Source organism: Enterococcus sp. XAF26B05_ASV22, from assembly GCF_056727285.1.
This window is the reverse complement of the sequence record NZ_CM161538.1, coordinates 2479398-2537068: the sequence shown is the minus strand read 5'-3', so window position 1 is coordinate 2537068 and position 57671 is coordinate 2479398. Positions and strand designations below refer to the sequence as shown.

46 protein-coding genes, 2 tRNA genes and 2 other annotated features (1 of these 50 only partly in view) are annotated in these 57671 nt (G+C 35.4%); of the genes, 43 read left to right on the top strand and 5 right to left on the bottom strand.

From position 1 onward, the window contains the following. Positions 1-130 precede the first annotated feature (130 nt). From AC1PU0_RS12430 to glmM, 25 genes are all read left to right on the top strand, one after another. Positions 131-2863 carry a GW domain-containing glycosaminoglycan-binding protein gene (locus tag AC1PU0_RS12430; RefSeq protein WP_479998438.1) on the top strand — a complete coding sequence of 911 codons (2733 nt, stop codon included), beginning with the start codon at positions 131-133 and terminating at the stop codon, positions 2861-2863. Positions 2864-3053: 190 nt separating this feature from the next. Then, entirely contained in the window at positions 3054-4616 is a 1563-nt protein-coding gene (locus AC1PU0_RS12425; RefSeq protein WP_069654367.1) for a glycosyltransferase family protein, read from the top strand. A 269-nt stretch (positions 4617-4885) separates the two neighbouring features. Then, positions 4886-5770 carry a LicD family protein gene (locus AC1PU0_RS12420; protein WP_206850498.1) on the top strand — a complete coding sequence of 295 codons (885 nt, stop codon included), beginning with the start codon at positions 4886-4888 and terminating at the stop codon, positions 5768-5770. Continuing rightward, on the top strand, positions 5771-6475 hold the full coding sequence (locus AC1PU0_RS12415) for an IspD/TarI family cytidylyltransferase (RefSeq protein ID WP_069654365.1): 705 nt from the start codon (positions 5771-5773) through the stop codon (positions 6473-6475). A gap of 9 nt (positions 6476-6484) precedes the next feature. Next, the gene (locus tag AC1PU0_RS12410) at positions 6485-7537 is read left to right on the top strand and encodes an NAD-dependent epimerase/dehydratase family protein (protein ID WP_206850506.1); all 1053 of its coding nucleotides are present in this window, start codon (positions 6485-6487) and stop codon (positions 7535-7537) included. Positions 7538-7544: 7 nt separating this feature from the next. After that, positions 7545-8528, top strand: a complete 984-nt coding sequence (locus AC1PU0_RS12405; RefSeq protein ID WP_069654368.1) for a glycosyltransferase family 2 protein — start codon at positions 7545-7547, stop codon at positions 8526-8528. 28 nt (positions 8529-8556) lie between these two features. Beyond that, positions 8557-9930 carry an O-antigen ligase family protein gene (locus AC1PU0_RS12400; protein ID WP_206850508.1) on the top strand — a complete coding sequence of 458 codons (1374 nt, stop codon included), beginning with the start codon at positions 8557-8559 and terminating at the stop codon, positions 9928-9930. After that, entirely contained in the window at positions 9927-10751 is an 825-nt protein-coding gene (locus AC1PU0_RS12395; protein ID WP_206850510.1) for a LicD family protein, read from the top strand. The genes AC1PU0_RS12400 and AC1PU0_RS12395 overlap by 4 nt, the downstream gene beginning before the upstream one ends. Before the next feature lie 25 nt (positions 10752-10776). Beyond that, positions 10777-11589: a glycosyltransferase gene (locus tag AC1PU0_RS12390; RefSeq protein WP_479998437.1), complete on the top strand. Its 813-nt coding sequence runs from the start codon at positions 10777-10779 to the stop codon at positions 11587-11589. Between the two features lie 166 nt (positions 11590-11755). Beyond that, on the top strand, positions 11756-13180 hold the full coding sequence (locus tag AC1PU0_RS12385) for a polysaccharide biosynthesis protein (RefSeq protein ID WP_206850513.1): 1425 nt from the start codon (positions 11756-11758) through the stop codon (positions 13178-13180). Positions 13181-13365: 185 nt separating this feature from the next. Continuing rightward, complete coding sequence (locus AC1PU0_RS12380; RefSeq protein WP_206850515.1) at positions 13366-15762, top strand: C39 family peptidase; 2397 nt, start codon at positions 13366-13368, stop codon at positions 15760-15762. Between the two features lie 16 nt (positions 15763-15778). Next, positions 15779-16294 carry a hypothetical protein gene (locus tag AC1PU0_RS12375; protein WP_206850517.1) on the top strand — a complete coding sequence of 172 codons (516 nt, stop codon included), beginning with the start codon at positions 15779-15781 and terminating at the stop codon, positions 16292-16294. Between the two features lie 166 nt (positions 16295-16460). Next, on the top strand, positions 16461-17426 hold the full coding sequence (locus tag AC1PU0_RS12370) for an NAD-dependent epimerase/dehydratase family protein (RefSeq protein ID WP_206850519.1): 966 nt from the start codon (positions 16461-16463) through the stop codon (positions 17424-17426). Positions 17427-17563: 137 nt separating this feature from the next. Next, positions 17564-18304 (top strand): glycerophosphodiester phosphodiesterase, encoded by a 741-nt coding sequence (locus AC1PU0_RS12365; protein ID WP_206850521.1) that lies wholly within the window; start codon positions 17564-17566, stop codon positions 18302-18304. A gap of 5 nt (positions 18305-18309) precedes the next feature. Next, positions 18310-19221, top strand: a complete 912-nt coding sequence (miaA, locus tag AC1PU0_RS12360) for a tRNA (adenosine(37)-N6)-dimethylallyltransferase MiaA (RefSeq protein ID WP_111248289.1) — start codon at positions 18310-18312, stop codon at positions 19219-19221. 12 nt (positions 19222-19233) lie between these two features. Next, on the top strand, positions 19234-20475 hold the full coding sequence (gene hflX, locus AC1PU0_RS12355; protein WP_206850523.1) for a GTPase HflX: 1242 nt from the start codon (positions 19234-19236) through the stop codon (positions 20473-20475). Positions 20476-20643: 168 nt separating this feature from the next. Then, entirely contained in the window at positions 20644-21957 is a 1314-nt protein-coding gene (locus AC1PU0_RS12350; protein ID WP_206850525.1) for a DUF6056 family protein, read from the top strand. 195 nt (positions 21958-22152) lie between these two features. Beyond that, positions 22153-22536, top strand: coding sequence for a MerR family transcriptional regulator (locus AC1PU0_RS12345; protein ID WP_069654352.1), 384 nt, complete (start codon positions 22153-22155; stop codon positions 22534-22536). Positions 22537-22579: 43 nt separating this feature from the next. Continuing rightward, positions 22580-23920: a type I glutamate--ammonia ligase gene (gene glnA / locus AC1PU0_RS12340; RefSeq protein WP_206850531.1), complete on the top strand. Its 1341-nt coding sequence runs from the start codon at positions 22580-22582 to the stop codon at positions 23918-23920. A gap of 137 nt (positions 23921-24057) precedes the next feature. Then, positions 24058-24366: an antibiotic biosynthesis monooxygenase family protein gene (locus tag AC1PU0_RS12335; RefSeq protein WP_206850532.1), complete on the top strand. Its 309-nt coding sequence runs from the start codon at positions 24058-24060 to the stop codon at positions 24364-24366. Positions 24367-24500: 134 nt separating this feature from the next. Further along, a complete protein-coding gene (locus AC1PU0_RS12330; RefSeq protein ID WP_206850533.1) occupies positions 24501-25505 on the top strand; it encodes a DUF3114 domain-containing protein in 1005 nt (334 codons plus the stop codon). A gap of 215 nt (positions 25506-25720) precedes the next feature. Further along, positions 25721-29398: a pyruvate:ferredoxin (flavodoxin) oxidoreductase gene (gene nifJ / locus AC1PU0_RS12325; protein WP_206850534.1), complete on the top strand. Its 3678-nt coding sequence runs from the start codon at positions 25721-25723 to the stop codon at positions 29396-29398. Between the two features lie 294 nt (positions 29399-29692). Further along, positions 29693-30580 (top strand): diadenylate cyclase CdaA, encoded by an 888-nt coding sequence (gene cdaA, locus AC1PU0_RS12320; protein ID WP_206850536.1) that lies wholly within the window; start codon positions 29693-29695, stop codon positions 30578-30580. Next, the gene (locus AC1PU0_RS12315) at positions 30577-31725 is read left to right on the top strand and encodes a CdaR family protein (protein WP_206850537.1); all 1149 of its coding nucleotides are present in this window, start codon (positions 30577-30579) and stop codon (positions 31723-31725) included. Before cdaA ends, AC1PU0_RS12315 begins: the two co-directional genes overlap by 4 nt. 88 nt (positions 31726-31813) lie before the next feature. Continuing rightward, positions 31814-33169, top strand: a complete 1356-nt coding sequence (glmM, locus tag AC1PU0_RS12310; RefSeq protein ID WP_206850538.1) for a phosphoglucosamine mutase — start codon at positions 31814-31816, stop codon at positions 33167-33169. Positions 33170-33302: 133 nt separating this feature from the next. Here the strand turns inward: glmM and AC1PU0_RS12305 are convergent, their stop codons facing one another. Next, positions 33303-34598 carry an ISL3 family transposase gene (locus AC1PU0_RS12305; protein WP_479998436.1) on the bottom strand — a complete coding sequence of 432 codons (1296 nt, stop codon included), beginning with the start codon at positions 34596-34598 and terminating at the stop codon, positions 33303-33305. A gap of 321 nt (positions 34599-34919) precedes the next feature. Here AC1PU0_RS12305 and AC1PU0_RS12300 point away from each other — a divergent pair, with 321 nt between their 5' ends. The 5 genes from AC1PU0_RS12300 to glmS all read left to right on the top strand — a co-directional run bounded on the left by AC1PU0_RS12300 (position 34920) and on the right by glmS (position 41399). Next, positions 34920-35777, top strand: coding sequence for an SAM hydrolase/SAM-dependent halogenase family protein (locus AC1PU0_RS12300; RefSeq protein WP_111247221.1), 858 nt, complete (start codon positions 34920-34922; stop codon positions 35775-35777). Positions 35778-35788: 11 nt separating this feature from the next. After that, a complete protein-coding gene (locus AC1PU0_RS12295) occupies positions 35789-36340 on the top strand; it encodes an ECF-type riboflavin transporter substrate-binding protein (RefSeq protein WP_069654343.1) in 552 nt (183 codons plus the stop codon). A 133-nt stretch (positions 36341-36473) separates the two neighbouring features. Further along, positions 36474-38183, top strand: a complete 1710-nt coding sequence (locus AC1PU0_RS12290) for an ABC transporter ATP-binding protein (RefSeq protein ID WP_206849444.1) — start codon at positions 36474-36476, stop codon at positions 38181-38183. Next, entirely contained in the window at positions 38180-39013 is an 834-nt protein-coding gene (locus AC1PU0_RS12285; protein ID WP_206834416.1) for an energy-coupling factor transporter transmembrane component T family protein, read from the top strand. Before AC1PU0_RS12290 ends, AC1PU0_RS12285 begins: the two co-directional genes overlap by 4 nt. Before the next feature lie 574 nt (positions 39014-39587). After that, positions 39588-41399, top strand: coding sequence for a glutamine--fructose-6-phosphate transaminase (isomerizing) (glmS, locus tag AC1PU0_RS12280; RefSeq protein WP_111247224.1), 1812 nt, complete (start codon positions 39588-39590; stop codon positions 41397-41399). A gap of 470 nt (positions 41400-41869) precedes the next feature. Here the strand turns inward: glmS and AC1PU0_RS12275 are convergent, their stop codons facing one another. Continuing rightward, positions 41870-42760 (bottom strand): C40 family peptidase, encoded by an 891-nt coding sequence (locus AC1PU0_RS12275; protein ID WP_111247225.1) that lies wholly within the window; start codon positions 42758-42760, stop codon positions 41870-41872. A gap of 368 nt (positions 42761-43128) precedes the next feature. Between AC1PU0_RS12275 and AC1PU0_RS12270 the strand changes: the two genes are divergently transcribed. The 5 genes from AC1PU0_RS12270 (at position 43129) to AC1PU0_RS12250 (ending at position 47174) form a co-directional block, all read left to right on the top strand. After that, complete coding sequence (locus AC1PU0_RS12270; RefSeq protein ID WP_206849443.1) at positions 43129-43710, top strand: TetR/AcrR family transcriptional regulator; 582 nt, start codon at positions 43129-43131, stop codon at positions 43708-43710. Between the two features lie 136 nt (positions 43711-43846). Further along, positions 43847-44938 (top strand): ABC transporter permease, encoded by a 1092-nt coding sequence (locus tag AC1PU0_RS12265; protein ID WP_206849442.1) that lies wholly within the window; start codon positions 43847-43849, stop codon positions 44936-44938. A gap of 4 nt (positions 44939-44942) precedes the next feature. Beyond that, the gene (locus tag AC1PU0_RS12260) at positions 44943-45614 is read left to right on the top strand and encodes an ABC transporter ATP-binding protein (RefSeq protein ID WP_479998434.1); all 672 of its coding nucleotides are present in this window, start codon (positions 44943-44945) and stop codon (positions 45612-45614) included. 175 nt (positions 45615-45789) lie between these two features. Next, complete coding sequence (locus AC1PU0_RS12255; protein WP_069655115.1) at positions 45790-46080, top strand: hypothetical protein; 291 nt, start codon at positions 45790-45792, stop codon at positions 46078-46080. 116 nt (positions 46081-46196) lie between these two features. Further along, positions 46197-47174, top strand: a complete 978-nt coding sequence (locus AC1PU0_RS12250; protein WP_479998433.1) for a hypothetical protein — start codon at positions 46197-46199, stop codon at positions 47172-47174. Between the two features lie 548 nt (positions 47175-47722). Here AC1PU0_RS12250 and AC1PU0_RS12245 read toward each other — a convergent pair. Further along, a tRNA-Arg gene (locus AC1PU0_RS12245) sits at positions 47723-47794 on the bottom strand. Between the two features lie 59 nt (positions 47795-47853). Between AC1PU0_RS12245 and rpoN the strand changes: the two genes are divergently transcribed. Next, the gene (rpoN, locus tag AC1PU0_RS12240) at positions 47854-49179 is read left to right on the top strand and encodes an RNA polymerase factor sigma-54 (protein WP_479998431.1); all 1326 of its coding nucleotides are present in this window, start codon (positions 47854-47856) and stop codon (positions 49177-49179) included. A gap of 48 nt (positions 49180-49227) precedes the next feature. Here rpoN and AC1PU0_RS12235 read toward each other — a convergent pair whose 3' ends face one another. Together AC1PU0_RS12235 and AC1PU0_RS12230 are read right to left on the bottom strand one after the other, a co-directional pair. Continuing rightward, positions 49228-49722, bottom strand: coding sequence for a GNAT family N-acetyltransferase (locus tag AC1PU0_RS12235; RefSeq protein WP_479998429.1), 495 nt, complete (start codon positions 49720-49722; stop codon positions 49228-49230). Between the two features lie 83 nt (positions 49723-49805). Continuing rightward, positions 49806-49878, bottom strand: a tRNA-Thr gene (locus tag AC1PU0_RS12230). Between the two features lie 191 nt (positions 49879-50069). Here AC1PU0_RS12230 and AC1PU0_RS12225 point away from each other — a divergent pair. The 7 genes from AC1PU0_RS12225 to AC1PU0_RS12195 form a co-directional block, all read left to right on the top strand. Then, positions 50070-50330 carry a zinc-ribbon domain-containing protein gene (locus tag AC1PU0_RS12225; protein ID WP_206849435.1) on the top strand — a complete coding sequence of 87 codons (261 nt, stop codon included), beginning with the start codon at positions 50070-50072 and terminating at the stop codon, positions 50328-50330. A 64-nt stretch (positions 50331-50394) separates the two neighbouring features. After that, positions 50395-50630: a binding site (T-box leader), on the top strand. A gap of 103 nt (positions 50631-50733) precedes the next feature. Then, positions 50734-50985 (top strand) — a binding site (T-box leader). A gap of 66 nt (positions 50986-51051) precedes the next feature. Next, positions 51052-51900, top strand: coding sequence for a MetQ/NlpA family ABC transporter substrate-binding protein (locus AC1PU0_RS12220; protein ID WP_479998428.1), 849 nt, complete (start codon positions 51052-51054; stop codon positions 51898-51900). Then, positions 51897-52967: a methionine ABC transporter ATP-binding protein gene (locus AC1PU0_RS12215; RefSeq protein WP_479998426.1), complete on the top strand. Its 1071-nt coding sequence runs from the start codon at positions 51897-51899 to the stop codon at positions 52965-52967. The genes AC1PU0_RS12220 and AC1PU0_RS12215 overlap by 4 nt, the downstream gene beginning before the upstream one ends. Before the next feature lie 27 nt (positions 52968-52994). Next, entirely contained in the window at positions 52995-53675 is a 681-nt protein-coding gene (locus AC1PU0_RS12210; protein WP_479998424.1) for a methionine ABC transporter permease, read from the top strand. 23 nt (positions 53676-53698) lie between these two features. Beyond that, positions 53699-54532, top strand: a complete 834-nt coding sequence (locus AC1PU0_RS12205; protein WP_479998422.1) for a MetQ/NlpA family ABC transporter substrate-binding protein — start codon at positions 53699-53701, stop codon at positions 54530-54532. A gap of 15 nt (positions 54533-54547) precedes the next feature. Continuing rightward, on the top strand, positions 54548-55744 hold the full coding sequence (locus AC1PU0_RS12200) for an amidohydrolase (RefSeq protein WP_479998421.1): 1197 nt from the start codon (positions 54548-54550) through the stop codon (positions 55742-55744). Between the two features lie 590 nt (positions 55745-56334). Further along, positions 56335-57671, top strand: the 5' portion of a protein-coding gene (locus AC1PU0_RS12195; RefSeq protein ID WP_206849424.1) for an ABC-F family ATP-binding cassette domain-containing protein. Its footprint extends 202 nt past the window's final position; the window shows 1337 of its 1539 coding nt (coding positions 1-1337); it begins with the start codon at positions 56335-56337; its stop codon lies off the right edge, out of view.

Sequence of the window (57671 nt, the reverse complement as noted above, 5' to 3'; positions counted from 1 at the left end):
AAATATGTTTAATGAACCCAATAATCGAGTTGAAAAAATTTGATACGACTAATTTTAAGAATAAAATCATGAACTGTTGGATTTTGAATAAGTTGATGGGCATGTTAAATAATTATGAGAGGAATATTTGATGAAAAAAATTTTTATTTTAGTAGGAGTACTTGTTGCTATTACTGGTTTCAATTCTCAAGCTTGGGCAAACGAAAATGCCGAAGTAGTAAGCTCTACTGAACATACAACGGAAACAACAAGCAGTATTAGTGAGACAGAAGAGTCGAGTAATTCAACACAAATGGAGAGTCACAATCAATCGAAAGAAGAGGAGCTGAACTCTTCACAAGATATAGAAATCACTGAGAACAATAATTCACCAATGGGCAAACAAGCGCAAAAAAATCCAGATTTTTTGCCGACAGATCCTAACCGACGTTCAGACTTAGTTGCAACACCACAATTCCGTTCTTATGCACTTGCAGTTCCTTATTTTACGGCAACAGAACCGAATAGACCGTCAATCAACTTTGTCGATGTATCTTCACACAACGGTAATATATCAGTTAATGATTACAATATAATGAAAAGTTATGGAGTAACGGGAGTTGTTGTAAAATTAACGGAGTTTACGACCTATGTCAATCCATATGCAAAAACTCAGATTGAAAATGCTAAACAAGCTGGTTTATCTGTATCGGTATATCATTATAGTTGGTTTTCTGATGCAAAAATGGCTGAAGCAGAAGCTGACTTTTTTGCAAGCCAAGCTTCGGCGTTAGGGCTGTCTAAGAATACGGTGATGGTAAACGATGCAGAACAAACGCAGATGGCGGAAGGAAATGTAACGGCTAATTCAGTAGTTTTTCGAAATAGATTAAATGCTTGGGGCTATAATAAAGTTGCTCATTATTCTATGTTTGATTGGTTCAACAGAAAAATATTAGATACAGCTGTTCTAGGTTTACAGAATAGTTGGGTCGCTCAGTATCCATACAATCCTGTAAATACAAATTTACTTCATACAAATTATGCAGCATGGCAATGGTCCTCAGAGGTAACTTTCCCAAATGTTAATACTGGAATAGGCGGTAAATTTGATGTCAATATTTCGTATAATAATTTGTTTCTAAGTTCAGGAGATTCCTATGATCTTATAGATTATGAGAAAGATGTAAACGTTAAAGGGATTATAAAAAGTGGACAAAATCATGGGATTTATAGCAAAATTTACAATACTGAGGGAGATAACCCAAGACTAGGAAGTAGTCCAACGTACGCTGGAAAAGATGTAGAGATCATTAAAGAGGCGAAAACAGTAAAAGCGACGTGGTACCAATTCAAAGTAAACGGTGTCGTCGTAGGTTGGATGGATGCGAAAGGATTTGACACTTATGACGCGATCGAATATGAGAAAACAGTCAGCTTCAAAGCAAAAGTAAGTTCAAATCAAAACCACGGCATCTATAATAAAATCTATTACACGGAAGGCAATAATCCAAGACTAGCAAGTAGCCCAACGTACGCTGGAAAAGATGTTGAAATCATTAAAGAAGCGAAAACAGTAAAAGCCACATGGTACCAATTCAAATTAGGTGGAAAAGTAATCGGCTGGATGGATGCGAAAGGCTTCGATAAGTATGATGCAATTGAATATGAGCGAGCTGTCAGCTTCAAAGCAAAAGTAAGTTCAAATCAAAACCACGGCATCTACAACAAAATTTACTATACGGAAGGCAACAATCCAAGACTAGCAAGTAGCCCAACGTACGCTGGAAAAGACGTTGAAATCATTAAAGAAGCGAAAACAGTAAAAGCCACATGGTACCAATTCAAATTAGGTGGAAAAGTAATCGGCTGGATGGATGCGAAAGGCTTCGATAAGTATGATGCAATTGAATATGAGCGAGCTGTCAGCTTCAAAGCAAAAGTAAGTTCAAATCAAAACCACGGCATCTACAACAAAATTTACTATACGGAAGGCAATAATCCAAGACTAGCAAGTAGCCCAACGTACGCTGGAAAAGATGTTGAAATCATTAAAGAAGCGAAAACAACAAAAGCCACATGGTACCAATTCAAATTAGGTGGAAAAGTAATCGGTTGGATGGATGCGAAAGGCTTCGATAAGTATGATGCAATTGAATATGAAAAGACAGTCAACTTCAAAGCAAAAGTAAGTTCAAAACAAAACCACGGTATCTACAACAAAATTTACTACACGGAAGGCAACAACCCAAGACTAGGAAGTAGCCCAACGTACGCTGGAAAAGACGTTGAAATCATTAAAGAAGCGAAAACAGTAAAAGCCACATGGTACCAATTCAAATTAGGTGGAAAAGTAATCGGTTGGATGGATGCGAAAGGCTTCGATAAGTATGATGCAATTGAATATGAGCGAGCTGTCAGCTTCAAAGCAAAAGTAAGTTCAAATCAAAACCACGGCATCTATAATAAAATCTATTACACGGAAGGCAATAATCCAAGACTAGCAAGTAGCCCAACGTACGCTGGAAAAGATGTTGAAATCATTAAAGAAGCGAAAACAGTAAAAGCCACATGGTACCAATTCAAATTAGGTGGAAAAGTAATCGGCTGGATGGATGCGAAAGGCTTCGATAAGTATGATGCAATTGAATATGAGCGAGCTGTCAGCTTCAAAGCAAAAGTAAGTTCAAATCAAAACCACGGCATCTACAACAAAATTTACTATACGGAAGGCAACAACCCAAGACTAGCAAGTAGCCCAACGTACGCTGGAAAAGACGTTGAAATCATTAAAGAAGCGAAAACAGTAAAAGCCACATGGTACCAATTCAAATTAGGTGGAAAAGTAATCGGTTGGATGGATGCGAAAGGCTTCGATAAGTAGTTGGATCAATAAATAAATTAACGATATTTAAATGAATGACCATCTCTAGCAAATGTATTTGTCTGGGATGGTCTATACTTTGGATATAAAGATATCAATAAACTTAGTGTGTTTTAAGAAGATTTGTTCTATTCGCTAGCGGACTGAAAATAAAAAAGGTGTAGAGATAATGATTATAAAGAGGTGGCATATGAAAAAATATTTGAATTATATTTATACATTTTTCTTAGCAGCATCTATTTTTACAATGTTATGGGCTATTTTTACGACAATTTTTTCTCCTAGGATTGGGGAAATATTTTCGTTATTTAGAAATGTTCATTCAACCAAAACAATTATCTTGATTAATAGTAGTTGTTTCGTTTTTACGTTACTTTTGTATCCTGTTATTGCCCGCTTTTTGGCGAAAGGGACAAAAAAATGGGTACTCAGTAATAAATTCACTTTTATTTTTTTTACGATAGAATTGACAATCTATTTTATCTCGCTATTACTGTTTATCAAATTTATTGGCTTTAAACAAGCTGTAGATGACGCTGCAATTACATTAAAATTTTTGGATCAGTTATCTCTTGGTGAGAAGTGGGGATATAATTATATGTATTCTAACCCTCAAAACCTTCTTCTAATGTATATTTTTTCAGCTATTCGGACCTTTTTTGGTCCTAACTACAGTTCAATTATTATAGTATTTAGTCTAATGCATATAATCACGATTCTGTTGACCTTTTTATCGTTAAAGAATTTAAAAGTCAGTAATTTAGTGTCCTTAGTAGCGATTCAGATTCTTGTCTTTGCTATTCAAATTACGTTACATGTTCCTGTTGCCTATACAGATATATTATCTCTATTTTTCATGTCAGTAACGTTGTTCTTCTTTACGAGCTATTTAAAAACAGCAAATGAAGGAACAAATAAATTCAGCTATCTTTATATCATATTAACCTCCATTTTTTGTGTGTTAGGTTTTATTAGTAAGGGAACGGTGCTTATACTAGTGATTGCGTTATCCTTATTTTTATTATTATATAATAATGGAAAGCGAAGAGTCATAGGGCTGGTTCCTTTTATATTCTTATTTTTCGGTCATTTTTTATGGGGACAATTTATCGATTCTCAGAATCTATTTCCAGATAAAAATTATGGACAGCCTAATACTCATTATATAATGATGGGGTTACATAACACGCCTATTCCTGATGACTTGCCTAATGAGAACAAGGCTAAATGGACAGTTGGCGCTTATGATTCAAGTGAGCAACGATTTACTTGGGATATGTTTTTAGATAAAAAAATGTCAAAAGAGAAAATTCAAGTAGAACATATAAAAGTCATTAAACAAAGACTTAAAGCTATGAATCTGATACAACTAATTCAGGCACTTAATAACAAAGTTTCTGTAACGTGGGGTTCAGGAGATTTAAAATCTTCTTTTGAAGTCTTTTTGGGTACTGGAAAAAATCAAGAAAAAATGTGGGTTTTCCAAAATAATTTCAGCGGTTTGATTGTTTATTCAATCATGATGGTCATCCAATATTTGATTTATTTAGGTATTATTTTTTCTGCAATTAAATTTTTCAAAGTTATAAATCCATTTATATTTTTTAGTAGTATTTATATAACGGGATATTTTGTATTTTTATTAATATGGGAGTCCAGTCCAAGGTATTCTATGGGGATTTTTATACCAGCTATTTTAGCAATTGGGTTATTATTTCAAAAATCAGAAGAAAAACATAAAAAAATAGTCTGATTTATAAAAACTATACGTTGTATTAAATTTTTATCATTAATAATACTGAGATCAAGTATCAGATTTTCTCTGATACTTGATCTCAGTATTTTTTTTGAATAAATAATAAACTAAGTAAAAGAGCCTATTAATCTGTATAATCGCTATTGTCTTTTACAGTTACATTAAGATATTAGGCAAGTTATTGAAAGTTTTTAATAGATGTGAGAGAATGGACAAGGTGTATTTTTGAAAAAATTTAAGTGTTTTGAGGAGCTTAGTATTCAACCATGAATGATATAAAAAATACAGATCAGATAAAAGAGATTCAAAAAATAAATTTAGAAATGGCGAAGTACTTCGTTCGCTTTTGTGAAAAATATCAATTATTGTGTTATTTTTGCGGTGGAGGCTGTATTGGAACTGTTAGGAATAAAGGTTTTATACCATGGGATGATGATTTAGATTTCTTCATGCCGCGTAAGGATTATGAAAAACTTTATGATTTATGGTTTCAACATGCGGACATGGATAAATATTCGATTTTGAGACCATCAAAAACATTTATTGACCATAACTCTTTTACTACGATCCGAGCGAATAATACGACGTTTATTAAACCGTATCAAGCATATCTAGATATCCCTCATGGATTACCGATTGATATATTTCCTTTGGACGGTGCACCAAACTCAACAATCAAGAGAAAAATCCAAAAAGGATGGGCACTCATTTATGCGCTATTTTGTTCACAAGTAGTACCTGAAAAACATGGAGGTATTATGGCGATGGGGAGTCGAATTCTACTAAAATTGTTTCCAACTAAAAAAAGTCGTTATATCATTTGGTCATTTGCGAGCAAACAAATGTCAAAATATGACTTCGATCGCTGCGAATTTGTAACTGAGCTTTGTGTAGGTCCAAGATATATGGGCAATTTATATAAGAGACAAGATTTTGAAAAAGCAGAATATCTCCCTTTTGAAGATACTTATATGCCTGTACCTGTGGGCTATGATAATTATTTGACACAAGTTTTTGGTCATTATATGGAGTTACCTGATGAAAAAGATCGGATTTCCCATCATGAAGCCGTTTTGATAGATACTGAACATACGTATAAAAAATATAAAGGACTATACTATTGTGTGGAAAGTTTGAAGGAGGAAAAATAAATGATTACAGCATTGATTATAGCCGGTGGAGTCGGCAAAAGAATGGGACAAGATATTCCGAAACAATTTATTATGGTGGAAGACAAACCAATTATTATTTATACGTTAGAATCTTTTCAAAAACATCCGATGATCGATAGAATTTTAGTTGTTTGCAAAAAAGGATGGGAAGACACTTTATATGCTTACGCAAAAGAATATACTATTGATAAACTAGCATGGATCATTGAAGGTGGTAATAGCGGACAAGAATCTATCAGAAATGGTGTTGATTTTCTTAAAGAACATTCAACTGAAGAGGATACTGTTGTGATTCATGATGGCATTCGACCATTAGTAGATGAAATTGTATTATCTGATGTCATCGTAAAATGTAAAGAGTTCGGCAATGCAGTCACTTCTTTACCTTATAATGAACAAATTTTCGTGAAAGAAACAGAAGAAACAACCAAACAATATATTAATAGAGAGACATTACGAAGAGTATCTACACCTCAAGCGTACCAATTCGATAAACTTGTTTGGGCTTATGAGAAAGCTTTTAGAGAAGGAATCGGTATTTCAGAGTCATCATACACAAATACAATGATGGTTGATCTGGGAGAGACTCTTTATTTTGCTGTGGGCTCGGATAAAAATATTAAGTTGACAACACAAGACGATCTGCAATTGTTCAAAGGATATCTTCGAATGAAGGAAGAATAGGAGAATAATATGTTTTCAAGAAATCTTGATTATCAAAACGATGTTGAAAAAGTGATCCAAAATCCATTAGACTGGGGAAAGTTAAATAATAAATCATTACTTTTTGTGGGTGCATCTGGAATGATCGGTACCTTTTTGATTGACTGCTTAATGGCCATAAATGAAAAACAAAATTTGAATATTTCTATTTATGCAATGGGACGAAATCTAAATAAGTTAGAATCAAGATTTATCAACTATAAAGAGAGCCCCAATTTTCATTTAGTTGTTGGAGATATACTAGAACCCTTATCATCTGGTGTTCACTATGATTTTATCATCCATGGCGCAAGTAACACGCATCCAAAAGCCTATGTAAGTGATCCAATCAATACGATAATGACGAATATAAAAGGGACCGAGCAAGTACTTGATTATGCTTCTAACAACAAAGTTGAGCGTGTGTTGTTTCTTTCAACGGTTGAAATTTATGGTGAAAACAGAGGCGATACTGAAAAATTTGATGAGAGCTATTGTGGCTATATCGATTGTAACACTTTAAGGGCTGGTTACCCTGAAGGAAAACGTGCAAGTGAAGCACTTTGCCAAGCATATATAAAGCAATACGGCATTGATGTAGTCATTCCAAGACTTTGTCGGATCTTTGGGCCTACTATGTTGTCAGAAGATTCAAAAGCTTCTTCTCAATTTATTAAAAATGCAGTAAATGGTGAAGACATCGTATTGAAGAGTGAAGGAACACAGTACTATTCATATTGTTATGTAGCTGATGCAGCCTATGCTTTGTTATATTTACTATTCAATGGTAAAAACGGCGAAGCCTATAACATTGCTAATAGTGAATTTGATTTAACGTTAAGAGAATTAGCAACCAAACTTTCTGAAATCGCTGGGACAAAAGTTATTTTTGAGATTCCAGATTCAAGTGAATCAGCAGGTTATTCTAAAGCAACGCAGGCAATTTTAGATACAAAGAAAATTGAAACGTTAGGATGGAAGCCTATTTATTCTTTGGATGAAGGATTGGAACAAATAATTAGAATCATGAAAACTGAGGAGTGAAATGGTAGTGCCTGAAATAAGTATTATAGTACCAGTATATAATGTTGAAAAATACTTAGACAAATGTGTCAACTCTATTTTGAATCAGACATTCCAAGATTTTGAACTAATTCTAGTAGATGATGGGTCACCTGATAATTGCGGTCAAATGTGTGACGATTATGCTGAAATAGATCAAAGAGTAATCGTTATTCATCAAAAAAATGGTGGATTGAGTGCTGCAAGAAATGCAGGTATAGAAATTGCTAAAGGTCGCTATCTCGGTTTTGTAGACAGTGATGATTATATTGCAGAGGACATGTATGAGCTTTTATATACAAACTTGAAAAATGAAAAGGCTGATTTAGCAACGGTTGGTTTTCTAGATATTTATGCTGGAAAAGAACCTGTTGTGAAAGAACGAAAATATCTTGTGACTGATATGGTTGGGGCAGCAAAAATCATGTTTGAAGGAAAATTAAGTACCATAAGTGCAACGAATAAATTGTATAAAAGAGAAATATTCAAGCATATTCGTTATCCAGTCGGAATGATCACGGAAGATGCTGCAGTGATTTTAGATGTATTGGAAGAGACATCTAAGGTAGTTATTGATACAAGTCAAAAGTACTATTATTATCACCGAGAGAATAGCATTTCAAGTAATCATTTTACGATGAAAGATCTGGATATGATCAAAGCGTGGGAAGAGAATGAATCACGTGTCTTAGAAAAATATCCAGAACTAGTGAATGTAGCACATACACGAGTTTGTTGGGCGTATTTCACTGTTTTAGATAAGATGATGAACAGTGGTGAATTAGGGATAGAAGAAAAGAAAACACAAAAAGAAATCATTCAATTTTTACGCAAGAATTTTATGTTTGTCCTAAAAAACCACTACTTTACTAAACCACGAAAACTATCAATGATTGCGCTAAGAATACATCCTTATTTTTATAAACTGATGTCACGTTTAGAAAATGGAATGGTCAGAAGAATAAATAAATAAACTTTATTGAGTTAAGGAGACAGGGTTAATGATAAAAAAAGCGAATGAAATACTTGATAAGGTGGAAATACCTTTTATCCTCGTTTGGGAATTTATGTTAATTTTACGTATGATTAGTACGTATAGCCTTATTCCATCAAAATTTGATAGTATTATTTTTACTATTATTTCATTAGTTGGAGGATTATTGCTTATCCGCAATGGTGTTGATTGGTTTCAAAAGCGCCAGAGGCCAAGTGTATTATTATTGCTATTTACTTTGGTGCTGATCGTAACGTCTGTTATCAATAGACAAACTGGATTAACAGCTAACTTTAAGTTAATCATATGGCAAGTCCTTCTGTTTTTTGTTGTCTACGAAATTGGTAAAAAGAACCAGAAAAAATTATTTAAATTAGTAGAAAAAATCTTAGTTTTTACTTGGCTTGTTCTAGTTATCATTTCACTAGGAATGTTTTTTGTACAGTTCAAATATACTGCCCCATTAGATAAATTGTATTATGGTATTCGTATGGGGTTTGTTGAGAATCGTTTGTATGGTGTTTTTGTAGATCCTAATTACGCTGCAACGATTTCAGTGGTTGCAATTTGTTTTTCTCTCCATCTATTTACAGAAGCAAAAGTCAAGCTTTACAGAGGTCTCTTAATCGTTAGTGTTATCTTGGAATTTCTTTTTGTTGTTCTTTCAGGTTCAAGAACAGCAACAATAGAAATTATGGCTATAACAGTTGTTTGGGTATTTTTCTATTTTTATTATAATAAAAAATCTACTGCTCTTATACAAAGGTTAATCTATTCAGCTGTTGTTTCCTTGATAGCTGTTGCGGCACTTTTCCTATTGATGGATATAACACAAAAAGTATCTGTCGTTTCTGCTGAAGCTGTAAGTAAGGTAATCGTAATAAAAAATGTTGAGAAAGATAATATTTCTTTAGATCGCCCTGATACGGGAGAAGACGCAGATATTTCTAATAGCAGGTTTAAACTTTGGAACAGTGCCTTTGAAATATTTGAGACTAAACCCTTAGTTGGAGCCTCTCCAAAGGGAATGATTCCTTATGCTAAGAAACATTTATCAAATACTTGGATTTCAATAAAAGAACAGACACCACATAATTTTATGTTCTACCTATTAGCAACTACGGGGCTTTTGGGGACAATTCCGTTTATGATTTTTATTTTATACAATGTATTTAAATCGTTACGAACACTATTTAAAATGAATACAAGGAACTATACAGAATACTTATTTCAAAGTTTGATCGTATTGACAATTTTAATTTCAGCGTGTTTGATTACAGACATCGTTTTGGTAAATAGATTAGGCGCAATGATGTTCTTTCTATACATTGGCAGGTTGAATTCAAAAAACGAGAAGGAAACGAGTGAAATAGAGTTATGAAAGAACTAAGTATTAAGGAGATTCAAGACGTTAGTGTCGAGATCCTCGTACACATCGATGATATTTGTCGGAAGAATGATATTGACTATTCGATTTATTATGGTAGTTTGATTGGGTCAGAACGACACCAAGGTTATATTCCTTGGGATGATGATTTAGATATTGTGCTGACTCGTCCGAACTATGATCGTCTAATAAAATTATTGGCAAACGATGAAACCTATTTATTATTGAGTTTGGAAACCAGAGAAAAGTATCGCTATCCATTTGCGAAATTGGTTGATAAGAGAACTTGCGTGAAAACAACACAATTTTATCATAGTGAAGATCCAGATTTAGGGGTTTTTGTAGACATTTTTCCAATAGATGGTTTTCCATTAGATGACTCTGTTAGAAAGGCGTTTGGTGAAAAATGTAGCTTGTACTTTGATAATATGATAGGAACATTAAATGCTTCATATGCAATTTCGAAGACAAGATGGAAAGCTTACGGGAAGAGAATCTTACACTATCCGAAGCACCGTAAGTTGATGAAACAAGGGGATTATAAACATTGGAAAAAGTTACTAATGGGAGAAATGAGTAAGTATCCTATTGCTGAAACACCTATATGTGGTTATATTGAATTCGTTGACGAAGAATGGGGCGTTTTTCCTACAGAGTGGTTTGAACATTACGAAGATGTACAATTTGCAGGGAAAACGGTTCGCGCTATAAAAGACCGTGAAAAGTTTTTAACGTTGCGTTATGATGACTATATGCAATTACCACCAGAATCAGAGCGAGTTACGCATCATCCATATACGTTTTATTGGAAATAAAAATAAAATATAAGAGGTAATAATAATGAAAACAAATATTACGACTTCTGTTGTTATGGCTACTTACAATGGTGAACGTAACATTATTGAACAAGTGGATTCACTTAAAAATCAAACAAAAGCAATTGATGAAGTAATAATCTGCGATGATGGCTCAACCGATCGAACGGTAGAAATTATTCAAGAGTATATAAATTCGAATCATTTGAAGCATTGGAAATTAATTGTTAATGCGGTGAATAAGGGATGGCGACAAAATTTTATCGACTTGCTTAATGAAGCATCCGGTGAGTATATATTCCCTTGTGATCAGGATGATATCTGGTATGATAACAAAATCGAAAAAATGAGTACGACGATGTATAGAAATTCTAATATCGCAGTTTTAGTTTCAAATTATACTGAGCTTATTGAAGAAGGTGGGCATTCGTCAACGTTGCGTTCATTAAAAACGAAGAAAGATAACTTAGACCAGCAAGTTGTCTTTACTAGTGAGAATGTTATTCTGAAAAGACCGGGGTGTGTATATGCTGTCAGAAAAGATTTTGTCTCAGAAGTAACAGATTATTTTAATCAAGCGCTGAATTCTGCTCATGATATTTCGTTATGGGGAAGCGCTCTTGCTTTTGATCGCTTATATTTATTAGATGAACCCACGATTGTCTTTAGAAGACATGGTGAAAGCTCATTTAAAAAAGAGACAAATGAAGCGAGGAAGAATAGCAATTATCAATATAGAATTAACATGTTGAACCGCTATAATGAACGCTTGAATTCATTAAATGATTATATTATTGAAGAAAATGGAATAAAAAACAAGCAAAAAAAGAAGAAATAATTCAGCGAATGATGAAAATTAATGCCAATAGAGCAAGCCTTCTTGAAAAAAGAAGTGTTACAAAAATTATTTTTTCTTTTAGCAAGTACGAAAAGCCTTTTGATTATTTTGCAGATATCTATCATGTACTTAAATTAAGGCTTGGAAAATAATGAGGTAAACAATTGTGAATGAAAAAGCCAAATCCGTCATAAAAAATTTGTATTACACAGTCGCAGCTAATTTTGCTACATTAGGTATTTCAATTCTCCTCAACTTATTTGTGCCAAAACTGCTTGGTGTTACTGAATATAGTTACTGGCAGTTATATGTATTTTATTCTTCCTATGTTGGATTCCTTCACTTAGGTTGGATTGACGGTATCTATTTAAAGATTGGCGGAGAAGAGTATGATCAATTAGATAAAAGAAATCTTGGATCTCAATTTTGGTATTTAGCCATTTTTGAATCGATTGTTTCTTTATTAGTGATCGGTTGGTCGTTGTTTTTCATGTCATCTGGGAATAAAGCAACGATTTTACTGTTGACAGCAATTGTAGCCTTTGTAACAATCGCTAAAACCTTTATATTGTACATTTTTCAATCTACAAATCGCATTAAAGAATATGCGCAATTATCCAGAAGTGATCGCTATATATATGTAATACTCATTTGTATTTATTTTCTATTAGGCGGTAGAAATTTTTTCTGGCTGATTGTCATGGATATAGTATCTAAATTGATCATGACAGTTTGGGGAATGTATCGAATCAAGGATATGTTGAACTTTAAACTAGAAAGTATAAGAAAAATATTTCCTGAAATACTAGATAACATCAATGTTGGCAGTAAACTAATGCTTAGTAGTGTTGCTGGTATGCTTATCCTTGGAACGATTCGCTTCTTCGTAGAAAAAAAATGGAGTATCCAAACGTTCGGAAAATTGTCCTTTACACTTAGTATCTCTAATATGTTTTTAACTTTTATCAACGCTGTTGGCGTTGTTATGTTTCCGTTGCTAAGAAGAACGAATCAGAAAAAATTACCGAAGTTATTTGTTACACTGAGAGATTTGTTTGTACCAATTACTTATGCGATTTTGCTTTTTTATGTCCCAGCTAAATATGTTCTTTCATTGTGGCTTCCTGATTATGCAGAAAGTTTGAAATTTATGGGGATATTATTTCCCATCATTATTTATGAAGGTAGAATGTCTTTATTGATCAATACTTACCTAAAAACGTTGCGAAAAGAAAAGACGATTTTGTTTGTCAATATGACTACTTTATTTTTATCATTGATTTTATCAATTATCATTATTTTTGGTTTAGGTAACTTAACTTGGGCGGTCGGACTTATTTTGATAAGTTTAGCGTTCCGTTGTAATTTTGCAGAATTTTTCCTAAGTAAATCAATGAATATTCATATTGGGAAATCTATGGTTTTCGAAACACTTTTAACAATTTTATTTATATTAAGTAACTTATTTTTCGGAGGAAGCTGGATAAGTACTGCGGTCTATGCGTTATGTTATTCGATTTATCTTGTATTTAACAATAAAAAAATAATAATAAGTTTTAAAGAATTCCGAGGACTGCTAAAAGGAACATAATGCTTAACAGTCTAAAGACTATTTGCTAAATTTAATGGAGAGTAAGCCAAAAACTAAAAATAGTTTTTGGTTTATTTTCTATTCTTGGTTGTTTTAAATAAATTACAAATAGTATAGTTTTAATCGTGGACAAAAAGAAGTAACTTTGCTACAATTGAACTATTCAACTATAAGGGGTGGAATAATTGAAAAAGAATTTAGGTTATTTGTTTGTTGGTATTATGGCAAGTTTTATGATTATGCCAACTGCGGTGTTAGCAGAAGATGAAGTAAACAATTCTGAAAATACTAGTGAAAGTCAATCAATTGAACAAAGCACAGAAAAAGTAATAGAAAGCACTGAAGTACAATCAAGCGACATGATTTCAAGTAGTACTGAAAATGAGAGCGCTGAAAAAAGAGCAACAACAGATACAACGGACACAATAGAGCTAAGAAGTGAACAGCCAAAGCTAGAATACTCAATCTATAATAAAAAAATAGGTTGGCAGGTAGGTCAAGAAAATGGTGGAAGTAGTTCATTTTCAAACGATAAGATTGAAGCATTTAAAGTTGGAATAGATGGAATAGAGGCTAGTTTAGGTAGTATTCAATACCGTGCCCATGTGTCAGATATCGGTTGGCAAAGCTATGTTTCAGCTAATGAAATTAGTGGTGTATCAGGTAAAAGATTAGAAGCAATTCAAATCCAACTTACAGGTACCTTAAAGGCGAATTATGACATCTATTATCGTGTTAAAGTTCAAAATTTTGGTTGGCTAGATTGGGCTGTAAATGGACGAAGTGCTGGAACTACAGCTTTTTCATATCAAATTGAAGGGATTCAAATTCAATTAAAAGAAAAAGGACAAGCTGCACCTGGAGCTACAAAACGTCCAGCTGTACAATATAAACAGCCAAATATAAAATATCAAAGCCATATCAAAAATATTGGTTGGCAAGCTAGTAAAAGCAATGGGCAAACGAGTGGAACAATTGGTCAAAATAAACGATTAGAGGCTTTAAAAATAGCAGTGGATAATGCTCCTGTAGCAGGCGGCATAGAATATAGAAGTCATGTTCAAGATATCGGTTGGCAAAATTATGTATCAAATAATTCAATTACTGGAACTGTAGGAAAGCAAAAACAAGTAGAAGCATTAAGTATTCGTTTAACTGGAGAGCTTGCTAAACATTTTGAGGTCTATTATCGAGTACATGCTAAAAATTTCGGCTGGTTAGATTGGGCTAGTAATGGCCAAAATGCTGGTACAGCAGGATTTAGTTATCAACTAGAATCTATTGAAATGAAGTTAGTTAGAAAAGGTGCAAATGTTTCAGGCGCTAAGAAACGCTATTTTATTCCGTTCAAACAACCAACTATTTCTTATCAAAGTCATGTTCAAGATTTAGGGTGGCAAGCATCTAAAAAAAATGGTCAAACTAGCGGAACTGTTGGAAAAAGCAAACGAGTCGAAGCAATTAAAATAAATATTGATAATGCACCTGTCTCTGGTGGTATCCAATATAGAAGTCATGTTCAAGATTATGGTTGGCAGAATTATGTCTCTAGTAATCAATTAAGTGGAACAGTTGGTAAAGCTAAACGAGTAGAAGCTTTTGATATTCGTTTGACTGGAGAATTATCAAAGCACTTTAATGTTTATTATCGCACTCATGCTGAATATTTTGGCTGGTTAGGCTGGAACAAAAATGGTGGTATTAGTGGTACATCAGGGTATGGATTCAGGCTAGAAGGATTAGATATTGTTTTAGTAAAAAAAGAATCAAAAGGGCCAGTAGTTTCAAATAATTACAAACAGGCTCCAGGTGATATTAAAAACTATTACATGAATGCGCCCAAACGAATCGAACTGAAAACAAGATACTACTATACAGATAGATCATTAAGAAGAGGCAATGATATCGCTGCTGGAACAGTAATTAATGTTAAAAGAAGAGTATTAGATAAGAATGGTTATCCTATTTTAGAAACACCTTACGGCTATGTGACAGCAGGAAAAAATATCGTAACAGCAACAAATAAAGGACAAAAAACATTTATGGATGTTCCATACTATAATCAAATGACGATGGGGTATCCGAATGGCTGTGAGGAATTTTCTTTATACATGGCATTAGAATATTTAGGGGCTACACATGGACAGAATGTGCATCAAGTGACCAATGCGGTTCCTAAAGTTCCTTCTTGGGGAAATCCGCATGAAGGGTTTAATGGAAACCCAACAGATAGATATGGCTTCCACACGATTTATCCAAGAGCATTTACACCATATGCTAAACGATATGCACCTAATTCAAGAGATATCAGTGGTGTTGATACAGGTCAATTCAAAGAAGAATTGATGAAAGGAAATCCAATTGTCGTTTGGGGAACCTACCCTTATTTAGCGGCACCTAGAATAGACGGTACGTATTATGGTTCTTTAAAAGTTGCTAATTTACATGTTTGGTTAGTGACTGGTTTTGATGGAAATAGTTTCCATGTGACAGATCCAATTTATGGAACGATGTGGGTAAGTGAAGGAACTTTAGCACTTTCTTATAGCCCAAATAAAATGGCTGTTTCTATTGATAAGTAGAATAGAGGACAAATAAATGAAAAATAAGAGACTAATGTTTTTATTTTGCATCATCATTTTAATAATAGGCATCATAATTTTTGTTAAAATAAATGACAAAAAAAGTACGAAAAATCAGGACTTAGAGACAAGTACATCTTCAAGTGCAAACAATTTTGACAAGTCAAAAGTTATCGATTATTCTAGTGAAACTGAAGTATCTTATAGCTATGATGAAGTCACTCTTAGTGTGGAAGAGTTAATGAAGTATAGAGAAGAAATTGAGCAAGCTGGCTTTGATAGTACATTATTTACAGATCAAGAAATTCAGACAATGAGGTCAGCAATAAAGAAAAATGGTCAATCTATTTCTCAATATTTAAAAGATCAACCAGATAAAAGCATCGATGAAGCTGAAATCGACAAAGCTCGCGAGGAGTTAAAAGCGGCAAATATCGATCCTGATAAGATGCATAATAACGAGATTATCGATCTAATAAAACAAGCGAAAAAAGAAAAAAAATCGGTGGTTGAGATTGCAAAAGAGAAATAAATTAATCTTCTTTCATAGCAGATTGATTGAGGGGAAAATCGACTAGCTGTCTTCCAGGACAGCTAGTTTTTGTAATTAAAGTAGACCTCTTTGAAAAACCGTGATAAACTGAAGAGGTTATGAAAGTAAGTTTTTTATTCTATCTAAAATTAGGAGTTACTGATAAATGAATAATATATTAATCACTGGTGGAGCAGGGTTCATTGGTTCTACTTTAGCTAATTTTTACAGTAAAAATCATAAAGTCACTGTTATTGATGATTTATCAATGGGAAGTAAGAGTAATTTAGAAGAGTCTGCGAATCTTTGTTTTATAGAAGGGAGCGTGACAGATTCTACATTGATGGAAAAAGTGTTAACAGATACGCAGTTTGAATATATTTTTCATTTGGCTGCTATCGCAAGTGTAGCTGATTCTGTCGAACGACCTTTAGAAACGCATCAAATAAACTTTGATAGTGTTTTTCAATTGTTAGAGTTAGTAAAGTCTAATCAGTTTGGTTTAAAACGATTATTATTTGCATCATCAGCTGCAGTCTATGGTGATGAACCAACATTACCTAAAAAAGAAGAATCTGTTATTAGACCCTTAACACCTTATGCAATCGATAAGTTTGCTGCGGAAAAATATGTTGTTGATTACTATCACTTGTTTGATGTTCCAACGAGTGCGGTACGCTTCTTTAATGTTTATGGACCAAAACAAAATCCTGAATCACCGTATTCAGGTGTTATATCGATTATGATGGATCGCTATAAGAAAGTGTTAAATAAGGAAGAAACAATGTTTACTATGTTTGGTGACGGGACGCAATCAAGAGATTTTGTTTTTATCGAGGATGTTGTTCAAGCATTGGATATCATTGCACATTCACAAGATACGTTAGGCGAAGTCTATAATATTGGTACAGGTGAAGCGATCGGCTTGAATGAATTAGTTTCTATTGTAGATAACTTTTTACAAGTGAATTTACCGATTCAGTATGAAGGGGAACGCTCTGGAGATATCAAACATTCTCTTGCAGACATTTCGAAAGTAAAAGCTGTAGGGTATCAGCCTAAATACACTATCAAGTCAGGACTTGAAAAGTATGTTGCTTACGAACTTGGTAACTTTGACAAAGATATCTAAATCTGATTGATTCAATAAACGACTGAAACAGGCGAGATGAGAGATTCTCGTCTGTTTTTTTGAACGAATAAAATCTTTTTAATTGTTTGATACTCATTCTTAGGAATGATACAATGATGTCGATTGGAGGGAGAACGATGACAAAAATAATCGCCCACCGTGGTAGCAAAGGAACCCATCCAGAAAATACTTTAGCTGCGTTTAAAGAAGCTATTTTAGTTGGTTCTGATGGAATCGAGCTAGATGTGCAGTTATCAAAAGACAACCAACTGATGGTGATCCATGACGAAACGATTGATCGTACAACCAATGGTTATGGGGAGGTTGGTAGTTTAACCTTAACAGAGTTAAAACAATACGATGCCGGTAGTTGGTTCCAAAAAAATCCGATGATTCAAGAAATTCCTACTTTAGAAGAAGTAGTCATGCTGCTTAAAGAAGAGAATTTTCAAGGTTTACTGAATATTGAAATCAAAACAGATAAAATCCATTATGAAGGAATCGAACAGCTAATTGTTCAGCTCATGAAGTCACAGTGTTGGCCTTTTGAATATATGTATTCAAGCTTTTATTTTAAAAGTTTAGAGAAAATCTGGGAAATTGAACAAAATCAAAACATTGCTGCCGTATTTAGACTGTCAGAAAAAGAGGAGACACGAGCGCTTCAATCAAAGTTTATTGAAGGAATCCATCCTAAAATAGATTGGGTATTCGACCATTTAGATGATTTGGCGGATTTTCCAAAAGCAATTCGTCCGTGGACTGTCAACGAAGAAGACACTATGACACATTGCTTTCGTCATCATTTGACCGCAATTCATACAGACTATCCAGCTAAGGCATTGCAAATACGCAAATTGATACAAAATAAAGGATGAAAAAATTGAAAAAAGTATTAGTAATCGCAGGACCAACAGCAGTTGGAAAAACCTCTTTAAGTATTGAGTTAGCCAAAAAGTTAAATGGAGAAATCATTAGCGGTGATTCAATGCAGGTCTATAGACAATTAGATATAGGCACAGCAAAAGTGACGGAAGAAGAGCGTGAAGGTATTTTACATCATTTGATTGATTGTCGTGAACTATCTGAGACATACTCTGTAGCAGATTTTCAAAAAGAAGGACGTCTGGCAATCGATGCAATAACAGAAAAAGGAAAATTGCCAATTGTTGTTGGTGGGACAGGACTGTATATTCAAGCATTGTTATATGACTTTGAATTAGGTGCCAAAGATGAATCGACTGAAATTCGTGAGAAATATGAGCAATTTGCTGAAATACATGGAAATCAATACTTGTGGAATTTATTGCAAGAAAAAGATAGCCAAGCAGCTGCAAGTATCCATTTCAACAACCGTAAAAAAGTGATTCGAGCACTTGAAGTGTTTGATAAAACGGGATTCAGTATTTTAACTCCGAAGGAAAAACCAAAAAGATTATATGATTATTTCTTGGTTGGATTAGAAACGGACCGAGCTGAACTTTATAATCGAATCAACATGCGTGTGGATATAATGATGACACAAGGGCTTTTAAAAGAAGCTGAGTTACTTTATAACAGGCAGACACAACAATCGATTCAAGGAATAGGCTATAAAGAGTTTTTCCCCTATTTTGAAGGGAAAGAGTCTTTAGAAGAAGCAATTGATCAAGTAAAACAAAATTCTAGAAGATATGCGAAAAGGCAATTGACCTGGTTTAGAAACCGCATGAATGCCAGCTGGTGGGACTTAGTACAAACACCTGATACTATTTTAAAGTTAGAAAAGGAAATAGAAAAATGGCTGGATTCTTAGGAAGGATAAAAAATGGATAAAATAGCAGAAAAGGTTATCTTAGTGGGCGTAGAAACAGAGGGAAATTACACTCGATTTGAAGGATCTATGAAAGAATTGAAAAATTTAACTAAAACTGCTGAAGGAGAAGTTGTTTTTTCATTGACACAAAAGCGTCCTCGAATTGATTCACAGACAGTGATTGGTAAGGGGAAAGTTGAAGAATTAGTACAGTTAGTTGATGCGTATGAAGCAGATATCGTTATTTTTAATCATGAGTTAACACCACGGCAAAATCAATTGATTGTTGAAGCTGTTGGTGTCAAAGTAATTGATCGGGTACAATTGATTTTAGATATTTTCGCGATGCGGGCACGATCAAAAGAAGGAAAATTACAAGTTGAGCTAGCGCAGTTAAATTATTTGCTTCCTCGATTGATTGGACAAGGGAAACAATTGTCTCGTTTAGGTGGTGGGATTGGTACTAGAGGTCCTGGGGAAACCAAACTGGAATCAGATCGCCGGCATATTCGTAATAAAATCATCGCAATCAAGCGTGAATTGAAAGAAGTATCAGCTCATCGTGAGCGAAGCAGGCAAAAACGGCAATCATCAGATTTATTTCAAATTGGTTTGATTGGTTACACGAATGCAGGAAAATCAACAATTTTAAACTTGCTAACAACAGCAGGCACATATTCTGAAGATCAATTATTTGCTACGTTAGATCCGTTAACAAAAAAATGGCAGTTACCTCAAGGAATGATCGTAACGCTGACAGATACTGTCGGTTTTATTCAAGATTTGCCGACACAGTTGATCGAAGCCTTTCAATCAACTCTGGAAGAAAGCCGAGGTATGGACTTGTTATTACATGTAGTCGACGCCAGTGCGGAAGATCGTTTACAACATGAACAAACAGTTGTTGAATTATTAAATGATTTAGATTTAGAGCAACTTCCGGTTTTGACTGTTTACAATAAAAGTGATCAAATCGACGAATCTGACTTTGTTCCAACTTTATTTCCTAACATATTAGTGTCAGCTAAAAGTACTTTAGGGAAAGAAGAACTCACAAAAGCTGTTAGAGAAAAAATGATGGAATTATTGGTTCCATATGAGTTTGATATACCATCAAACCAAGGGCAACAATTAAGTGAATTGAAACGCCATACTCTGTTGTTATCAGAATCATTTGAAGAAGAGGCAAATGCGTATCATGTTAAAGGCTTTGCTAAAAATAACTCTAAATGGACGCGGGAGTTAGACGATTAAATAACGAGGTTTATTGTTGTGTGTAGATTGTTGGAAAAAGTAAAGAGCTGAGTTGGAGAACCTATTTAGTGGTTTTCTCACTCAGTTTTTTTCTTTATTTGCTGTAGTTATTTGATTTGTGTAATGATATACTAAATACAAAATGAGAGGTTAAGGTGGTATCTGGATTTGCAAAAGTTTATTAAAAGTAATTCTTTCTTTTATGTTGGTTTGTTTGTTTTAGCAGTTTTATATTTTATGAATTTTAACGTAGACTTGGGATCAGACGACGGTTGGTTTATGAAAATTTCTGAAGAGTATAGTTTTGTTGGATTTCTTCAATGGCGTTACAATAATTGGTCTGCCCGGCTATTTCCAGAAGCGATGTTGTATCTGATTTTCTTGGTTCCTTTATTTATTCATCATCTGATCAGTGCGTGTGCCTGGATGTTATTTAGTTACTCTTTAGTGCGGATATTTGTTGGGACTGTTGATCGCAAGAACTTTTTAGTTGCATTTTTATCACTTGGATTTATCAATATCTGGGTTATGAAAGATGCCATTTTTTGGATTACGGGCGCAGTCAATTATTTATGGCCATTAGCATTAGGGGTGTTTGCACTGATTCCTTATGCAGATCATTTCTTTAGAAATCAAAAAACGGCGATTTGGTTATACTTATTGCCTGCATTTGTTTTTTCATTTTCGAATGAGCAGCTGATTCTTTGTGTTATAGGTGTAGTCTTAATTTATCATGTGGCAATAGTAATAAAGAAAGAAAAAGAGCATTATTATCTTTATATTCCAACAGCATTTTTTGTAACGGGATTTTTATTTATGTTTTTAGCTCCGGGAAATAAACTTAGAATGCAACAGGAAATTAAATTGTGGATGCCAGATTTTAGTGATTTGTCACCAATGGCAAGAGTGTTGAGAGGAAGTACTTGGTTATTTGAAGGGTGGCAGACGAAGTTATTTCTTCTATTCATTTTGATACTTGTGGTTTCTCTAGTGCTTGATTCCTCCAAATTACTAGCTAAAATAGGAATAGGATATACATTATTTTTGGTATTACTGACCTATAATTTTCCTGATAGAGTTACCAATTTTCAACTTATTAATGAAGGGAATTGGATTAATTCTTTCAAGTTCGGTAATTTTTTGAGTGGGACGTTCATGAATGCTATTTTGCCTTATCTGTTATGGGGGCTGTTTTTTGGTTTAGTGATTGCGTTGTCTATATCTGTTGCAAAACAAAAAATATTTATTGGTTTAAGTTATAGTGCGGCCTTATTTTCATCCATAATGATGTGGTTTTCACCGACAATGTATGCTTCAGGGGCTAGAGTTTTTATGTGTGCCTCAGTATTTTTATTGATCAATTTATTCCTACTTTATCAACAAATTCAAGAGAATGGCAGTCAACATGCAAACAAGCGAATAGTGTTTTATGCCTGCTTTATACCTGTGATCAATTTATTCTGTGTACTTTTTCTAAACTGAATAGAAATAGAAGTAAATGAAAAAAGGTATTGTTCACGATGCCTTTTTTCATTTTCGTACGAATTAACTGAAATTTCCTTGTTATAGCTGTGTTTTGCGCTATTTTTTATTTTTATGTTAGAAAACCTAACATAAATCATTGACAACGGAAAAAAGTATTGATATCCTATATTTAACTAAGAGAGGGGGGTGGATATGAGAGAGAAGGAACTGAGAAGATCGATGTCAGTTTTTCCAATTGGTACAGTTATGAAACTGACTGACTTATCAGCACGTCAAATCCGTTATTATGAAGAGCAAGATTTGATTCATCCTGAAAGAAGTGAAGGGAATCGACGTATGTATTCACTGAATGACATTGATGTATTACTGGAGATCAAAGATTATTTATCAGATGGTCTAAATATGGCAGGTATCAAACGCGTTTATGAAATGAAATTGGAAGAGCAAATGCATGCGCAAGAATCAAATAAACCGCTGACAGATGAAGATGTTCGAAAGATTCTATATGATGAACTTATTTCTCAAGGTGGGCTTACTCAACAAAATCCATTCCAATCCAGAGTACCCAAATTGTAACAGTTGAGTTTTACACAAAAAATGAAGGACGTGAAGGAAGACAATGAAGAAGAAACAAAACACAGTAGAAGATATCAAACGAATAGCGGATGAAGAAAATGTTCGATTTTTACGATTAATGTTTACAGACATTATGGGAACAATCAAAAATGTAGAAGTTCCAGTGAGTCAATTAGACAAAGTATTAAGCAATAAAATGATGTTTGATGGGTCTTCTATTGAAGGTTTTGTGAGAATTGAAGAAAGTGATATGTATTTGTATCCAGACGTATCGACATGGATGGTTTTTCCATGGGAGAGCACACACGGGAAAGTTGCTCGTTTGATTTGTGACATTTATAATCCAGATGGTACACCGTTTGCTGGAGATCCTCGTGGCAATTTAAAACGAGCCTTGGCGGATATGGAATCACTAGGCTTTACTTCATTCAATCTTGGGCCTGAACCAGAATTTTTCTTATTCAAATTAGATGAAGATGGTAAAATCACAACTGATTTAAATGATCGAGGTGGCTATTTTGATTTTGCGCCAACCGATCTTGGTGAAAATTGTCGTAGAGATATCGTTCTTGAGTTAGAAAGTCTTGGATTTGAAGTTGAGGCGTCACATCATGAAGTAGCGCCTGGTCAACATGAGATAGACTTTAAATATGCAGATGTTATCGAAGCTTGTGACAACATCCAAACCTTTAAATTAGTCGTTAAAACAATTGCTAGAAAACACGGCTTGCACGCAACTTTTATGCCAAAACCTTTATATGGCATCAACGGCTCGGGGATGCACTGCAATATGTCTTTATTTAAAGGCGAAGAAAATGTCTTTTTTGATGAAAATGGTCTAATGCAATTAAGTCAAACGGCGTATCATTTCCTTGGTGGATTATTGAAACATGCTCGCGCTTATACAGCGGTTTGTAATCCAACTGTTAATTCATATAAACGTTTGGTACCAGGATATGAGGCTCCGGTATATGTTGCTTGGAGTGGACGCAATCGTTCGCCGTTAGTCCGTGTTCCGGAATCACGTGGGTTATCTACTCGTTTAGAATTACGTTCTGTTGATCCATCAGCAAATCCATATTTAACAATGGCAACACTTTTACAAGCGGGATTGGATGGAATCAAAAATGAAATCGATCCGCCACAAGCGGTTGACCGTAACATTTACGTGATGAACGAAGAAGAACGAAAAGAAGCACATATACATGATTTACCTTCAACACTGCACAATGCTATTAAAGAATTACGTAAAGATGATGTAATGATCAATGCATTAGGTGAGCATATTTATGTGAACTTTGTTGAAGCGAAACGTATGGAATGGGCTGCTTTCCGTCAAACTGTTTCGGAATGGGAAAGAGAACAATATTTAGAATTATACTAAGAATCGTGAGGTTGGGATGTGACTCGTAGAGTGATGTTTCAGCCCCTTTTTTTATATTGTTCAGTTAATGAGTACAAAGTATGCTATACTTATAAGTGAGAATCGTTATCAATTGGACTTGAAAAGGAGTGGAAATCATGATCGTTCAAACTGTTACATTTATTATAAAAAAAGAAGGAAAAGAAAGATTTGATGCTAAAACAGGGAAAGATGTCGCTTCAATGTTAGAGTTTCCAGGTTGTATATCAAGTGAATGTTGGTATACAGAAAATAAAGATACGTGTGAGTTTATGTTGGTATCTAAATGGCAGAGTAAAAAAGATTTCCAAAACTGGTTAAAACGTCCAGAGCATTTACAAGAGCATCGAGAGGCACATCAAAATAAAAAAGCTACACCGTCTATCGTCATAGAAAAAACCAGAAAGAGCTATGAAGTTTCTGCTTAAAAAATACAAGAGTCTAAGGTGAATTTAGTTGCTTTGGATTCTTTTCTTTTATACTTCGAGTCTGTTCAAATAAGTGTAACTTTCATAAAAAAGCAGGTATAGTAGAAGGGAAACAACTATTAAGGAGAACAGAAATGAAAAAATCGAATTTTACTCCAACGATGTTTGAAAAACTTCAACAACATGGGTGGGATAAAGCGGCTCTGCGCGTATACATAATGAATAAAAACGAAAATAAACTGAACGTTGATCAGATGGTTTTTTTAGTTGGTTCTGAAATCTATACTGAAATGTTTGACCAAAGCCAGCTTTCCGATGAAGAAAAGGTCTTACTCGTTATCGATCATTTGGGGGGATATCTAAATGAGTCAGGTGATTTACACTTCGAATCCTCTAAATATAAATTTTACGATCAAATGCCTCCAGGAGCTCCTTTTTTCGATAGCTACTCAAAAGCAGTCCAACGTGCGTATCCAAATGGGTTGGTCATTACACAAATAGATAAAAAATTACCCAAAATAATCCTTAAGAAAAAATACGCAAACGAAACAAAAATTCATCAATTTAGAAACCGATTAGATAAATGTATTATTGAATATGTGGAAAGGTATAAAAGAAGAAATAGTTTGAAAAATGATGAAGCAGCCATAAAAATGATTCTTAAAAATAATTGGTTTTATGCTGATCCTCAGTATCATAATCGCGCTCATTTGGATGTAGAGATATCGACGGTTGATCTTCAAAAACGAAGTAGAACTCTTACAAATAAAGGATTAGTAAAAAAAATCAGAAAACGAGGTTTCTATCGAAAAATGCTATCTGGAGATTATCATAGTGAATTTATTTTAGATGAACAAGGTCAGTTATTAAGTCAATGGAAAGCAGAAAGCGATGAAAAAAACTATTTAGAATGTGCAATCGCAAACGGAGAATCTTTCAACTATGGCGAGCGCCCTAGATTTGATCCCTTTCATACACACGATAAATTAGATGGAACCCCTCCTAGATATTTCGACACGCAAAAGCGGAATCAACTCAAACGATATTGGATTTCGCCAACTGATAATCGATTTTATCAATTGATTAGGAGATTATCTGAAAAAGGATTCAAATACAAAGGTAAAAAGAATAAGAATTAAAATATAAATCAAGAGTAACGAAAATTGAGATTTCCGTCCCGACTTGTTTCTTTTTCACAAAAATTCGGTATATTCTAAAGTAGAAAAGCGAAATAATCAATAAACTTTGTGAAATATTTTCACAAACTGTTTCAAAATAGTGAGGCTTCCGTTATAATAGAGAAGAATATGCGTGCAACTATTCTACTTTTAGATAGAAGGATGATGACTAAATAATGCGAAAAATGAAGACGATGGATGGAAATACAGCTGCTGCATACATCTCATATGCGTTTACTGAATTAGCCGCTATTTATCCAATTACACCAAGCTCAACAATGGCCGAACTTGTAGATCAGTGGTCGGCTGAGGGAAAGAAAAATATTTTCGGACAACCTGTTAAAATTGTTGAAATGCAATCAGAAGCAGGAGCTGCTGGAGTGGTCCATGGATCGCTAAAGACAGGCGCATTAACCACTACATATACTGCTTCACAAGGATTATTATTGATGATACCGAACATGTACAAAATTGCTGGAGAGTTGCTTCCATCAGTCTTTCATGTAGCAAGTCGAGCTGTGACAACAAATGCGTTGAATATTTTCGGTGATCACGGAGATGTTATGGCTGCTCGTCAGACAGGGTTTGCTATGTTATGTGAAAGTAGCGTCCAGGAAGTCATGGATTTATCAGCCGTCGCGCATTTAGCGTCCATTGAATCAAGTGTCCCGTTCATAAACTTTTTTGATGGTTTTCGGACAAGTCATGAAATTCAAAAAATCGAAGTACTGGACTATGAAGAATTAGCTCCTTTATTAGATCAAAAAAAATTAAGCGATTTTCGTAGTAGAAGTATGAACCCCAATCATCCTTCAGTTAGCGGAACGAACCAAAATCCAGATATCCATTTCCAACAACGTGAAACAATCAATCGTTATTATGAACAGATTCCAACTGTTGTGAAACATTATATGAATGAAATCAATGCCTTGAGAGGGACAAACTACGATTTAGTTACTTATTATGGTGTTGAAGATGCAGAAGAAGTAATCGTTTCTATGGGGTCAGCTGCTCAAGCAATCGAACAAACAATTGATCACTTAACAAAGCAAGGTAGAAAAGTTGGCTTCTTAAATATTTATTTGTATCGTCCTTTCCCGATAGAAAACTTCTTGGAAAAAATGCCTAAGACAGTGAAAGCAATCGGCGTGATGGATCGTACAAAAGAACCAGGCGCGGGCGGTGAGCCTTTACTTTTAGATGTACAAAGTGCGATGTATGAATCTGATTTGCGTCCGATGATCATTGGAGGACGGTACGGATTAGGCTCAAAAGATGTGTTGCCGAATCAAATCGTTGCGATTTATGATGAGCTGTTAAAAGATAAGAAAGAGGCAAAAAGTCGTTTTACGATCGGAATTGTAGATGATGTGACCTACACCTCATTGGATTGCGGTGAAGCACTCGATCTGACCAACCCAAAAACGTATCAGGCAAAATTCTGGGGGTTTGGCTCAGATGGAACTGTTGGAGCAAACAAGTCAGCCATCAAAATTATTGGGGATCATACGGATAAATATGCGCAAGGATTCTTTTACTACGATTCGAAAAAATCTGGTGGACTAACGGTTTCTCATTTACGTTTTGGCGAAACACCGATTCGTTCGACTTATTTGATCGAACATGCTGATTTTGTGGCATGCCATACTGCTGCGTATTTAAATACGTATGATTTAGTTAAAGGATTGAAAAAGGGCGGAACTTTTTTACTTAATACCGTCTGGAATGATGAGCAATTAGAACGCTTTTTACCAAATAAACTAAAACGCTACTTAGCTGAAAATGAAATTGATTTTTATACGATCAATGCTGTTAAACTAGCCAGTGAAGTTGGCTTAGGCGGTCGAATCAATACGGCAATGGAAACGGCTTTCTTTAAATTAGCTGCTATCATGCCGTTTGAGGAAGTATTACCGATCTTAAAAGAAGAAGCTTTCAAAAGCTACTCTAGAAAATCAATGGCCGTTGTTGAAAAAAATATTCAGGCAATCGAACGGACAGTGGCGCTTTTGCATAAGGTCAAAGTGCCAGCCACTTGGAAAACTATTGAATTAAAACCAAGAGTACGCAAAGAAAATGTGACGGATTATATACATGAAATCGTAGAACCAATCAATCGCCAAGAAGGAAATGAGCTTGCGGTGAGTGCGTTTATCAAAAATGACATGACAGACGGTCGGATGCCACTTGGGACAACAGCTGTGGAAAAACGCGGAATTGCTGTTGAAGTGCCAGAATGGAATAGTGATCGTTGTACAATGTGTAACGAATGTGCATTTGTTTGTCCACATGCCGCGATTCGTCCATTTTTGGCAGATGATGAAGAAATGGGAGAAGCACCTGAAGGGTATATTGTCAGAGAAATGCGCGGTGCGGATGGCCTAAAATACCGAATCCAAGTTTCAGTAGAAGATTGTACTGGTTGCGGTCTTTGTGTAGATGCTTGTCCAGCAAAAGGCAAAGCTCTAGTAATGAAACCATACGAAGAGCAAAAAGATCAAGCAATGAATTGGGCATTCTCCATGACGTTGAAGCAAAAAGAAAATCCAGCCAAACCAAATACCGTTTTAGGATCACAATTTAATAAGCCGCTATTGGAATTTTCAGGTGCTTGTTCTGGTTGTGGCGAAACGCCTTATGTGAAATTATTGACTCAAATGTTTGGTGATCGGATGATGATTGCCAATGCTACTGGTTGTTCTTCTATTTGGGGCGGAGCAGCACCAGTTTCTCCGTATACAACAAATGATGAAGGACAAGGTCCTGCTTGGTCTAACTCATTATTAGAGGATAATGCTGAATTTGGTTACGGAATGCTTTTAGCCAGTCAAACCCGTCGAGAACACTTAGCGATGAAGATGAGTGAGGCAATGAAGAGTGCTTCATCGGAGTTAGCGTTGTTAATGGAAGATTGGATCAATCATATGCATACTGGTGAAGGCACACAACAACGTGCCGCAAAACTGAAAGCTGCTTTGATTGACGAGAAAAATGGGCAACCATTACTAGAAGCAATTTATGCAGATCATGATTTATTTGTGAAAAATAGTCAATGGATGATCGGTGGAGATGGTTGGGCTTATGACATTGGGTATGGCGGAATCGACCATGTCCTTGCAAGTGGAGCAGATGTGAATATGTTGGTTTTAGACAATGAAGTGTATTCTAATACCGGTGGTCAAACATCAAAAGCAACCCCTGCTTCTGCCATCGCAAAATTCTCTGCTAGTGGAAAGTACGTGTCTAAAAAAGATTTAGGCATGATGGCAATGACGTATGGTAACGTTTATGTAGCTCAAATTGCCTCAGGTGCGAATCAAATGCAGACGATCAAAGCCTTAGAAGAAGCAGAACGCTTCCCGGGACCATCAATTATTATCGCGTATACACCTTGTATCACACATGGCTTAGCAGGCGGAATGAGTAAAACCTTACAAGAAGCCAAAGAAGCTGTTCATTCAGGATATTGGTCGTTGTATCGCTATAATCCAGAATTGAGAGAATCAGGAAAAAATCCAATGACCTTAGATTATAAAAAGCCAAATTTTGATACGATGCAAGAATTTATGCGTAAACAAGTTCGTTTTTCATCATTAGAATCTACACAGCCTGAATTTGCTGGTCAACTTTTTGAGAAAACAGTCGAGGATGCAAAAAATCGATTTTACAATTATGCTCGTATGGCAGGTCAAGAAGAAAAAATTCGAGCAAAATTAGAAAAAACAACGGATGAAGCTGTGAGTGAAAAAGCACCTCGTATCAAAAAAGAACGAGTAGTTGATCCAGAAGCCGAAGCAAGAAGAGCGGCTAGACGGGCAGAACGTGCTGCAAAACGAGGGAAAGTAGAAGAATAATAACGTGTTTTATTTTAGAATTAGGTTGTGACAAAAGTCGTTTAGGCTCAAGCAATTGGACTAAAAACCGTACAATGCGTTTTATGTATTGTGCGGTTTTTAGGAAATTGTCGACGAACCTGACTTTTTCACACCGTTTTTTTAATTCAAGGTGAGGTTAATAAAATTCAAAGAGTTTTGTCACCGTTCCGTTTATTTTGTTTAAATTTTTCTATCGTTCATTCTCATCCTGTAACCAAGCAAAAGATTATGGTATACTTATTAAGAAATCTTCAGAGAGAAGTGAGGTTTATGATGTCTTTTCAACTTAGTCAATTATTTGATTTGAATTATTGGCGGCAATTGATCTCATCAGATTTCTTGTCGCGTGATTATATCATCAATATTATAGATATTCTGGTAGTATGGTATCTCGTCTACAAATTGATCATGCTTGTCAAAGGGACAAAAGCTGTTCAATTGTTAAAAGGGGTCGCAGTCTTCATTGTGATTCGAATACTGAGTGAGATCATTGGACTCCATACACTGTCCTGGCTGATGAACCAAGTTATCATGTATGGTGTGATTGCTGCAGTTGTGATCTTTCAACCAGAAGTCCGCCGAGGCTTAGAGCATTTAGGGAGAAGTTCATTTTTCCGTGCAAGCAGATCTGAACAGCAGGAAGACGAAAAAATGATTCTTGCTTTTGATAAAGCCGTTCAATATATGTCTAAACGAAAAATCGGTGCACTGATCACAGTGGAAAAAAATACTGGCCTAGATGAATATATTGAAACGGGGATTCCTTTAGATGCCGATATCACAGGAGAATTGCTAATCAATATATTTATTCCTAATACGCCATTGCATGATGGAGCAGTGATTGTGAAACAAGGAAAAATCGCTGTAGCAAGTGCCTACCTGCCGTTGTCTGAAAGTAACTTGATTCCAAAAGAATTTGGGACGCGTCACAGAGCGGCCGTCGGTATCAGTGAAGTTAGTGATGCTGTGACCATCATTGTGTCTGAAGAGACAGGGGATGTCAGTCTCACTTTGAATAATGATCTGATTCCTAAATTGACACAGGAAGAATACCTGAGAATTCTTCGAGCAGAATTAGTGCCAAAAGAAGAACGCAAGGATAAAAAGAATCTTTTGCAACACTTTATTGAAGGTGTATCGAAAGGGGCGAAAAAGAAATGAAGATCCCCTATCAAAGCAATTGGTTCTCAGGATTATTAGCGTTACTTTTTGCTTTGTTATTATTTTTTAATGCCAATGCATCAGGGAATTTATCCGATATAACAGGTGGGAGCCAAGTTTATGATGAAATGTTGTATAACATTCCTGTTCAATTAGAGTATGACCAAGATAAGTATTTTGTGTCTGGTTATGAAGAAACTGTCAATGTTCATTTAAGTAGTGCCAATCGAATTCAACTGAATTTAGAAGCAAATGAAGATACAAGAAACTTTCAAGTCGTGGCTGATTTGACCAAAACACCGATTGGGACATCAGAAATCCAATTGCGAGTTAAAGGATTGAGTACGGCAGTAACAGCTGAAATCGAGCCTAAAACGATTACTGTAACGGTAGAGAACAAAGTAACAAAATCGTTCGATGTTGAAGCGCAACTACCAGAATCGATTGAGGCAGAAGGCTACAAAGTAGAGAAAATTGCGGTTAGTCCTAAAACTGTTGAAATCACAACGGGAGAAGAGACTGCCAAAGCGATTACACGTGTTATTGCTCCCTTGTCCAATGTCAAACAATCGGTTGATACGATCAAGCAAACGGTCAATGTTCAAGCAATTGATAGCAAAGGACAAGTGTTAAGTATTGAAAATCCAGCACCTCAAGTAAAAGTCGTTGTTGATTTAACCTTACCTTCAAAAGAAGTGGGTCTTACGATCAGTCCAACTGGCTCACCACCAACAGGGGTTGAGAATTTCACATTTAATCTTTCAGAACAAAAAGTGGAAATTAGAGGAACAAAATCTGTTTTAGATGCAATTGATACAATAGAGTTACCAGTTGACATAAGTAATATAAAATCATCAACCAAACAAAAAATAAAAATACCGACAAATACAGAGTATATTGTTTCACCTGAGGAAGTAGAAGTGACGATCAATCCAGTCTTTGCAGGAACAAGTACAAGTTTTTCTGGAACTAGCGGACAAGGCACAACGACATCAAGTTCGAGTCAATCGGTCCCAACGTCTGTGCCTTCCAGTGAAAAAACAACAAGTTCCTCTAGTACATCAAGCTCGTCGAGTTCGTCTAGCATTGAAAGTACAACTGAAGATGATCTGGAAAATGGGAGTAGTTCAGTTCCTGCAAATTAAGTTGATTGACTAAGAAAACCCATTATTCTATTGAGGACACCTCATAAGAATAATCGAGGCTAGCTTAGTAAGTAGAAGGAGAGTTATGATGGGTAAATATTTTGGAACAGATGGTGTTAGAGGAATTGCAAATAAGGAATTAACACCAGAATTAGCATTCAAATTAGGCCGTTTTGGCGGATATGTTTTAAGTCAACATGAAGATTCTACACGTCGTCCAAGAGTATTGGTCGGTCGTGATACACGTATATCAGGTCAATTATTAGAGCAGGCGTTGATTTCAGGTCTTTTATCTGTTGGGATCGAGGTATTTCAATTAGGTATTATTTCAACACCCGGCGTTGCGTATCTAACAAGATTACAAAAAGCATCAGCTGGTGTCATGATTTCAGCTTCTCATAACCCAGCAGAAGACAATGGGATCAAGTTCTTTGGGGCAGATGGCTTTAAATTAGTGGACGATCAAGAACTTGAAATTGAAGCGTTATTAGATGCAGAAGAAGATAATTTACCTCGTCCTTCAGCTGAAGGCTTAGGTACATTGGATGAATTTCCTGAAGGCTTATTGAAATATTCTCAATTCCTCGTTCAAACGATACCAGGTGACTTATCTGGTTTAACGGTTTGTATCGATGCCGCAAATGGAGCAACGGCAACTTCTGTCAACCGTTTATTCGCTGACTTAGAAACTGATTTTTACACAATGGGTACAAGTCCTAATGGTTTGAATATCAATGATGGTGTAGGGTCTACACATCCAGAAAAGTTAGCTGAAATGGTTGTTGAAAAAGGCGCTGATGTGGGTCTTGCATTCGATGGTGATGGTGATCGAATTATTGCAGTGGATGAATTAGGAAATATTGTTGACGGAGACAAGATCATGTTTATCTGCGCAAAATACCTTGCCGAAAAAAATCGTTTGAAAAAAGATACGATCGTCACGACCGTTATGAGTAATCTGGGTTTCCGCAAAGCAGTGGAAGCCGCTGGTATGAAAGATGTAATCACTCAAGTTGGTGACCGATATGTTGTGGAAGAAATGCGTAAAAATGATTATAATTTTGGTGGAGAACAGTCAGGACATATGATTTTCTTAGATTATAATACAACAGGTGATGGCATGCTTTCCGGTATTCAGTTATTGAATGTTATGAAACAAACTGGGAAAAAATTATCTGAGTTAGCGTCAGAATTAACTGTTTATCCACAAAAATTAGTGAATATTCGTGTAACTGATAAACATGGTGCAATGGAAGTTCCAGCAATCAAAGAAATTGTTGACTTAATGGAGGCAGAAATGAATGGCGATGGTCGTATATTAGTTCGTCCTTCTGGGACAGAGCCTTTATTACGAGTGATGGCAGAAGCACCAACACAAGAAAAAGTGGATTATTATGTAGATAAAATCGCAGAAGTCGTGAAAGCTGAAATCGGCATAGGATGATAATCTTTTTTAGAATAACCTGCATACATGGAAAATGTATCAGGTTATTTTGGCTCTTTGTCAATAGGGACTGATGAGTTGTGCAAAATCAAATCTGGGTCAGAATGAATCTCATTCTGGCTCAGATTTTTTGTTATTTCACTTTGATTAATTGATTGATCAAAAAGATTCTGATTCTCATGTTCTCAAATGATTTAAATCCGTATGATACTCGTTTCATTGTCTTTATATGGGTATTCTTCGCTTCTATTTTTCCATTAGAGTAAGGGTAGATCATCGCATTGGTAATGCCTTCTTCATAGGTCAGAAGGTTTTGAAGTTTCTCACGGAAGCTGTCATCTAATGTTTCTGGAAGTTCTTTCAATAAGGAGAAAAACAATTCGGACTCTTTGTCTCGAAAGGCTTCAACCAACTCGTGAAAAAAGGGATACGCCACCTTCAGGGGCGTGGAAAAACCAAGCAATCGATCGATCATCATCGCTTTGGTAAGAAACGGATATTTAGGCGCTCGAAAACTTAGCCATGTTTTGTATTCATAATGATTAATGTTTGCACGATTTTTTAACAGAAAGCGCCAGTTCTTTTTCAGTTTTTCAGCCTCGCTGTTTTGACCTGCATTACGTAGTTCTTTCATTTCATGGATACGCAAATCGTTGAATGCTTGATTCATATGTTTGACAATATAAAACCGATCAATCACTAATTTCGCATTTGGTAGAACACTCTTGGTGAGCTGGAAGTAGGCGGCGTTCATATCTGTAACTAAGAATTCTACTTTTTCAGGGTTGGTACAGTCTCGGAAATAGTTTGTTAATCGAGGCAATTTTCGTGTAGGTAAAATGTCAATTAACTTTCCTGATTCGCCATCTGCGCAAATAAAGCTCATTTTATCTTCAGTGGAAGTGTGAGAACGAAATTCATCAACCATCAATACTTTGGGTAGAATCCTTTTGGAAGACTTTGGTAAATAGCTTTTCAACTCTTTCAATGTGCGAATAACGGTTGTCAACGATACCTGACAACTTTTCGCAATAAAAGATAAAGATACTTTTTCAGTCAGTAAAGAAGTAATTTTATATCTGACATGATTCGCAATCGAATGTCTTGGACGGACAAAATAACTTTGAGCGGTCCAATGGGTTTGGCAGTTTTTACAGGTATAGCGCTGCTTTTTTAGACGCATAATCATTGGCATATGATTGTATTGTTCAAAACGTATAATGGTTTCTTTCTTGCCATTTTTAACCACAATCGATTTCCCATTCCCAGCTATCACTGAAGAACCACAATTTCTACAGGCATATGGAACAGGTGAGAGAACAGCATCGACGATCAATGTCTTTGTATTCTGAAAAGTCTCGTAAGAGACCTCATTAATCATTAAATCTTTATCTGTCAGTCGTAGCATTTTTTTGATAGAATCATTCATATAGCATATCGTCCTCTCAGTTGTTTATTTTGTGGTGATTTAATCATACTAGAGAACGATATGTTTTTTAATATCTAAAATGAAAATGGAACTGAAGAATCAATTCTGATTCATCAGTCCTATAAATTATAGAGCCGTTATTTTTCTGTTATTGTAAAGGACGAATAATCGTTGCTGAAAGTAGGTGATTGTTCGATAATATTATTGACAGAACTACTATAAAAAGGTACTATGTTTGAGAATTGATAGGGAAATAATCAGTGGTCAGCCTGTTCGTTCGTAAAAAATGATGAATAGAATAATTAGTGAGAGGGAGATTAAATGGGGAACTATTTAGTTTTACAAACAGATTTTGGGCTTGGTGATGGCGCAGTAAGTGCGATGTATGGTGTTGCTCATATGGTAAGTGATGAGATCATCATTGGCGATTTGACTCATGAAATTCCTCCTTATGATATTTGGGCAGCGTCTTATCGTTTGTATCAGACAGTGAAATATTGGCCAAAAGGCAGTGTTTTTGTCTCTGTTGTTGATCCGGGGGTAGGCAGTACAAGACGAAGCATCGTAGCGAAAACAAATTCGGGGCATTATATTATTACTCCAGATAATGGTTCGTTAACGCATATTTCTCATTATCAAGGAATTGAAGAGATTCGTGCAATTGACGAAGTAACGAGTCGTTTACCACATTCAGAAGAAAGTCATACGTTTCATGGCAGAGATATTTATGCATACAATGGAGCGCGCTTAGCGAGTGAGGAAATTTCTTTTGAGGAATTAGGTAAGACTGTTGCGATTGATTCTATTGAAGCGTTACCGTTGATTGAAGCAAAGCATGATCAACATATTTTAGAAGGCAGTATCGATGTTTTGGATATCCGTTTTGGTTCCTTATGGACCAATATTCCATTGGCGTTTATGAAGGAAGAAAAGATTGTTCATGATGACCAGCTACAAGTAACAATCTATCATCAAGGGAAAAAAGTGTATCAAAATATTATGAAATTTGCTAAATCTTTCGCAGATGTTAATATTGGGGAACCTTTAGTTTATGTAAATTCATTAGTAAATATTGGTGTAGCAGTCAATCAAGACTCATTTTCTAAACTCTACCACATTGGTACTGGAACGGATTGGACGATCCAATTAAGAAAAGCACCGAAGATCATTTTTGAATAGGAGTAGGGAATATGAAAAAAGATTTTTCAGTAAAAACAATTGTGGCAATTGGTATCGGATCAGCTGTATTCGTAATTTTAGGGCGTTTTGTGGTGATTCCAACAGGCTTTCCTAATACAAACTTAGAGACAGCCTACCCATTTTTAGCACTGATTTCTGTTATTTTTGGACCGGTTGCAGGTGGCTTGATTGGGCTGATTGGTCATACGCTAAAAGACTTTACAACATATGGCAGTGCATGGTGGAGTTGGATCATTTGTTCTGGTATTATAGGAGTGGTGTATGGTTTAGCAGGAAGGAAAATCGATCTTATACACGGCGAATTTAATAAAAAAGACATTATTTATTTTAATATTTATCAAGTGATTGGAAATGCCGTTGTTTGGGGATTGATTGCACCGACATTAGATGTATTGATTTACAGTGAACCTGCTAGTAAAGTCTATACACAAGGTGTGATTGCTGTTGTATTAAATATTATTGCAGTAGGAATCATCGGTACATTGTTGATGGCAGCGTATGCTGCAACGCGGACTAAAAAAGGTAGTTTAACAAAAGATTGATTATGTAGTAAAATGAAATTAGCATAAATATAATTTCTGAAATAAAATTAAGGGCGAGAAAAAGCAAGCTTGATTTTTAAAGCTGAACAGCCTTTTCTTGTCCTTTTTTACATAGAATGAGGGAGCGTCATCAATGAAGAAACCACTGATAACTTTTGACAATTTTACTTTCCAATATCATAGTCAGGCTGAACCTACATTACATAGTATTGATTTAACGATTTATGAAGGGGAGAAAGTCTTGATCGTAGGTCCAAGTGGTAGTGGTAAATCAACTTTTGCCCAATGTATCAATGGACTGATTCCTTATAGCTATGAGGGCGAAATAACTGGAAATGTTACGATTAGGGATAAAGAATTAACAAAGACAAGTCTATTTGAGATATCTTTTGACGTTGGGACAGTGTTGCAAGATACAGATGGTCAATTCATCGGATTAACAGTAGGAGAAGATGTTGCATTTGCTTTAGAAAACGACGAAGTATCGCAAAGTAAGATGAAACAAGAAGTCGATCATTGGACTAAAATCGTTGGATTGAATGATTTTTTACAGCATCGACCGCAAGATTTATCAGGCGGACAAAAACAGCGAGTATCGATGGCTGGTGTGTTGATCGATGAAGCACCGATTTTATTATTTGATGAACCACTTGCGAATTTAGATCCTAAAGCTGGTAAAGAAACAATTGCATTGATTGAAGAAATCCATCAAAAGACAGAAACGACGGTTTTGATTATCGAGCATCGTCTGGAAGATGTTCTATATCGTTCGGTTGATCGTGTGATTGTTTTTAACGATGGGCGAGTTGTCGCCGATTTACCTGCAGATGAGCTGCTCAAAACAGATATATTAACGGAACAAGGAATTCGAGAACCACTTTATGTGACAGCAATGAAATATGCAGGCGTAGATTTGGAAACAGTTCAATATTTGGCTGACATTGAAAAAGTCCAAGCACCTGACTTAAAACTACAAATGGAAAAATGGATGAAAAAACAAGCTCAAATACCCAAGCAAGAAACGTTACAACCATTATTGAAATTGGAAACTATTATGTACCAATATAATCGAAAGGATCAATATGTTTTAAATGATGTTTCGGTTACATTCAATCGTGGCGAAATGCTGAGTATCGTTGGGAAAAATGGTGCTGGTAAATCCACTTTAAGTAAAGCAATCTGTGGTTTTGTTACACCGCAATCAGGCAAAATGACTTGGTCAGACGAAGATTTTACTCAGTTTTCAATTAAAGAACGAGCAGATAAGATTGGCTTTGTCATGCAAAATCCGAACCAAATGATTTCAAAGAAAATGATTTTTGAAGAAGTTGCTTTAGGGTTGGTCTTGAAAGGCATGCCAGAAGCAGAAATCAAGGAACGCGTTGAACAAGTTTTAAAAATCTGTGGCTTGTATTCATTTCGCAATTGGCCAATTTCAGCGCTTAGTTTTGGTCAGAAAAAAAGAGTCACGATTGCTGCGATTTTAGTTCTGGAACCTGAAATGATCATCTTAGATGAACCAACGGCGGGACAAGATTTTAAACATTATACTGAAATGATGACATTTCTAGAAAAGCTCAATGAACGTGGCGTCACCATTGCGATGATTACTCATGACATGCATCTTATGTTGGAATATACAGAGCGAGCAATAGTCTTGTATGATGGCAAAATCATCGCAGATACATCGCCAGTTAAAGTATTGACTAATTCTCAATTAGTGGAGCGTGCATCATTGAAAGAAACAAGCTTATTTACTTTTGCTCAACATTTAGGTTTGGACGATCCCTTTTTGTTTACAGAAAACTTTATGACCTATGATCAGGAGGTGCGTTTGAAATGAATGAACATCAAATGTTAGGTTATATTCCTGATAATACAATGATTCATAAATTGAATGGAACAGCTAAATTAATTTTTTTGATTTTATTGTCTGTGGCATGTATGACCACATATGATACGCGTTTTTTGATTGGTATGACGGTATTTTCACTCGTTTTATTTAAGTTATCAAATATTAAGTGGCACCAGATTTCATTTGTTGTAAAATTTATTTTTGTATTTTCATTACTGAACATTATTGCCGTTTATCTTTTTGCACCAGAATATGGGGTAGACTTATACCAGTCTAGAACGCTTATTTGGGAAGGGCTTGGACGTTTTACTATAACGCAAGAGCAATTATTTTATGAATTTAATTTAGTTCTAAAGTATTTTTGCACAATACCGCTGGTACTAATTTTTCTTTTAACGACAAACCCTAGTGAATTTGCATCTAGTTTAAATCGGATTGGTGTCAGCTATAAAATTAGTTATGCTGTGGCTCTGGCAATTCGCTATATTCCCGACATTCAAGAAGATTTTTTCAATATCTCTCTGGCGCAACAAGCACGTGGGTTTGAAATGTCTAAAAAAGGCAAACTAATGCAACGATTAAAAGGAACCGCTCAAATTGTTTTTCCTTTGATTTTGTCTAGCTTAGATCGAATTGAAACAATCAGTACGGCAATGGAACTACGTCGTTTTGGGGAAAAAAAGAAAAGGACTTGGTATGCTCAGCGACCATTTCATGCTTCTGATTTTCTTGTTATTGGCTTAGCAGTTTTATTAACTGTCATAAGTTTTGCCTTATTTAAAGTCAATGGCGGAAGATTTTATAATCCGTTTAGTTGATTGTTTTTAAGAAGTTAGAACACGAATCTTTATATGAATTCCATGTGGAGACTGGGACAGAAGCTTATTTCCGAAGGGATTGCTTCTGCTCCCACCGTTTATTCGCATCTGGGGTGTGAAACAAAAGTGATTTTACTTTTGTCCCACACCCTTTTTTTGTTTTTTATGACTAGACCAATTTTGGGTTTTTCATAAAATTATTGACATATATACTTGTTCTATTATATTATTAATGCAGTTTCTATTTAATATGAAAAAAGGAGGGTAGTTAGACCAATAGGGATAGCGCCAGGCCTGAACATTCAGGTGACGAGGAAAGAGCTGATCGAAAAATTCGGCGGATAGCTCTAGGGACTGCACTCTACAAGCTAGAGGGAAAAAATAATTGCAAGGTTATAACAAAAATCTAGCTATGCAGAATAGAAACCTATGATAGAAATTCAAGAAATAGAATGTGCTGATACTAAAAATACGAAGTTATCTACTGAAATAACTTAAGGCTTATTTTTTATGGATTTGCTTCTTTTTCTTGAACAGTGACTCAAGACAATCGAGAAAGTAGGAAATGGATAATATGTGTGGAATTGTAGGAATTATTGGAAAAGAGAATACAACGGATATTTTAGTTCAAGGATTAGAAAAATTAGAATATAGAGGATATGATTCTGCTGGGATTTTTGTCACAGGTAAAAACAAAGAAGATCATTTAGTAAAATCACTAGGAAGAATTGCTGATTTACAGAGTAAAATCACTCCAGAAGTTCAGGGAACAGTCGGGATCGGCCATACTCGTTGGGCAACACACGGGAAACCCAGTGAGAGAAATGCTCATCCACATACATCAAGTAACCACCAGTTTATTTTGGTACACAATGGTGTGATCGAAAATTTTGAAGAATTAAAACAGGAATTTCTTCAAAACAAGCAACTTGAAGGTGAGACGGACACAGAAATCGTTGTTCATTTAATCGAGCATTTTGCAGAAGATGGACTCGTAACAAAAGAAGCGTTCAAAAAAGCTTTAACAGTAATCAAAGGTTCATACGCATTTGCGTTGATCGATAAAAATGATCCAGATACTATTTATGTTGCTAAAAATAAAAGCCCATTATTGATTGGATTAGGGGATGGATTTAATGTCATCTGTAGTGATGCGATGGCGATGCTTGCTGAAACAAACCATTTTGTCGAGATTGCGGATGGCGAAATGGTGATAGTTAAAGCAGACAAGATAGAAATCGAAGATGAAAAAGGGAATGTAGTTTATCGAGAGTCGTATGAAGCTCAATTTGATTTAAGTGACATCGGAAAAGGAACATACCCTTATTATATGCTAAAAGAAATCGATGATCAGCCAACTGTAATGCGTCGCATTATTCGGGAATATACGAATACATTAGGTGATGCTGTGATCGATAAAAAAATCATCGAAAAATTAACTGCTAGTGATCGTATCTATATCGTTGCTTGCGGGACTAGTTATAATGCTGGCTGGGTCGGCAAAGCGATTCTTGAGAAAATGACGAATATACCAGTTGAGGTTCATCTTTCAAGCGAATTTGGCTATAATATGCCATTACTATCAGAAAAACCATTTTTCATTTTCTTAAGTCAAAGTGGAGAAACAGCTGATAGCCGTCAGGTATTAGTGCAGATAACTGAACTTGGGTTACCTTCATTAACACTAACAAATGTGGCTGGCTCGACCTTATCCAGAGAAGCCGATTATACCTTACTTCTTCATGCTGGACCAGAAATTGCTGTTGCTTCAACAAAAGCGTATACAGCACAAATTGCCGTTTTAGCAGTTCTTGCCAAAGCAGCGGGAGATAATAAGGGAAATCAGTTATCATTAGACTTTGATATTGCGCATGAACTAAGTGTAATTGCAGCAGTAATGGAAACGATTATCGATGAGAAAATGACGATCAGTCAGTTAGTGGAAGATTACTTATCAACTACTCGAAATGCTTTTTATATCGGTCGTGGCGTTGATTACTATGTATCGATGGAAGCTTCATTGAAATTAAAAGAAATTTCATACATTCAAGCTGAAGGGTTTGCAGCTGGAGAATTAAAACATGGCACGATTGCCTTGATTGAAGAAGGGACGCCCGTTTTTGGTATAATTACAGATCAAAAAACAGCGGCACATACTCGTGGAAATTTGAAAGAAGTTGAAAGTCGTGGCGCTCATAATGTTGTCATTGCCTTAGCATCATTTGCGAAAGAGACGGATCAAGTGATCATACCGGATGTCCACCCGTTGCTGACGCCTTTAGTTAGTGTTATTCCAACTCAATTAATTGCTTATTTTGCGACATTACAAAGAGGCTACGATGTAGATAAACCACGTAACTTAGCAAAAAGTGTTACGGTAGAATAAGAATGAAACAATGCGAGGCTGGGACAGAAGCTTATTTCTGAAGGGATTGCTTCTGCTCCCACCGTTTAATCGCATTTAGGGTGTGAAACAAAAGTGATTTTTACTTTTGTCTCACACCCTTGTTTGTTTTGCTTATGATTTAAGAAAAAGATTATATGGAAATGACAAGCAGAATCTGCCATGCTAGATTGAATGGTTTTAGTTTGTGAAAAATGAATAAAAAAATATTCCCTCATCTGAAAGATGGAGGGAACACAAATCAAATTACACACACTAATAAAGTACCATAATTTTTAATGATTCTCAACAATTTCATTTTTTATTTAAAAAAATGAGAAACTTTTTAGGCGCAAAACATTATCTATTCAATTTATTATGGTTTTTATCAGGAAATCATTAAGAAGTTCCTTAAAATGAAAAAACAATCATTGCTCAATTGATGTGAGTGATGATTGTTTTTCGAGAGCACTTTATAAAATGTTAACAGCAAAATCAGGAGCATAAGAAGCGACCGTTGCCACTTGTACAACATCACCAGGAACGGGGGCGTGGATATAGGAACCGTCCCCCGTTGAGATGCCGACGTGATACGTTCCACCATGATTCCCCCAAAAAACTAAATCGCCAGCTTGTGCCTCTGCTACTGAAATTGTAGCACCAGCGGTTTCTTGATCAACGGTAGTTCTACCAATGGAACGACCGGCAGAAGCAAAAGCGACTTGAACCAAACCAGAGCAATCGAAAGCGTCAGGTCCAGCTGCACCATAGACATAGGGCTTACCTAAATGTGTTTTTGCAGCAGCAACTATAGCTGAACGAATGTCCGTTTGTTTTGCCTGTTCCGTTTTTTGTTTACTTACTTGAGCAATCTTTTCTGATAATTGAGTTTCTTGCTCAACTGTTTCTGATACTTGTTTTGAAATCGATTTTGTCGCTAAGGTTAATGAGACTTGTTTTTGTTTTAATCCTTCTAATTGTTCCTTTTTCTCTGTTATTGAATCATCTTTCATCTTTATAGATGGAAGCTGTACCGAAAGTATTGATGCCTTGTCATTATCATAATCTTCTGTTTCTGAGATTGCACCGATAGATTCGATTTTTTCCAACTGATCAAGATCGATTTGAATTTTTTGCATTTTTTTCTCTATGCTAGAAAGTTGGTTATTATTCTCCATTTTTTGTTCTGAAAATGTTTGTTTCGTTTGTTTTAATTGTGCTAATTTTTTAGAATAGTCATGGATGAGATTGTCTTGAGTAGTGGCTTCTGTAGAGGTTGCAAAGGCGTGGTCACTTAGTAGTAAACCAGCAGAAAGTGTTAAACAACTGAGTAATAATTTAGTGATAAATTTATTTTTCTTCAAAAAAACGCTCCTTAATTATTTAAATTTTTTTTGATTAATTTGGTGATATTGCTTAAAATGTAGGATTTCTATTTTTAAGGCCAGTTAATATTTAAACATAGGTAGAGTGGAAAGTATGTAAAAGGGAGGTTAAATGTTTGTTTCTGTTTTTACAAAAAAGGTACTTTTATTTCAAATTTCTGGTTCGATGTAATATAAAATTGAATAGATTTCAATAGTATGTGTGTTTCTAAAATAGCTTAAATGGTAGAATTTTATAGTTGAAAGCTCACTGACTATTTTTATTGACTATCTTTTTTTCTAATTTTGATTTAAAATAGTTCATACAGTCAAAGAGTAGGATTATGAAAAAATTGGAGGGTAGGGCAATGAAAAAAGAAAAAGTTTTTGAGATCACTCATCACTCGATTTTAGAAACCGCCAAGGAACTGTTTTTGACAAACGGGTATAAAAATACTTCTACGCGTGACATTGCGAAAGCTGTAAATATCACACAACCGGCTTTGTATTACCATTTTTCCAATAAAGAAGTTTTGTTTATTGAAATCAATAAACAAATTGGTAGTCAGTTGAAACAAGAGATAGAGCAAATTCAGTATGCGTCAGACTCGCTTGAAAACCAATTGATCAACTGTACTAATGCGTTGCTAAATGTCTATCACCGAGATATTTTTTCCTTTATCCATCAAAGTGCAGCTGAAATGGAGCAAGAAAACAAACAAAAATTGTTTTATATATTGAATGATTATTATTTGAAACCATTACAAGCTATTTTTGAAACAAGCCAAACACCTTTAAACAACAAGGTGTCATCAAAAAAAGCAGCTCAGTTTTATCTTATGAGTTTGTCATTGTTATTCTCAACTGTTCACCAACTTTCTACAGAAAAAGAACGTTCAGAACAAATTGCTGAATTGATGGATATGGTTTTACATGGCGTTATAGCGTAAAGAATTAACTTTTTTATCACCTGATAAAAATATTGTTTAATTCTTTTTTTTGTGGTAAACTTTTTATCAAGTGATAAATAAAGGTTGATTTTTTTTCGGCCGTTTTTTATCAACTGATAAAAAAGAGGTGGAATCAATGTTTTTAGGTTTAGAAGAGATGAAGTATTTTAAGCTTAGGTACACATTAGTAATAGGTGTCATTGTACTAGTTGCTTATGTGGCGTTTATGTTGTCTGGTTTGGCGAATGGGCTTGCTCAAGGAGTGAGACAAGGCGTTGATCAGTGGAATGCTACAAGTATTGTGTTGTCTGAAGATGCGAATAAAAGTCTGAATGCTTCAAGTCTGGTCATGGAAGATTTAAATCAGGTGGAAGCGAAGCAAAAAGAACCCCTTGGACAATATGCTGGTGCATTAAATAAAGTCGGTCAAAACAAAGAGGCGGATAAAATCAATATTTCGCTTTTTGGCGTGACCGAAACTAGTTCAATCAAACCGGAACTAGTTGAAGGACGCTATTTTAAGGAGTCGGGTGAAATCATTATTCCACAAAATTTAGTGGATAAAGGAATTAAGCTCGGAGATGCTGTGAAAATTGGAAAGTTGGATAAAGAGCTGAAAGTTGTGGGCATCACGAAGCAAAACAGCTTTAGCATTGTCCCATTGATTTATACATCACTTACTCAATGGCAAGAGCTTAAATTCGGCAAAATCATTGAAGGAGATAAAGCACCGATCAATGGAATTGTTGTTCGCTCGACTAAAACAAAGGATGTTAAATTGACAGACACAGATGATCATTTGGCCAAATATGAAATTGAAGCATTTATCGAGAAATTACCTGGTTACAGTGAACAAAATCTCACCTTAAATGCGATGATCTATTTCTTGTTTGTAATTACAGCTGCGATTATTGGGATTTTTATCTATGTGATGACCTTACAAAAAACAAGCTTGTTCGGCGTTATGAAAGCTCAAGGTATCTCTAATGGATATATTATCAAATCAATCATTGCCCAAACGTTTATTTTAGGGGTAATCGGCGTCTTGATCGGTGTGGTCTTGACTTTAGTGACAAATCTTGTTTTACCATCTGCAATGCCGTTTGAATTAGACAGTATGAATCTATTGATTTATAGTCTAGTATTGATTATCGTCGCTGTATTAGGTGGCGTATTCTCGATTCGCACCGTGACACATGTTGATCCAATGAAAGCGATAGGAGGGTAAAGAAATGACTGATATTTTAGTAATGGATGATATTCGTAAAAGCTTTGGTACAGGTCATGCAAAAGTTGAAGCATTAAAAGGAATTGATTTAAAGGTCAAAGCAGGAGAATTTGTTAGTATTATTGGTCCTTCTGGCTCAGGTAAAAGTACGTTTTTAACCATTGCAGGTGGGTTGCAAAGCCCTACTTCAGGTGCGATTAAAATCAATGGCAAAGATTTTACCCATTTAAATGAAAAGAAACGTTCGAGATTGCGTTTTGAAGAAATTGGCTTTATTTTACAATCTTCCAATTTGATTCCATTTCTGACTGTGGAAAAGCAGTTTACATTAGTTGATAAAATCGAAAAGAAAAAAATCGAAACAGAACGAATCAACGAATTATTAACATCATTAGATATCGCTGATTTACTGCATAAATTCCCAAGGGACCTATCTGGTGGAGAGCGTCAACGAGTAGCGATTGCTCATGCATTGTTCAATGAACCAAGTTTAATTTTGGCAGATGAACCTACTGCTAGTTTAGACACAGAGCATGCGTATGAAGTTGTAAAAATTTTGGCAAAAGAAGCACACGAAAAACAAAAAGCAACGATCATGGTTACTCATGACCCTAGAATGATTGAGTGGAGTGATAATGTTTATCGGATTGAAGACGGTGAATTAACAAAAGAGTAGTAAACAATCAAAGGAGGGAAATAAACAAAAAAGTTTATTTTTCTTCTTTTTAATTTTGAGTATTATAAAAATCAATTTTAGGTTATGATGATAGTAGAATAAATAAAAAGGTTGAATAGACATGTGTTTGGTATGATAAATCAAAGAATTAAACATCAGAAAGTGAGGCAGTACAATGGATAACAGAGTTGAGGTAATGACTTTTTCGCAATTAAAACAGCTTGTGAAAGAACTTGAGACAAACAATTCCATCGATGATAATACAAAAGTATTTATTGATACTGGGTGGGATAGTGTTCAAGAAGTTGAACCAAATGCTTTTCATGTAGAAGAGGTTGTTGAATTTAAAGTACAAGATGAATTAACAAAAGATTTTTATGTTGGGTATACATTGAGCGAAAAAGCAGAACGGATGCAGGCACAAGGGCAAACAGAAACGGCTGTTATTATTAGAAATTTATATTAGTAGGACGTTGATGTTTCGGGGCTTTAAGTCCAAATTAAGTTTTCCCTTTTTATAGATACACACTATATCTTTTTTGATATGATACTATATCATGGGAAATAATCATTAGGAAGGTGGTGTTTCTTTTGACAAATAAAATTCCATTTCCAAAGAACTATGAACGGTTTATTGAGTTGGGACAAGAAGCAATAAAAAATAATAATCTGATTGGCGCTGTGGATTATTATGAACACGCGTATGCAATCAGACAAGATTTTCCATTGAATTTAGTGTTGGTAAACATGTACTTAGAAATAGGTGAAAACGAGCAAGCATTATCATTAGCTTCAGAAATGAAAGAAAAATATTTTGCTTACTTAGATTATGTAGAAATTTACATTCAAATTTTGATTCAAAATCATCTGTTTATTCAAGCACATAGCATCATTAATGAACGAATTTTGATGGAGCAAAGCGGAGAAATGAGAAAGTTGATTTCTTTAAAGAAGAAAATCCGACACGTTGAACTGATGTATCAGCAATTTGAAGTAGGAAAAATCAAAGAATTAAAAGAAGAATTACAACAGTTAAATAAACACAATTACTATGAGCAGATGGCAATTGCAAAAAAAGCAGGGCAATTGCCTCAAGAAGAATTTATTGTAATTGGAAAAAAGATATTAGTAGATGTGCAGGTACATAATTTGGTTCGATCTTGGATACTTGAAGAACTTGTCCGCCTTCATGTTAAAGAAGAAGTTGAGTTTTTTTGGCGAGATAACAAAAAATATACCGTTGTTCCAGCTTCTGTTGGTACGCCGTTGGATAGTGCCGCGTATCAAAGAATCTTATTGTTTTTAGAAAAAGAATTAATTAACGATGATCCTATTTTACTAGTAGACATTATGGAAGAGATTCGTCTGCATTTTGCATTACTTTATCCTTTGGCAGATGAAATCATTGAAGATCCAAGGTTGTGGGCTGTGAGTTATGTGAGCTCTTACAACCATTCAATTGCACAGAAGTATCAAGTTGAAGAGGAACAATTAGAAATTGAAAAAATCCAGAAGATTCAAAGTGAGATACGTTTTGAATTAGAAAAGATGGTTTTATAGAGAGAAAAAGAGTAAAGGGCTGAAAATTCCTTCACTCTTTTTTGATATACATTAACTGCATGTTTAGTTTTTAGTCAAATAATGAATAAATAAGAGCAGTAAAAATGAAAGTAGAAAATAGAAAAAGATCCCTCCTTGAATGAAAACGAAAATCAAAAAGACAAGCTGATAATCAACAGACGTAAATTGAATAACATAACGATTCAAGATAAATTCTGCGAGGGTTAAAAGAAGTGAAAAAATTAATAATCTTTGATGGCGCTGACTCAATACTATTCACTACCTAACGATTAGAATGATTAAAAAATATAGTAGCATAAAAAAAGATAGTTTTTTATCAATTTTTAGATGATATCGACAAATAAATGAGAATTTAGAAGGGACGTTTGCAATTTAGATCTTATTGTTAAGAAGAGTTTGATAGAAATAAAAAAACACTACTTACTTGTAGTGTTTAAGGTCAAGTTCTCATGATTATTGCGACATCTGATTTTAAATTATGCTATAATTCTACATGTAGTAGTAAAGCAATTATCTAAGAATAAAGACGCGCCCTGAGGGAATCGAACCCCCGTCTCAAGAACCGGAATCTTACGTGATATCCACTACACTAAGGGCGCAAGCACGTTTACTAGTTTAGCTGATATTTCGATAAATTACAAGGGGGAGGACAAAAATAATGAAATTTGAACAACATCAATCGCAACAACAAAAACAAGTCCAAAAGCTTGCAATGACGCAACAATTACAACAATCGATCCAGATTTTACAATACAATTCAGAAGACCTTTTTGCCTATATAGAAGCCAAGTCATTAGAAAATCCTTTGATCGACATCCAAACAGAGACCAACTATGGAGATTTTCCGATTTCTAGTAACAAAACGTATAGCAACGAAGAAAATAACTATCTAAATCAAATTCCAGATAATCACACATCACTTTTTGAATATTTGATCGATCAAATCCACTTGAATTATCGTGATACATATCTACGAACATTGGTTTTATTTTTAGTCGAATATATTGATTTAAATGGTTATTTAATGATTGATTTAGATGAAGCAACGCTAAAAACAGGAGCAAAATCTATTGAAATGCTAGATGCATTGACGCTGATTCAGCAATTAGATCCAGCAGGTGTTGGTGCAAGAGATTTACGTGAATGTTTGTTACTGCAAGTTGAGCGGGACGATACGGCACCAGCATTAGCCTATATTGTAATTGAAGAAGAGTTTGATCATTTGGCTAATCGTAAGTGGAGCTTGATTGCTAAAAAATTTGAAGTAGAGATGTCAGAAATTCAAACGATTTTTGATTATATTCAGACATTGAACCCAGCTCCTGGAAGCATTTTTGAGTCAACCTTGGGACTGTATATTCGTCCCGATTTAACCTTGAGAATCAAAGAGAATCAACTAAACGTGATATCTAATAGAACAGGTACTCCAACGATTCAATTTCAACAAGCCTATTTTGAGCGAATGGAAGCAACCGATGACAAAGAAGTCCAAGAATATATCAAGGAAAAGAAAAATGAATTTGAATGGTTAGAAAAAACGATCCTTCAACGTGGTGATACTATTTTAAGAGTCGGAACAGAAATCGTTCAGCGCCAACAACAATTCTTTTTTAAGGAAGACCGACCGCTAAAACCAATGACTCTAAAAGAAATTGCAGAGGCCTTGGATATCCATGAATCAACCGTTAGCCGAGCTGTAAATGGTAAATATTTAGAAACAGAATTTGGTGTTTTTGAGCTACGGTCATTTTTTTCAAATGGGTTGTCAAACGAAACCACTGGAGAAGAAACGTCAACAAGTAGCATCAAAAAACTAATACAAGCTTTAGCGGACAGCGAAAACAAAGCCAAGCCACTCTCAGATCAGAAACTAGTAGATTTACTAAAGGAACAAGAAATTGAAATTTCTCGTCGTACTGTTACAAAATATCGAGAAGCATTAGGAATACCCGCTTCATCTAAACGAAAACGATATGATAATTAAGAAAAAGCGTTTAACTCTCGATTTCTACTCAAAGGGTTAGACGCTTTTTTATGGTTGCCAGATCAAGTGTTCAGAAGGTAATCCCTCTTCGATTCCTTGCCAGATGGAGACAAAGTGATTTTTTTCTAATAGATGTTTTGAGGCACCATTTTTAGGATCAATTATGGCGTAAACAGTGGATTCAGATAATCGTTCAGAATGTTCAACCATACGTAGTAAAGTAGCGATGACTTGTGTGGCGTATCCTTTCCCCCAGTGCTCAGGTAAAAGCATATACCCTATCTCGATTTTGTGTTCTTCATCCCAAGATAACTTACCAAAACCGATATACGTTTCTTTGTCAAAGAATTTGTAGTAGCCGGTTTGATCGTGGTGTCCCTGATTATAAGCTAAAATTTTTTTGAAGTTTTCAATAACGTCCTGTTCAGGTTCTGCTTTTTCAGTGATGTAGCGCATGACTCGAATCTCTTTTGTGAGTACAGAATAAAGTTCTTGATCATCTTTTTGATAGAACTCGAAGGTTAACTGTTTTGAATGGGTCATTCTCTTCACCTATTTCACTTAAAAGTTTGGGTAATTCAATAGAAAAAAACTATATCCAAATAAATCGGGTACAGTTTTTTGTAAGCCACCTGACGGATTCGAACCGTCGACCCCCACCTTACCATGGTGGTGCTCTACCAGCTGAGCTAAGGCGGCACTATTAATAATACAGATACCAGATTACCTTAGAAACTAATGTTTGTCAATCTATTTTCACTTGTAAAAGAAGATCAAATAGTTTAGATAGAATGTTATAGAACGAAGGTCTAATCCGAGCCTATATTGAATCATCTTATTGACATTGGATAATACCTATTGATAAACTAAAACAAAGGGGAGAAAAAAATATGTTTATTGTTTGGGGTAGTAAAGGATTTGAGAGAGCGTTAGGCGATACAGTGATTCAATGTGACTGTAGCCATTGTAACAATGAAGTGGTTATGCAAGGAAAACAAATCGGACGAAAATTTACGTTATTTTGGATTCCAATTTTTATCACATCATCTAGTCATTACTTGCTGTGTCCAATTTGTGGATATGGAAAAGAATTGTCTAAAGAAATCTTGGCGCAATACTTAGTGAGTTCCACTGAAACAATTATAGAGTAAAAATAAAAAAACATTTGACATGTAATTTACTTTCCAGTAAAATACAACGTAACAACAAATGAATAATAATCCGTTGAAGAGAAGAGTAAATTTGGACGTGCTTTAGTAGAGAGTCTCGGTTGGTGAAAAGAGATAAGCGCATAAGAGTTGAAGATGGCCTCAAGAGGACAAGCTGTTGATACGTAAGCAGCTTCGGGAAAGCACCCGTTATCAAAGCGACAAGTTATAAGACTTGGTCTAAGAAAAGTAAGCATGACTTACTTTAAAATAAAGGTGGTACCGCGATTATTCGCCCTTTACTAGCAGAAGCTGGTAGAGGGCTATTTTTATGTTTATCGATACAAATGAGAGGTTTCGTACAAGACATACGAAGGACGTATTAACCCTTAAAATTAACTAAATAAATAAAGCAATGAGATGGAAAGTACAGATGAAACGATATCTAACAGAGAGCTTGGGTAGCTGAAAACAAGTGATAAACGAAATCTGGAAAATGGCCATTGAGCAGCGCTTCGAGTGAGTGATTCATAAGACAGCGACGGATGCACCCGTTAATGTGCTAAAGTATAATCGATCATTGATCGACGTACTTGATGAGGATATCGACGTGAGTGGATATCAAATAGAGGTGGTAGCACGCAAAAGCGTCCTCAAATGTATGATAAATACATTTGAGGGCGTTTTTTCTTTTTATATATGACAATAATGGAGGGGACGATACATGAAGAAAAAGTGTTTGAGTATAGTGTTGATTTTGCTGGGAATAGTAACAATTACGGCATGTGGTAAGAATCAAGATTCGGCTGTGAATAAAGAAAAAGAGGGTAAAACGATTCGAATTGGGACTTCCCCAGGACCGTATAGCGAATTATTTTTAGAAGCTGTCAAACCCATTTTAGAAAACAAAGGGTATCAAATAGAACAAACAGAATTTACAGAATTGATTCAAGCAGATGTAGCCTTAGCAGAAGGTACGATTGATTTAAATGTTGATCAGCATACTGCTTATCTAAATAATTTCAACGAGAATAAAGGAACCCACTTGATTGGGATAACAGCACTTCCTACCGTTCCGGCAGGGCTGTTTCCGGGAAATAGAAGCACTTTGGATACAGTAAAAGAAGGAGACAAAATTGGTATTCCAGATGATGCTTCAAATACTGCGAGAGCGTTCAATCTTTTGCAAAAGGCAGGCTGGATCAAATTGAAAACAGACATCGATCCAGTCAAAGCAACAAAAGAAGATATTGTCAGCAATCCTAAAAAATTAGCACTTATCCAAATGTCATCGGCTCAAATTCCGAGGAGTTTAGCAGATTTAGAATACGCAGTAATTCCAGGAAGTATTGTTTACAGTGCTAAACTTGATCCAAAGGACAGTTTACTTTCAGAAGACGTGTTAAAAGACTATGAATTGGTTGCGACGGTCGACGAAAAAAATCGAGAGACTGATTGGGCAAAAGCCATAGTTAAAGCCTATCGCTCAGATGAGTTCAAACACTACTTAAAGGAAACTAATCAAGGAAATTACTGGTTTATCCCAAAAGAATTACAGGAGGAGCAAAAATGATCGAATTAAAGAATATAGATGTTACCTTTTTTCAGAAAAAACAGCAAATCGACGCAGTCAAGAAGGTTTCCCTAAGGATTGAAAAAGAAGATGTTTTTGGAATCGTGGGGTATTCAGGAGCTGGAAAAAGCACTTTAGTCCGGGTGATCAATTTACTGCAAAGACCAACCGCTGGAGAAGTTATTATCCACAATAAAAATATTCTTGGTTTTTCACCAAAAGAATTAAGAGCACAGCGAAAAAAAATTGGGATGATTTTCCAACATTTTAATTTGATGAAGGAACGAACAATTTTCGCCAATGTAGATTTTTCCTTAAAGTATTCTGGATTGTCAAAACAGCAACGGAAAGAAAAAATTGAAAGACTGCTTGATTTAGTAGGACTTTCAGAGAAGAAAGAGGCCCATCCTAGTCAATTATCTGGTGGACAAAAGCAGCGGGTAGCCATTGCTAGAGCCTTAGCGAATGATCCAGAGATATTATTATGTGACGAAGCAACAAGCGCATTAGACCCTAAAACAACGATTCAGATTTTAGATTTATTGAAGAAGTTAAATAAAGAGTTGGGGTTGACGATTGTTTTGATCACGCATGAAATGCAAGTTGTAAAAGAAATTTGTAACAAAGTAGCTGTGATGGAAGATGGACAAGTAATTGAAGAGAATGATATTGTGTCGATTTTCAGTCAACCTAAAGAAGCCTTGACGAAGGACTTCATAAGAACAGCAACGCATATTGATCAGGCATTGGAAACAATTATTCAACATCCAAGTTTAACTAAACTAAGTGGAGATGAAGTGTTAGTAGAATTTTCATATGCAGGAGAGCAAACAAGTGAGCCGCTGATTGCTCAACTTTACAGCAAATATCATGTGGTCACGAATATTTTATATGGCAATGTAGAAATAGTACAACAAGTTCCCATCGGCAATTTGATCGTTATTCTTTCGGGAGAAGAAATTCAACGAGAAAAAGCATTGACGTTTTTACAAGCACAAGACGTGAAAATCAAAGTCTTAAAAAATAGCGGATCAGAAGACAAAATCATACCAGTACATGTTATCTAAACAGAACAGCGAGAAGGAGTGACTGAAATGCAATATTTTTTACAACGGTATTTTCCAAATGTCTTATCACTAAAAGAAGAGTTTATCAACAGCACAATTGAAACCTTATATATGGTCTTTTGGACAGCTATTATTGCTGGAATTCTGGGGACATTACTTGGTGTTGTACTGGTTGCAACAGGGCCAGACGGCATTTTAATGAATCGCATTCTTTACAATAGTTTAGAAAAAATCATCAATATTTTTAGATCTATCCCCTTTATCATCATGCTGGCATTGATTCAGCCAATCACTCGTTTTTTAACAGGAACAACGATTGGGACAACGGCTGCTTTAGTGCCGCTGGTGATTGGGGTGATTCCATTTTTCGCACGTCAAATCGAAAATGCCTTATTAGAAGTTGATCCAGGAGTGATAGAAGCCGCAGAATCAATGGGAACGAGTCCGTTAGGGATCATTTTTCGGGTGTACTTAATTGAAGGCTTACCAAGCATCATTCGCGTTTCTTCTGTTACGATCATCAACTTGATTGGGTTAACAGCAATGGCTGGTGCGATTGGTGCTGGTGGTCTAGGAAATTTGGCGATCACAAGAGGCTATAATCGTTTCCAAACAGATGTGACAATTGTGGCAACATTGATCATCTTAGTTTTAGTTTTTGCCAGTCAGTTTATAAGTAACGCATTGATCAAGAAAACATCACATTAAAAAAACGAAAAGAGGAAATGTACATGAAAAAGACAATTAAATTTATCGTTTTAGCGTTAACTATCGGGTTTGTATTGGCAGGATGTTCTGCTGGAAGTGCTAAAGAAGAAAAGAATGAAGTTGTAAAAATAGGTGTTGTTGGCGCCAATAACGAAGTTTTAGAATCGGTTAAAGAACGGTTAAAAAACGATGGAATCGATCTGCAGCTTGTTGAATTTTCTGATTATACACAACCCAATGCTGCTTTAGCAGAAAAAGAAATTGATTTGAATTCATTCCAACACCAGATTTTTTTAGATAACTATAACAAAGAACACAAAACAGAGCTTGTTTCAATTGGTCATACAGTCAGTGCGCCATTAGGTATCTATTCTTCTAAAATCAAAGACGTCAAGGAATTAAAAAATGGCGCTGAAATTGCGATTCCAAATGACGCAACAAATGGCGGACGAGCATTATTGTTATTACAAAGTGCGGGACTAATCAAAGTGGACCCTGCTAAAAAACAAACACCTACTGTAAGTGACGTAACAGAAAATAAATTGAACTTAAAAATCACAGAATTAGATGCTTCTCAAACAGCTAGGGCGCTACAAGATATCGACGCTTCTGTCATCAATAGTGGAATGGCCGTTGATGCAGGCTTTGTCCCAACGAAAGATGCAATTTTCTTAGAACCTGTGGATGAAACATCAAAACCGTATGTCAATATCATCGTTGCCCGTGAAGCGGACAAAGACAATAAAACATACAATAAAGTAGTTGATGTTTATCAACAAGAAGAAACGAAAAAAGTTATTGAAGAAACATCAAAAGGTTCAAGTATTCCAGCTTGGGAAACATTTGGCAGAAACTAAAAGGAGGATGATCATATGACTACATTGAAAAAACAATCAATCAAAGAAGAAATTCAACAATATGCAGATGAAGTGATTGCGTTAAGACGACATTTTCATCAGTACCCAGAAGCTAGTTTAAAGGAATTTGAAACAATCAAACGAATCAAAGCAGAATTAAATAAGCTTGACATTCCTTTTGAAGAAGTCGGAAAAACTGGCGTACTTGGAACAATCGTTGGAGAAAAGCCTGGTAAAACAATCATTTTAAGAGCCGATATTGATGCATTGGAATTAGAAGACGCAACAGGAAAAGAGTATCAATCTAAATATCCAGGCTTGAATCATGCATGCGGTCATGACGGTCATACTGCAGCTTTATTAGGCGCTGCTAAAGTCTTGAAAAACTATAAAGACGATTTTGCTGGAACAATCAAATTAGCGTTTCAACCTGCAGAAGAAATTGGCGCTGGCGCTTGTCAGTTTGTCGCTGGCGGTTTTGTTGAAAATATCGATCAGGTTTTTGGGATCCATTTGGATTCAAGTGTTCCTGTAGGGAAATTGGTTGCGACTAAAGGTGCGACTAATGCCTCTTGTGATATTTTTAAGATTGAAGTTGAAGGGTTAAGCAGTCATGTGGCACAACCGAATGTTGGACGGGATGCTGTATTAGCTGCAGCAAGTATTGTAGTTGAACTACAAAAAATTGCTGCAAGAGAAGTTAGTCCCCTAGATCCAATCGTGGTCGGTATTGGTGTGCTTGACGCTGGCACTAGATATAACATTGTGGCTAACCATGCGAAAATCGAAGGGACAGTTCGAGCTTTTAGTCACGAAACGCGCGCCTTTGTTTTAAAACGTGTGGAAGAGATTGCGCATCAAATTGCTGAAGCTCATCGGACTAAAATTTCCTCTTTCCATATCTACGATGCGGCAGGACCGTTGATCAATGATGATACTGCAACAGAGTTAGCTCAAAAAGTAGCAGCTGAAATTGTTGGCAGTGAAAATGTCGTGACCGATCATACAAAGAGTTTAGGCGCTGATGATTTTGCTGATTTTTTACAGAAAGCACCAGGCGTATATGGTCGAGTAGGAACTCGAAATTTAGATAATCCGGATACACAATATGGCCATCATCATGAAAAATTTGATATTGATGAAGCTGGATTGGCGTTAGCAACAGAATTTCATGTGCGTTATGCACTGACCTATTTACATTCTTTTGAATAATTTTTATAAAAGTATAAGGTTTTAAGAGTAATTGACGTTCAATCTTATACTTTTTCATTTTGTGAGGTAAGAAGACAGGTTTAGTGATCAGATATAGCACTATTCTTGCATTTCAAAACAATTATGTTAAACTATTTTTGTAAAGAAAGGTGATTAAGAATGTTTTTTCTTTCAGATAAATTTGTGAAAAGAAGCAGCTCCCGACAAATGAATGTGATGAAGCATTGTTGTGGAGCCTAATAAAATGAACCCTTCATCGTCTAAATCAATACTGAATTTTTGAGACTAAGCTGTAGTCTTATTTTGTGTTGTTTTTGGCGATGAACTTGATTTTTATAACGCTGAACAAAGGACAACGTGTTTCGTACGTTGTCCTTTGTTGATACTGACAAGGGATGAGATAGGGGGACCTATTTGATTGCTTGTTTTTTTGTCTGGATAAGCAAATACCTTTCAGCCTAACGTACGAGAACGTTGGATCAAACAATTTTAATTTTGAATCAATAAAACAGATAATTACTACAATTTACCATTAAAGAGAAGCAAAGAGAGCAGAAAAATCTTTGCAATAAACGAAAAGAGGAAGAAAGATGAGTTTATTAACAATCGAACACCTAACCCAACGTTTTGGCGAAAAAATTCTGTATGAAGATGCATCACTTCGTATCAATAAAGGGGATCACATGGGGGTAACAGGTCAAAATGGTGTAGGGAAATCTACTTTAATCAAGATTTTAACAGGGGAAATTTTAGCGGATGATGGAACGATCACGTGGCAAAATAATACGAGAATTGGGTACTTGGATCAATATGTGGAAGTGATTGGCAATAGTACGATTAACGAATTTTTACACCAAGCATACAAGTCATTATACGAAATTGAAGGAAAAATCAATGATTTATACACAGAATTTGGTGAGACTGGTGCAGATAAATTATTAGAGCGAGCAGGGAACTTGCAAACACAGCTAGATGAAAGTGATTTTTATCAAATCGATACAATCATCAACGATCTTGCAAATGGTCTGGGTATTGAAGCAATCGGGTTGGAACGACCAATGAAAGAATTGAGTGGAGGACAACGATCTAAAGTTATTTTGGCGAAGCTATTATTAGAAGAGCCTGATGTGTTGCTACTTGATGAACCAACCAACTATTTAGATGACACTCATATTCAGTGGTTGATCCATTATTTAACTGATTTTACTGGAACCTTTATTTTAGTTTCTCACGATTATCATTTTTTAAATGCCGTAACGAATTGTATTTGTGATATTGAATTTGGTAAATTAACCAGATATACAGGAAATGTTGAGAAATCTTTTGCACAAAAAGAACAAAACAAAGAAAGCTACTTAAAACAGTATCATGCCCAACAAGCGAAAATCGAAAAAGCGGAAGCTTATATTCGTAAATACAAAGCAGGAAATCGTGCAACGATGGCAAAAAGTCGTCAAAAACAATTAGACCGAGTAGAACGAATGGCACCTCCAGGCAGTTTGATGAAACCACAGATTCAGTTTCCTTACCAACCAATCGTTGCCAGCTTGTCCCTGATTACAGATGAATTGACGATTGGTTACACTGAACCATTATTAGCGCCAATTAATCTATCTGTCCACAGTGGTGAAAAAGTGGCAATCAAAGGATTTAATGGCATAGGAAAATCGACATTGATCAAAACGTTGACAGGAAAGATCAAACCAATCGATGGAGAATATCACTATCCAGCAAACACAAAAATTGCTTATTTTTCACAAGATTTACTTTGGGAAAATGATTATTTAACACCCCTTGCTTTTTTAAGTAATTGCTTTCCAAAAAAAACAGTGAAAGAAATTCGAACGTATTTAGCGAAATGTGGCTTACCAGACAAATTAGTGAATCAACAATTGCGTCTACTAAGCGGAGGGGAACAAACGAAAGT

Coding starts and splice junctions, on each gene's coding strand:
- AC1PU0_RS12430 (WP_479998438.1), top strand. CDS start 131: ATGAAAAAAATTTTTATTTTAGTAGGAGTACTTGTTGCTATTACTGGT.
- AC1PU0_RS12425 (WP_069654367.1), top strand. CDS start 3,054: ATGAAAAAATATTTGAATTATATTTATACATTTTTCTTAGCAGCATCT.
- AC1PU0_RS12420 (WP_206850498.1), top strand. CDS start 4,886: ATGAATGATATAAAAAATACAGATCAGATAAAAGAGATTCAAAAAATA.
- AC1PU0_RS12415 (WP_069654365.1), top strand. CDS start 5,771: ATGATTACAGCATTGATTATAGCCGGTGGAGTCGGCAAAAGAATGGGA.
- AC1PU0_RS12410 (WP_206850506.1), top strand. CDS start 6,485: ATGTTTTCAAGAAATCTTGATTATCAAAACGATGTTGAAAAAGTGATC.
- AC1PU0_RS12400 (WP_206850508.1), top strand. CDS start 8,557: ATGATAAAAAAAGCGAATGAAATACTTGATAAGGTGGAAATACCTTTT.
- AC1PU0_RS12395 (WP_206850510.1), top strand. CDS start 9,927: ATGAAAGAACTAAGTATTAAGGAGATTCAAGACGTTAGTGTCGAGATC.
- AC1PU0_RS12390 (WP_479998437.1), top strand. CDS start 10,777: ATGAAAACAAATATTACGACTTCTGTTGTTATGGCTACTTACAATGGT.
- AC1PU0_RS12375 (WP_206850517.1), top strand. CDS start 15,779: ATGAAAAATAAGAGACTAATGTTTTTATTTTGCATCATCATTTTAATA.
- AC1PU0_RS12370 (WP_206850519.1), top strand. CDS start 16,461: ATGAATAATATATTAATCACTGGTGGAGCAGGGTTCATTGGTTCTACT.
- AC1PU0_RS12365 (WP_206850521.1), top strand. CDS start 17,564: ATGACAAAAATAATCGCCCACCGTGGTAGCAAAGGAACCCATCCAGAA.
- hflX (WP_206850523.1), top strand. CDS start 19,234: ATGGATAAAATAGCAGAAAAGGTTATCTTAGTGGGCGTAGAAACAGAG.
- AC1PU0_RS12345 (WP_069654352.1), top strand. CDS start 22,153: ATGAGAGAGAAGGAACTGAGAAGATCGATGTCAGTTTTTCCAATTGGT.
- glnA (WP_206850531.1), top strand. CDS start 22,580: ATGAAGAAGAAACAAAACACAGTAGAAGATATCAAACGAATAGCGGAT.
- AC1PU0_RS12335 (WP_206850532.1), top strand. CDS start 24,058: ATGATCGTTCAAACTGTTACATTTATTATAAAAAAAGAAGGAAAAGAA.
- AC1PU0_RS12330 (WP_206850533.1), top strand. CDS start 24,501: ATGAAAAAATCGAATTTTACTCCAACGATGTTTGAAAAACTTCAACAA.
- nifJ (WP_206850534.1), top strand. CDS start 25,721: ATGCGAAAAATGAAGACGATGGATGGAAATACAGCTGCTGCATACATC.
- cdaA (WP_206850536.1), top strand. CDS start 29,693: ATGTCTTTTCAACTTAGTCAATTATTTGATTTGAATTATTGGCGGCAA.
- AC1PU0_RS12315 (WP_206850537.1), top strand. CDS start 30,577: ATGAAGATCCCCTATCAAAGCAATTGGTTCTCAGGATTATTAGCGTTA.
- glmM (WP_206850538.1), top strand. CDS start 31,814: ATGGGTAAATATTTTGGAACAGATGGTGTTAGAGGAATTGCAAATAAG.
- AC1PU0_RS12305 (WP_479998436.1), bottom strand. CDS start 34,598: ATGAATGATTCTATCAAAAAAATGCTACGACTGACAGATAAAGATTTA.
- AC1PU0_RS12300 (WP_111247221.1), top strand. CDS start 34,920: ATGGGGAACTATTTAGTTTTACAAACAGATTTTGGGCTTGGTGATGGC.
- AC1PU0_RS12295 (WP_069654343.1), top strand. CDS start 35,789: ATGAAAAAAGATTTTTCAGTAAAAACAATTGTGGCAATTGGTATCGGA.
- AC1PU0_RS12290 (WP_206849444.1), top strand. CDS start 36,474: ATGAAGAAACCACTGATAACTTTTGACAATTTTACTTTCCAATATCAT.
- AC1PU0_RS12285 (WP_206834416.1), top strand. CDS start 38,180: ATGAATGAACATCAAATGTTAGGTTATATTCCTGATAATACAATGATT.
- glmS (WP_111247224.1), top strand. CDS start 39,588: ATGTGTGGAATTGTAGGAATTATTGGAAAAGAGAATACAACGGATATT.
- AC1PU0_RS12270 (WP_206849443.1), top strand. CDS start 43,129: ATGAAAAAAGAAAAAGTTTTTGAGATCACTCATCACTCGATTTTAGAA.
- AC1PU0_RS12265 (WP_206849442.1), top strand. CDS start 43,847: ATGTTTTTAGGTTTAGAAGAGATGAAGTATTTTAAGCTTAGGTACACA.
- AC1PU0_RS12260 (WP_479998434.1), top strand. CDS start 44,943: ATGACTGATATTTTAGTAATGGATGATATTCGTAAAAGCTTTGGTACA.
- AC1PU0_RS12255 (WP_069655115.1), top strand. CDS start 45,790: ATGGATAACAGAGTTGAGGTAATGACTTTTTCGCAATTAAAACAGCTT.
- rpoN (WP_479998431.1), top strand. CDS start 47,854: ATGAAATTTGAACAACATCAATCGCAACAACAAAAACAAGTCCAAAAG.
- AC1PU0_RS12235 (WP_479998429.1), bottom strand. CDS start 49,722: ATGACCCATTCAAAACAGTTAACCTTCGAGTTCTATCAAAAAGATGAT.
- AC1PU0_RS12225 (WP_206849435.1), top strand. CDS start 50,070: ATGTTTATTGTTTGGGGTAGTAAAGGATTTGAGAGAGCGTTAGGCGAT.
- AC1PU0_RS12220 (WP_479998428.1), top strand. CDS start 51,052: ATGAAGAAAAAGTGTTTGAGTATAGTGTTGATTTTGCTGGGAATAGTA.
- AC1PU0_RS12215 (WP_479998426.1), top strand. CDS start 51,897: ATGATCGAATTAAAGAATATAGATGTTACCTTTTTTCAGAAAAAACAG.
- AC1PU0_RS12210 (WP_479998424.1), top strand. CDS start 52,995: ATGCAATATTTTTTACAACGGTATTTTCCAAATGTCTTATCACTAAAA.
- AC1PU0_RS12205 (WP_479998422.1), top strand. CDS start 53,699: ATGAAAAAGACAATTAAATTTATCGTTTTAGCGTTAACTATCGGGTTT.
- AC1PU0_RS12200 (WP_479998421.1), top strand. CDS start 54,548: ATGACTACATTGAAAAAACAATCAATCAAAGAAGAAATTCAACAATAT.